This is a genomic window from Herbaspirillum sp. GW822-FHT03A08, assembly GCF_058801885.1.
The window spans coordinates 56,888-113,465 of the sequence record NZ_JBXANR010000002.1; the positions used below are offsets into that span (position 1 = coordinate 56,888).

At 59.9% G+C, this 56,578-nt stretch carries 55 protein-coding genes (2 of these 55 cut by a window edge); 23 read left to right on the forward strand and 32 right to left on the reverse strand.

The window, feature by feature from the left end:
- Positions 1–67: the start of a YbfB/YjiJ family MFS transporter gene (locus AC1RN6_RS05265; RefSeq protein ID WP_493003612.1), read on the reverse strand. It extends 1,181 nt beyond the left edge of the window; the window shows 67 of its 1,248 coding nt (coding positions 1–67); its start codon is at positions 65–67; its stop codon lies off the left edge, out of view.
- Between the two features lie 146 nt (positions 68–213).
- Positions 214–816 carry an HD-GYP domain-containing protein gene (locus tag AC1RN6_RS05270; protein WP_493003613.1) on the reverse strand — a complete coding sequence of 201 codons (603 nt, stop codon included), beginning with the start codon at positions 814–816 and terminating at the stop codon, positions 214–216.
- Between the two features lie 196 nt (positions 817–1,012).
- Here AC1RN6_RS05270 and AC1RN6_RS05275 point away from each other — a divergent pair, with 196 nt between their 5' ends.
- From AC1RN6_RS05275 to AC1RN6_RS05285, 3 genes are read left to right on the forward strand one after another with little or no spacing between them, the layout of a single operon-like run.
- Positions 1,013–2,173, forward strand: a complete 1,161-nt coding sequence (locus AC1RN6_RS05275; RefSeq protein WP_493003614.1) for an MFS transporter — start codon at positions 1,013–1,015, stop codon at positions 2,171–2,173.
- 34 nt (positions 2,174–2,207) lie between these two features.
- Entirely contained in the window at positions 2,208–2,678 is a 471-nt protein-coding gene (locus tag AC1RN6_RS05280) for an META domain-containing protein (RefSeq protein WP_493003616.1), read from the forward strand.
- A gap of 29 nt (positions 2,679–2,707) precedes the next feature.
- Positions 2,708–3,403 carry an alpha/beta fold hydrolase gene (locus AC1RN6_RS05285; protein ID WP_493003618.1) on the forward strand — a complete coding sequence of 232 codons (696 nt, stop codon included), beginning with the start codon at positions 2,708–2,710 and terminating at the stop codon, positions 3,401–3,403.
- A 193-nt stretch (positions 3,404–3,596) separates the two neighbouring features.
- On the opposite strand, the gene AC1RN6_RS05290 is transcribed toward AC1RN6_RS05285, so the two are convergent.
- Both AC1RN6_RS05290 and AC1RN6_RS05295 read right to left on the reverse strand, forming a co-directional pair.
- Positions 3,597–3,863, reverse strand: coding sequence for a hypothetical protein (locus AC1RN6_RS05290; RefSeq protein ID WP_493003620.1), 267 nt, complete (start codon positions 3,861–3,863; stop codon positions 3,597–3,599).
- Positions 3,864–4,076: 213 nt separating this feature from the next.
- Complete coding sequence (locus AC1RN6_RS05295; protein ID WP_493003622.1) at positions 4,077–5,039, reverse strand: NAD(P)H-dependent flavin oxidoreductase; 963 nt, start codon at positions 5,037–5,039, stop codon at positions 4,077–4,079.
- A 240-nt stretch (positions 5,040–5,279) separates the two neighbouring features.
- Between AC1RN6_RS05295 and AC1RN6_RS05300 the strand changes: the two genes are divergently transcribed.
- Positions 5,280–5,402 (forward strand): hypothetical protein, encoded by a 123-nt coding sequence (locus tag AC1RN6_RS05300; RefSeq protein WP_493003623.1) that lies wholly within the window; start codon positions 5,280–5,282, stop codon positions 5,400–5,402.
- 280 nt (positions 5,403–5,682) lie between these two features.
- Here AC1RN6_RS05300 and AC1RN6_RS05305 read toward each other — a convergent pair whose 3' ends face one another.
- From AC1RN6_RS05305 to AC1RN6_RS05355, 11 genes are all read right to left on the reverse strand, one after another.
- Positions 5,683–6,591, reverse strand: a complete 909-nt coding sequence (locus AC1RN6_RS05305) for a hydroxymethylglutaryl-CoA lyase (protein WP_493003625.1) — start codon at positions 6,589–6,591, stop codon at positions 5,683–5,685.
- Positions 6,592–6,644: 53 nt separating this feature from the next.
- Positions 6,645–7,184: a YbaK/EbsC family protein gene (locus tag AC1RN6_RS05310; RefSeq protein WP_493003627.1), complete on the reverse strand. Its 540-nt coding sequence runs from the start codon at positions 7,182–7,184 to the stop codon at positions 6,645–6,647.
- Positions 7,185–7,186: 2 nt separating this feature from the next.
- Positions 7,187–8,116, reverse strand: coding sequence for a 2-hydroxyacid dehydrogenase (locus AC1RN6_RS05315; protein WP_493003628.1), 930 nt, complete (start codon positions 8,114–8,116; stop codon positions 7,187–7,189).
- A gap of 83 nt (positions 8,117–8,199) precedes the next feature.
- Entirely contained in the window at positions 8,200–9,135 is a 936-nt protein-coding gene (locus tag AC1RN6_RS05320; protein WP_493003629.1) for an MBL fold metallo-hydrolase, read from the reverse strand.
- Between the two features lie 10 nt (positions 9,136–9,145).
- Positions 9,146–11,158: an acetyl/propionyl/methylcrotonyl-CoA carboxylase subunit alpha gene (locus AC1RN6_RS05325; RefSeq protein ID WP_493003631.1), complete on the reverse strand. Its 2,013-nt coding sequence runs from the start codon at positions 11,156–11,158 to the stop codon at positions 9,146–9,148.
- A 45-nt stretch (positions 11,159–11,203) separates the two neighbouring features.
- Positions 11,204–12,826 carry a carboxyl transferase domain-containing protein gene (locus AC1RN6_RS05330; RefSeq protein ID WP_493003633.1) on the reverse strand — a complete coding sequence of 541 codons (1,623 nt, stop codon included), beginning with the start codon at positions 12,824–12,826 and terminating at the stop codon, positions 11,204–11,206.
- Positions 12,827–12,905: 79 nt separating this feature from the next.
- Positions 12,906–13,322: a YchJ family protein gene (locus AC1RN6_RS05335; protein ID WP_493003635.1), complete on the reverse strand. Its 417-nt coding sequence runs from the start codon at positions 13,320–13,322 to the stop codon at positions 12,906–12,908.
- Positions 13,322–13,933: a 2-hydroxychromene-2-carboxylate isomerase gene (locus tag AC1RN6_RS05340; RefSeq protein ID WP_493003637.1), complete on the reverse strand. Its 612-nt coding sequence runs from the start codon at positions 13,931–13,933 to the stop codon at positions 13,322–13,324. Before AC1RN6_RS05340 ends, AC1RN6_RS05335 begins: the two co-directional genes overlap by 1 nt.
- A 17-nt stretch (positions 13,934–13,950) precedes the next feature.
- Positions 13,951–15,132 carry an acetyl-CoA C-acetyltransferase gene (locus AC1RN6_RS05345; protein ID WP_493003639.1) on the reverse strand — a complete coding sequence of 394 codons (1,182 nt, stop codon included), beginning with the start codon at positions 15,130–15,132 and terminating at the stop codon, positions 13,951–13,953.
- Positions 15,133–15,314: 182 nt separating this feature from the next.
- On the reverse strand, positions 15,315–16,499 hold the full coding sequence (locus AC1RN6_RS05350) for an isovaleryl-CoA dehydrogenase (protein WP_493003640.1): 1,185 nt from the start codon (positions 16,497–16,499) through the stop codon (positions 15,315–15,317).
- A gap of 109 nt (positions 16,500–16,608) precedes the next feature.
- Positions 16,609–17,040, reverse strand: a complete 432-nt coding sequence (locus AC1RN6_RS05355; RefSeq protein WP_493003642.1) for a MerR family transcriptional regulator — start codon at positions 17,038–17,040, stop codon at positions 16,609–16,611.
- A gap of 159 nt (positions 17,041–17,199) precedes the next feature.
- Between AC1RN6_RS05355 and AC1RN6_RS05360 the strand changes: the two genes are divergently transcribed.
- Positions 17,200–18,285: an MBL fold metallo-hydrolase gene (locus AC1RN6_RS05360; RefSeq protein WP_493003644.1), complete on the forward strand. Its 1,086-nt coding sequence runs from the start codon at positions 17,200–17,202 to the stop codon at positions 18,283–18,285.
- 73 nt (positions 18,286–18,358) lie between these two features.
- Here AC1RN6_RS05360 and def read toward each other — a convergent pair whose 3' ends face one another.
- On the reverse strand, positions 18,359–18,871 hold the full coding sequence (def, locus tag AC1RN6_RS05365) for a peptide deformylase (protein WP_493003646.1): 513 nt from the start codon (positions 18,869–18,871) through the stop codon (positions 18,359–18,361).
- Positions 18,872–19,180: 309 nt separating this feature from the next.
- Between def and AC1RN6_RS05370 the strand changes: the two genes are divergently transcribed.
- The 4 genes from AC1RN6_RS05370 to AC1RN6_RS05385 all read left to right on the forward strand — a co-directional run bounded on the left by AC1RN6_RS05370 (position 19,181) and on the right by AC1RN6_RS05385 (position 24,536).
- Complete coding sequence (locus AC1RN6_RS05370) at positions 19,181–19,927, forward strand: hypothetical protein (protein WP_493003648.1); 747 nt, start codon at positions 19,181–19,183, stop codon at positions 19,925–19,927.
- A complete protein-coding gene (dprA, locus tag AC1RN6_RS05375) occupies positions 19,917–21,050 on the forward strand; it encodes a DNA-processing protein DprA (protein ID WP_493003650.1) in 1,134 nt (377 codons plus the stop codon). The genes AC1RN6_RS05370 and dprA overlap by 11 nt, the downstream gene beginning before the upstream one ends.
- Before the next feature lie 106 nt (positions 21,051–21,156).
- Positions 21,157–21,633: a Smg family protein gene (locus AC1RN6_RS05380; protein WP_493003652.1), complete on the forward strand. Its 477-nt coding sequence runs from the start codon at positions 21,157–21,159 to the stop codon at positions 21,631–21,633.
- A gap of 254 nt (positions 21,634–21,887) precedes the next feature.
- Complete coding sequence (locus AC1RN6_RS05385; protein WP_493003654.1) at positions 21,888–24,536, forward strand: DNA topoisomerase III; 2,649 nt, start codon at positions 21,888–21,890, stop codon at positions 24,534–24,536.
- 114 nt (positions 24,537–24,650) lie between these two features.
- Here the strand turns inward: AC1RN6_RS05385 and AC1RN6_RS05390 are convergent, their stop codons facing one another.
- Positions 24,651–25,427: an exodeoxyribonuclease III gene (locus AC1RN6_RS05390; RefSeq protein ID WP_493003656.1), complete on the reverse strand. Its 777-nt coding sequence runs from the start codon at positions 25,425–25,427 to the stop codon at positions 24,651–24,653.
- 127 nt (positions 25,428–25,554) lie between these two features.
- On the opposite strand from AC1RN6_RS05390, the gene pyrE reads away from it, so the two are divergent.
- Positions 25,555–26,217, forward strand: coding sequence for an orotate phosphoribosyltransferase (pyrE, locus tag AC1RN6_RS05395; protein ID WP_007881179.1), 663 nt, complete (start codon positions 25,555–25,557; stop codon positions 26,215–26,217).
- Between the two features lie 90 nt (positions 26,218–26,307).
- On the opposite strand, the gene AC1RN6_RS05400 is transcribed toward pyrE, so the two are convergent.
- The 5 genes from AC1RN6_RS05400 to gatC all read right to left on the reverse strand — a co-directional run bounded on the left by AC1RN6_RS05400 (position 26,308) and on the right by gatC (position 31,544).
- Positions 26,308–26,814, reverse strand: a complete 507-nt coding sequence (locus tag AC1RN6_RS05400; RefSeq protein ID WP_493003658.1) for a LapA family protein — start codon at positions 26,812–26,814, stop codon at positions 26,308–26,310.
- 185 nt (positions 26,815–26,999) lie between these two features.
- Positions 27,000–27,893 carry a TauD/TfdA dioxygenase family protein gene (locus tag AC1RN6_RS05405; RefSeq protein ID WP_493003660.1) on the reverse strand — a complete coding sequence of 298 codons (894 nt, stop codon included), beginning with the start codon at positions 27,891–27,893 and terminating at the stop codon, positions 27,000–27,002.
- Positions 27,894–28,183: 290 nt separating this feature from the next.
- Positions 28,184–29,644, reverse strand: coding sequence for an Asp-tRNA(Asn)/Glu-tRNA(Gln) amidotransferase subunit GatB (gatB, locus tag AC1RN6_RS05410; protein WP_493003661.1), 1,461 nt, complete (start codon positions 29,642–29,644; stop codon positions 28,184–28,186).
- Positions 29,645–29,703: 59 nt separating this feature from the next.
- Positions 29,704–31,170: an Asp-tRNA(Asn)/Glu-tRNA(Gln) amidotransferase subunit GatA gene (gene gatA / locus AC1RN6_RS05415; RefSeq protein ID WP_493003663.1), complete on the reverse strand. Its 1,467-nt coding sequence runs from the start codon at positions 31,168–31,170 to the stop codon at positions 29,704–29,706.
- A gap of 71 nt (positions 31,171–31,241) precedes the next feature.
- The gene (gene gatC / locus AC1RN6_RS05420) at positions 31,242–31,544 is read right to left on the reverse strand and encodes an Asp-tRNA(Asn)/Glu-tRNA(Gln) amidotransferase subunit GatC (RefSeq protein WP_007881174.1); all 303 of its coding nucleotides are present in this window, start codon (positions 31,542–31,544) and stop codon (positions 31,242–31,244) included.
- A 402-nt stretch (positions 31,545–31,946) separates the two neighbouring features.
- Between gatC and AC1RN6_RS05425 the strand changes: the two genes are divergently transcribed.
- The 7 genes from AC1RN6_RS05425 to AC1RN6_RS05455 all read left to right on the forward strand — a co-directional run bounded on the left by AC1RN6_RS05425 (position 31,947) and on the right by AC1RN6_RS05455 (position 39,656).
- Complete coding sequence (locus AC1RN6_RS05425; RefSeq protein WP_007881173.1) at positions 31,947–32,990, forward strand: rod shape-determining protein; 1,044 nt, start codon at positions 31,947–31,949, stop codon at positions 32,988–32,990.
- A 247-nt stretch (positions 32,991–33,237) separates the two neighbouring features.
- Positions 33,238–34,368, forward strand: a complete 1,131-nt coding sequence (gene mreC / locus AC1RN6_RS05430; RefSeq protein WP_493003665.1) for a rod shape-determining protein MreC — start codon at positions 33,238–33,240, stop codon at positions 34,366–34,368.
- Positions 34,365–34,877 carry a rod shape-determining protein MreD gene (mreD, locus tag AC1RN6_RS05435; RefSeq protein WP_050479340.1) on the forward strand — a complete coding sequence of 171 codons (513 nt, stop codon included), beginning with the start codon at positions 34,365–34,367 and terminating at the stop codon, positions 34,875–34,877. Before mreC ends, mreD begins: the two co-directional genes overlap by 4 nt.
- A 26-nt stretch (positions 34,878–34,903) precedes the next feature.
- Positions 34,904–36,859 (forward strand): penicillin-binding protein 2, encoded by a 1,956-nt coding sequence (gene mrdA, locus AC1RN6_RS05440; RefSeq protein WP_493003667.1) that lies wholly within the window; start codon positions 34,904–34,906, stop codon positions 36,857–36,859.
- Between the two features lie 26 nt (positions 36,860–36,885).
- Entirely contained in the window at positions 36,886–37,995 is a 1,110-nt protein-coding gene (rodA, locus tag AC1RN6_RS05445; protein WP_493003669.1) for a rod shape-determining protein RodA, read from the forward strand.
- Positions 37,996–38,135: 140 nt separating this feature from the next.
- Positions 38,136–39,278: a septal ring lytic transglycosylase RlpA family protein gene (locus tag AC1RN6_RS05450; RefSeq protein WP_493003671.1), complete on the forward strand. Its 1,143-nt coding sequence runs from the start codon at positions 38,136–38,138 to the stop codon at positions 39,276–39,278.
- 45 nt (positions 39,279–39,323) lie between these two features.
- Positions 39,324–39,656: an SMR family transporter gene (locus AC1RN6_RS05455; RefSeq protein WP_493003672.1), complete on the forward strand. Its 333-nt coding sequence runs from the start codon at positions 39,324–39,326 to the stop codon at positions 39,654–39,656.
- Between the two features lie 27 nt (positions 39,657–39,683).
- On the opposite strand, the gene rsmI is transcribed toward AC1RN6_RS05455, so the two are convergent.
- Positions 39,684–40,625: a 16S rRNA (cytidine(1402)-2'-O)-methyltransferase gene (gene rsmI, locus AC1RN6_RS05460; protein ID WP_493003674.1), complete on the reverse strand. Its 942-nt coding sequence runs from the start codon at positions 40,623–40,625 to the stop codon at positions 39,684–39,686.
- A gap of 11 nt (positions 40,626–40,636) precedes the next feature.
- Between rsmI and AC1RN6_RS05465 the strand changes: the two genes are divergently transcribed.
- The 5 genes from AC1RN6_RS05465 to AC1RN6_RS05485 all read left to right on the forward strand — a co-directional run bounded on the left by AC1RN6_RS05465 (position 40,637) and on the right by AC1RN6_RS05485 (position 44,537).
- Complete coding sequence (locus tag AC1RN6_RS05465) at positions 40,637–41,923, forward strand: penicillin-binding protein activator (RefSeq protein ID WP_493003676.1); 1,287 nt, start codon at positions 40,637–40,639, stop codon at positions 41,921–41,923.
- A gap of 12 nt (positions 41,924–41,935) precedes the next feature.
- Positions 41,936–42,343, forward strand: a complete 408-nt coding sequence (locus AC1RN6_RS05470; RefSeq protein WP_493003677.1) for a YraN family protein — start codon at positions 41,936–41,938, stop codon at positions 42,341–42,343.
- Between the two features lie 174 nt (positions 42,344–42,517).
- On the forward strand, positions 42,518–43,114 hold the full coding sequence (locus AC1RN6_RS05475; RefSeq protein WP_493003678.1) for a phosphoheptose isomerase: 597 nt from the start codon (positions 42,518–42,520) through the stop codon (positions 43,112–43,114).
- Positions 43,107–43,760: a BON domain-containing protein gene (locus AC1RN6_RS05480; protein ID WP_493003679.1), complete on the forward strand. Its 654-nt coding sequence runs from the start codon at positions 43,107–43,109 to the stop codon at positions 43,758–43,760. The genes AC1RN6_RS05475 and AC1RN6_RS05480 overlap by 8 nt, the downstream gene beginning before the upstream one ends.
- A gap of 225 nt (positions 43,761–43,985) precedes the next feature.
- A complete protein-coding gene (locus AC1RN6_RS05485; protein WP_493003681.1) occupies positions 43,986–44,537 on the forward strand; it encodes a peroxiredoxin family protein in 552 nt (183 codons plus the stop codon).
- 86 nt (positions 44,538–44,623) lie between these two features.
- Here AC1RN6_RS05485 and AC1RN6_RS05490 read toward each other — a convergent pair whose 3' ends face one another.
- Positions 44,624–46,309, reverse strand: a complete 1,686-nt coding sequence (locus AC1RN6_RS05490) for a methyl-accepting chemotaxis protein (protein WP_493003682.1) — start codon at positions 46,307–46,309, stop codon at positions 44,624–44,626.
- A 319-nt stretch (positions 46,310–46,628) separates the two neighbouring features.
- Between AC1RN6_RS05490 and AC1RN6_RS05495 the strand changes: the two genes are divergently transcribed.
- On the forward strand, positions 46,629–48,674 hold the full coding sequence (locus AC1RN6_RS05495) for a bifunctional diguanylate cyclase/phosphodiesterase (protein WP_493003684.1): 2,046 nt from the start codon (positions 46,629–46,631) through the stop codon (positions 48,672–48,674).
- On the opposite strand, the gene AC1RN6_RS05500 is transcribed toward AC1RN6_RS05495, so the two are convergent.
- From AC1RN6_RS05500 to AC1RN6_RS05535, 8 genes are all read right to left on the reverse strand, one after another.
- On the reverse strand, positions 48,675–49,592 hold the full coding sequence (locus AC1RN6_RS05500; RefSeq protein WP_493003686.1) for a DMT family transporter: 918 nt from the start codon (positions 49,590–49,592) through the stop codon (positions 48,675–48,677). It abuts the gene before it with no gap.
- A gap of 19 nt (positions 49,593–49,611) precedes the next feature.
- A complete protein-coding gene (locus AC1RN6_RS05505) occupies positions 49,612–51,111 on the reverse strand; it encodes a M81 family metallopeptidase (RefSeq protein WP_493003688.1) in 1,500 nt (499 codons plus the stop codon).
- A 24-nt stretch (positions 51,112–51,135) separates the two neighbouring features.
- Positions 51,136–52,392, reverse strand: a complete 1,257-nt coding sequence (locus AC1RN6_RS05510) for a Zn-dependent hydrolase (protein ID WP_493003690.1) — start codon at positions 52,390–52,392, stop codon at positions 51,136–51,138.
- A gap of 114 nt (positions 52,393–52,506) precedes the next feature.
- Complete coding sequence (locus tag AC1RN6_RS05515; protein WP_493003692.1) at positions 52,507–53,211, reverse strand: ABC transporter ATP-binding protein; 705 nt, start codon at positions 53,209–53,211, stop codon at positions 52,507–52,509.
- Complete coding sequence (locus tag AC1RN6_RS05520) at positions 53,208–54,002, reverse strand: ABC transporter ATP-binding protein (protein ID WP_493003693.1); 795 nt, start codon at positions 54,000–54,002, stop codon at positions 53,208–53,210. The genes AC1RN6_RS05515 and AC1RN6_RS05520 overlap by 4 nt, the downstream gene beginning before the upstream one ends.
- Complete coding sequence (locus AC1RN6_RS05525; protein WP_493003695.1) at positions 54,002–54,994, reverse strand: branched-chain amino acid ABC transporter permease; 993 nt, start codon at positions 54,992–54,994, stop codon at positions 54,002–54,004. The genes AC1RN6_RS05520 and AC1RN6_RS05525 overlap by 1 nt, the downstream gene beginning before the upstream one ends.
- Positions 54,995–55,004: 10 nt before the next feature.
- Positions 55,005–55,865: a branched-chain amino acid ABC transporter permease gene (locus AC1RN6_RS05530; RefSeq protein ID WP_493003697.1), complete on the reverse strand. Its 861-nt coding sequence runs from the start codon at positions 55,863–55,865 to the stop codon at positions 55,005–55,007.
- A 220-nt stretch (positions 55,866–56,085) separates the two neighbouring features.
- On the reverse strand, positions 56,086–56,578 hold the 3' end of the coding sequence (locus AC1RN6_RS05535) for an ABC transporter substrate-binding protein (protein ID WP_493004724.1). The gene runs 701 nt beyond the window's last position; only the last 493 of its 1,194 coding nucleotides appear in the window; its start codon lies off the right edge, out of view — the gene reads right to left on this strand; its stop codon occupies positions 56,086–56,088.

Below are 56,578 nucleotides of genomic sequence, written 5' to 3' on the forward strand. Positions count from 1 at the left end.
TGATGAAGTCGTGATGTGCAGCGGAAGTGGTGCGCGCCTGATCGGAGGCTGCAGTCGGATCGTGCATGGCTTGTCTCTTGAGCATCGACGGCTGGTCGCCGTCTGGTTTTTTATGGTGCGCCGGGACAGCTGATGCCGGCCGCCGCGCTGCTCAGAGTGTAGCGGATTGCGCCGATTCTTGTTGTTGGCTTGATGACGCGATGCGATTGCCGTTCAATCGGCACATAACTGCAGACAGGCGTCGACCACCGCAGGGTCGAGACGCGTGCCGCGCAGGCGGCGGATCTCCGCCAACGCTGCATCAAGGCCCAGGCTTTTGCGATAGGGCCGGTCTTCCGACATCGATTCGACAATGTCGGCCACGGTCAGGATGCGCGCCTCCAGCATGATCTGCTCATCGCGCAAGCCGCGCGGATAGCCGGAACCGTCGAGATATTCGTGATGGGCGTAGACGATTTCCGCCACCGGCAGCGTGAAGGTGATGCGGCTCAGCACGTCGTAGCTGGTCTGTGCATGCGTCTTGATCAATGCAAATTCGGCATCGCTGAGCTTGCCGGGTTTGTTGAGGATATCGAGCGGGATGTCGACCTTGCCGATATCGTGCACGCGCGCAGCCAGGTAGAGTGCTTCCAGTTGCGCGTCGCGCAGTTGCAGTTGCCGGCCGATGCGCAGCGCCAGGTTGGCGACGCGGCTTTCGTGTTCCGGCGTGTAGTCGTCGATCAGATGTTGCAGCGCCAGCAGCGCATCGATGGCTTGCCGTTCAAGTGTCAGTGTGGCGATAGGGGGCGGAGCGGTAGGGGCGGTCAGGTCGGTCATGCAAAAAACGGAACAGCACCGGGAGCAGCAAGTAATAGCGGGCAAAAAAACAGGCGGGCAGAACAGGCATGGCGGGCGCGATGAAAAAACATCATCCGAATCGTATGAAATCGCAAGGAATGCACAGAATGCAAAAGCGATAGCGGCGGATGCGAGATAATGGCGGCTGACAGAAGTTTATTCCTCTCTTGATTGCATGACAACCGACCTGACTGAAAGTCTCGGCGCTTCGGCGTTGCGCGTGCGATGGCGGCAGATCGCCATTCCATTTTTCTTTTTCCTGCTGGGCTTGCTGTACGCCAGCTGGGCCGCGCGTATTCCTTCGATTCGCGATAATCTGCAACTCGATGCGGCGACCTTGAGTCTGGTGCTGCTGTGCGGCGGTATCGGCGCGGTCGGTTCGTTTCCGATGGCAGCGTGGCTCAACGCGCACTACGGCGCGCGCCGCACGGCGTGGTATGCGGGACTGATGCTGCTGTTGTCGCTGCCGGCTATCGGCTGCGCGCCCGGCCTGCCGGTGCTGATGTTGTTCAGCATGGTGTACGGCGCCGCATCCAGCTGCTTCGATGTCGCCATCAATGCGCTTGGCGCCGTGGCCGAGAAAAAAGCCGGACGCTCCATCATGTCACTGCTGCACGCCTGGTTTTGCGTCGGTACTTTCAGCGGCGCCCTGCTGGGCAGTGCCGTGGCATCCTTCGAGATCGCGCCGATATGGCATTTTCTGGTGTTGAGCCTGGTGTTTCTCTTGCCGCTGCGCTGGGGCTACAAGGCTTTGCCCAATGACCGCCCGGAACCAAGTGCGGATCGCAAGATTTTCGCCATCCCGCACGGCCATCTGGTGGCGCTCGGTCTGATCGGTTTTTGCGGCGCCATTGTCGAGGGATCGATTGCCGACTGGAGCAGTCTGTACATGAAGGATCATATGGGTGCGGGTGACGGCGGCGCACCGCTGGCATACGCCGCTTTCGCCGGCATGATGCTGCTGGCGCGGCTGGTCGGCGATCGCCTCAAGGAACGTTGGGGCGCGCGCAAGGTGGTTGGATTCAGTTCACTGCTGGCCAGTGTGGGCGTGTTTGTCGCGGTGGCCGCGCCGGGCATTCCGCTGGCGATTCTTGGTTTTGCAATAGCCGGCACCGGCGTGGCGCTGGTATTTCCATTTGTGTTCAGTGCGGCGGGACGGCATGGCGCAATTGCGCTGGCGGGCGTGGCGACGCTGGGTTACAGCGGCAGTCTGATTGGCCCGCCGGTGGTGGGTTTTCTGGCGCATGGCTTTGGTTTGCAGGCGGCGCTGGCGTTTATCGGCGTGCTGTGTGTCGCCGTGGCTTTGGCTGCAAGCCGTGCGAAGTGGTTGGAATAGGCGGATTGAAATGAAATTAACAAGGAGTACGGACATGAAACGATCTCTGGCAATCATCGCTGTGACGCTGGCCTCATTGATGCTGGCAGCGTGTGCGACCTCATCGACGACAGCAAGTGCGGACCTGACTGCGTCACAATGGGAACTGGCCAGCTGGCCCGGCCACGAAATTCCGCATGGTGACAATGGCGAGCCGGTCATCCTGAATTTTCAGGACAACGGCAAAGAGGCCAGCGTCAGCGGCCGCGCCTGGTGCAATCGATTCAGTGCGCCCTACGTGCTGCGCGACGGCAGCCGTCTTACCATCGGCCACGCTGCTGCCACACGCATGGCCTGCATGCCGCAGGCGATGGAATTCGAATCGGCCTTCCTCGACAAGCTGCAGGCGCTGGACCGTTACAAGATTGACGGCAAGACCTTGCAATTGTTTGCGGTCGACGGCGAAGTCATGACCCTGCAAGCCCGCAAGAAAGAAGCGTCGGCTGGTGCCGACGCCAATAAGTAATACTCCGGACAAGGAAAGAGAAAAAGAACATGCGCGATCTGGTTTTTTTGCCCGGCTTCATGCTGAACGAAGCCTTGTGGGATGACATGCGGTCCGATCTTGCTACGTTGGGCAATCTGCATTTCGGCAATCTGGGGCTGGATGATTCCATCTCCGCGATGGCCGACCGCGTGTTGTCGACGGCGCCGGACAAGTTCGTGCTGTTCGGCTTTTCGATGGGCGGTTTCGTGGCGCAGGCGATTGCCTTGAAAGCGCCTGAGCGCATACTCGGCCTGGGTTTGCTGAACACGTCTTCACGCCCGCAAAGCGAGAAGGAATCGGCCGGCACGCTGGCCCAGATCGCTCTGGCGGAAAAGACGCCGTTCAAAGGTTTAACCTCGCGCGCGCTGGCTTCGTCGCTGCATCCCGATCGGGCAGCGGACCAGAGTTTGTTGCAACGTTTGCAAGCCATGGCGCTGGCCAACGGCAAGGAAGTTTTCCTGCGCCAGTTGTCGACATTGCGTGATGGCAGCTACGCCGATCTGCACCGCATTGCCTGTCCGGCGCTGATCGTGGCGAGCGATGCAGATCGCTTGCGGACGGTGGAAGAGTCGGAAGAAATGGCGCAGCGCATTCCGGCTGTGCATTTTGAGATCGTGCGCGATTGCGGCCACATGACTCCGATGGAAAAGCCGCAGGAATTATTTCGCATTATCCGCGACTGGATTGCGGATTCACAGTTGTAAAGCGCAAATGCAATACGCCGCTCGCAAGCGGCGTATGGTAGGCATCGTTGTATGCCGACGACCGGTTTTCACCGGTCTGCGTCCTCATGTCAGCGATGCAAGCGTTACTGGCTGGTCTCTTGATTTTCTGTCAAGGCGCGCTGTTCCCGCGCTGCTCCGGGGCATTTTCTGATCCCTCTGATCCGTATCGGATTCAGTGCGACTTCTCGTAAGGATCATCCTTGCGCGGGGCTTCGCTGGCGCGTTTGCCGGCGCCCTTGTTCATCTCATCCAGTCCGCCGCTGCCGCGCAGATCGGTATCCACCTGGCCTTCGCGGATGTCCTGATAGGCGCGGCGCATCTCTTTCTGATCGACGTCGCTGCGCTGGCTGTCGCCGGACTGATCATGCTCATGGGGGAGACGGGCTTTGTTTTCCGGTTTTGGATGGCGGTCTTTTCTGGTGCGGAGAAAGCTGGTCATAAAATCCTCACGTGTATGGTGTCTGAACCAGTACGACATACAAGTGGGAAAGAAGTGCCGGAGAAGTGTGCTTAGTTACAAAGTCATTTGCAATCCATGCGCTTGTCCGACAGAAGCTGTCTGTCGGAGCCGCAGGGCAGAGATGACGGCGCGGTTCGCAAAGCCGCGCCAGTGCTTGCTTTGCCGACGATGCACCACATCGCCGGCAGCCGCTCAAATAGCGAGCCGTTGACGCGCTGCAGCGTATTCTTTTTCCAGACGATCCACCATTTCGGCCACTGTCGGCACGTCGTCCATCAGGCCCACTGCCTGACCCGCACCCCAGATGTCGCGCCATGCCTTGGCCTTGGTGTCGCCGCCGGAACCGAAATTCATCTTGGTCTTGTCCGCTTCCGGCAGATTGTCGGGATCGAGTCCGGCGTTGACGATGGACTTCTTCAGGTAGTTGCCGTGCACGCCGGTGAACAGGTTGGTATAGACCACATCGGCCGCGGTTGAGTCGACGATGGCCTGGCGGTATTCATCGGTGACGTTGGCTTCCTTGGTCGCCAGCCAGCGCGAACCGATATAAGCCAGGTCGGCGCCCATGGCCTGCGCCGACAGGATCGCATCTCCTGTGGCAATCGCACCCGACAGGATCAGCGGACCGTGGAAGAACTTGCGCACTTCGCCCACCAGCGCGAACGGCGACAGTGCGCCCGCATGGCCGCCGGCGCCGGCCGCCACCAGGATCAGACCGTCGACGCCGGCTTCCAGCGCCTTCTGCGCATGGCGGATCGAGATCACGTCGTGCAGCACGATGCCGCCGTAGCTGTGGATGGCGTCCAGCATTTCCTTCGGTGGTGCGCGCAGGCTGGAGATGATGATCGGCACGCGATGCTTCACGCAGACTTCCACATCATGGGCGAGGCGGTCGTTGGATTGATGCACGATCTGGTTGACGGCGATCGGGCCGATGATGGCATCGGGATTAGCCGCCTTGTATTCCGCCAGTTCCGTCTGCAACTGCGTCAGCCAGACATCAAGCTGTTCCGCCGGGCGCGCGTTGAGCGCAGGGAAGGAACCGACGATGCCCGCCTTGCATTGGGCCGCCACCAGCGCAGGGCTGCTGGCGATGAACATCGGCGAGGCAATCACGGGCAAACGAAGGTTTTGCAAGATGGCAGGAATAGGCATGGCGGCGTCTCATCGTTGTAGGTAATCCGAAGATTATAGGACAAAATATTACGATCGTGCTTTTTTGTGTTGTTGCATCAAATGATTTTTGCTTTTGGTCGAACTTTTCATTTTGTAAACATGTTATTTTTTCTACTAATCAGCCGATAAACACTTCTGCACCCTGCATGGCATGTGACTTGCATGAGCGTAGACAGGCCAATTCCGGCTGAATCAAGGTGATCTTTCCGAGGGGGATATATGGATGCCTTTCTGATCGTGGCCGCCATCGCGGGCGGACTTATCGGCGCATCGGCGCTTCACAGCCGTTATCTGCATGCGCGCCTGAAACACGTACGCACGCGCAGTCGCTACATTCACTGATATTGCCGATCTTGCAAAGCGAAGGCGACGCTTGAGGTCTTGCCTCAGGGATTTTCACGCCCCGGCGTCGCGTTGCAGAGCAGCTTTGACGGCCTATCGTGCCTGGCGTGCCTGTTGCGCCCGTTTTTCGCCAAAGTCGGACACCTGTCCCGCTCAGGTATAAACCGCCGCGCCTGCGTGAGCAAAGAAACCAAAAAAAAAGCGGCATGATCGAGAATTGACCATGCCGCTTTTCACTTTGTGTTCCGCCGCGCGTATTTCATACGGAAATACCGTACTCTCAACCTCTTCTCTTCGCAGCAATTGCATTGCCCGCACGACTCACCGCCTTGCGGCCCAGATGTTCGGAGATGAACTGACCGGCGTCGACTACGATATCCAGATCGATGCCGGTTTCAATCCCCAGTCCCTGCATCATGTACAGCACGTCTTCCGAGGCGACGTTGCCGGTGGCACCTTTGGCGTAAGGGCAGCCGCCCAGGCCGGCGACCGAAGAGTGGTAAATCGTGATGCCGACTTCCAGGCTGGCGTAGATGTTGGCCAGCGCCTGACCGTAAGTGTCATGGAAGTGGCCCGACAAACCATCAATGTTGAATTCGCGGATCGCCGCCTGCATCACCGGCGCCACCTTGTTGGGCGTGGCCACGCCGATGGTGTCGGCGATGTCGATTTCATCGCAACCCAGATCGCGGAAGCGGCCGACCACATCCGACACTGACGACAGCGGCACTTCGCCCTGATACGGGCAACCGAAGGCGCAGCTGACGGCGGCGCGCAAGCGTATCTTGTGTTCCTTGGCAGCCTGCGCCACTTCCCGGAAGCGCTCGATCGATTCGGCAATCGAGCAGTTGATGTTCTTTTGCGAGAAGGCTTCCGACGCCGCGCCGAAGATCACGACTTCATCCACACCGGCCGCCAGCGCCGCCTCAAAGCCCTTCATGTTCGGCGTCAGCGCCGAATAGATCACACCGGGTTTGCGCGTGATGCCCTGCATGACTTCGCTTGAGGTCGCCATCTGCGGCACCCATTTCGGCGAGACGAAGGACGCCGCTTCGACGTTCACGAAACCGGCGGAGGTCAGCCGGTTCACCAGCTCGATCTTGACTTCGGCGGAGATGGTTTCCTTCTCGTTCTGCAAGCCGTCGCGCGGACCGACTTCAACGATTTTGACTTTCTTGGGCAAGCTCATGGGGTGTCTCCTCTGCCTTGGCGGCTATGCATTTGAATATGGATTTGATGATATCAGTTTGCCTGCGGGACGCTTTCGGCAGGCATGGCGGATGACGCCGGCGCCAGCGCAACATCTGCCACCGGCGCACCGGTCATCGCCTGCAATTGCTGCGCGGTCAGATTGAAGACGGCATGCGGATGTCCCGCCGCCGCCCACACGCTGTCGTAGCGGAACAGATCCTGATCCAGCAGCATTACCGGTTTGACGGCGTGGCCGATCGGGCAGACCCCGCCGATGACATAGCCCGTCTTTTCACGCACGAATTTGGCGTCGGCCTTGCCGAGCGCGCCGACCTGCGCCGCTACCTTGGCTTCATCCACGCGGTTGCTGCCGCTGGCGATCACGAGTACCGGCGCATCGTCGGACAGTCGCCGAAAGATGATGGACTTGGCAATTTCCGCCACGCTGCAGCCGAGGCCGGCGGCGGCTTCGGCCGAGGTGCGTCCGGCGCTGGGCAGCATGACTACCGGCCGGTCGTGCTTCAGTTCGCTCAGCAGATTCGCCACGCGCTGCGCGGAATCGGGAAGTGTTTCGTGCTGATTCTGTTCCATGTTTAATATCCTCTGTTGCGATCAACCAGACCGATTACGCGTTCTCCGCGAGCCATGGCGACGATCTTCTCTGCAATCTGACGCGCCGCCTCGCTGCGTACGGTCAGTGCGGAAATATGCGGCGTGATGGCGATGCGCGGATCTTTCCAGAACGGGTGCTGCGGCGGCAGCGGTTCTTCCTGAAACACATCCAGCGTCGCGCCGGCGATCTGGCCGCTTTCCAGCAGCGGCGGCAGATCGGCCTCGACCAGATGGCCGCCACGCGCCAGGTTTACCAGATACGCGCCGCGCGGCAACTGCGACAGGGTCTCTCGATTGAGGATGCCGGCCGTATCGGGTGTCAGCGGCAGCATGCAGATCAGCACGCGCGTGCCTTGCAGGAATTGGCTCAGTTGTTCAGTGCCGGCATAGGCCTTCACGCCCGGCAGCGTCTTCGGGCTGCGGCTCCAGCCGCTGACCTGAAAGCCGAAATGCTGCAGGCTTTCCGCAATGCGTTGTCCCAGCACGCCCAGACCCAGTACACCGATGCCGAAGTCGCTGCGCTCGAACGGCGGCAGCGGTTTCCAGTCGCCGCGGCGCGCCAGTTGTTCATACTCATCGAGGCGGCGGTAATAGCGCAGCACGGCATGCGTGGCAAACTCCGCCATTTGCTCCGCCATGCCGCCATCATCGATGCGGATCAGCGGCAGATTCTCCGGCACTACGTTCAATTGCAGGATCGCATCCACACCGGCGCCAAGATTGAAGACCGCCTTCAGTTCGGGATGGCCTTGCAGCATCTCGAACGGCGGTTTCCACACGATGGCGTAATCGGCCGGGGCGGTGTCGCCGGATTGCCAGACGCGAATTTCGGCATGCGGCATGGCGGAACGGAGATCGCTCAACCAGGCGTCCTGGTTGGCAGTGTCGGCGGTCTGAAACAGGATGCGCATCGCGTCGGGGAGAAGAGTGGAGTAAGCCGCTGATTTTACCCGTAACACATCGTCGCTGCCGCCGGTGTGCCGTCTGCCTGCTATCAACCCGCATTGTGCAGTACGTCGCCGTCACTGCTCGCTGCGCCCGCCTTGATCAGCTGTGCAGTCGCCCACTCTGCCAGTGCTTCATCGCTAAGCTGGAAGTAGCGGCGATTGCAGCGCGCGAGAAGAGGAATATCCGCCATCATCGCCGCGACATCGTGCAAAGGAATCGCCTGTCTTTCCAGCAGCAGAAACTTGAGCATCACCTTGACGCTATTCTGCGCATTGCGCAAAGGATCTGCCTGCAAATAATCGAGACGCGAATATGCCGTCGCCAGGGCCTGTTTCACCTCCGTGAACGGCGCACCATGGCCGGGAATCACCACGCGTACGTCAAGCCTCGAAATCAGATCCAAAGTCGCGCGCGCTTCCATAAATCCCGACTCGCCGTCCAGCTCGGGAAAGATCACGCCGAAGCCGTTCTGCCACAAGGCATCGGCCGAGATCAGGATGCCCTCCTGCGCGCAGTACAGAATCAATGAATGCGGATCGTGTCCGGGCGCCGCGAGCGCTGTCCATTTCAGATCGCCGAGCAATAGCGTGTCGCCGTCCTGCAAAGTATCGTCGAAGACAAAGCGCGCACATTGCTGGCCGGTGGCCTTGTAGCTCAGCGCGTCTTCATCCCACCGCGCCACCTTGCCGGCCTCGGCATGCGGGATCGTTGTGCGGCAGCGATAGCGCGCCTGCAAGGCAGCATTGCCGCCGCAATGATCGGAATGCAGATGCGTGTTGATCACGCGATCCAGTTGTGGCGGGCGGCCTTGTTCATTGAGCACATGTTCGACCAGCGCCAGGGTTTGCGCAGCGTGCGTGACATAGCCGGTGTCGACCAGCGCCGTCTCTTCGGCGCCGAGGAACAAGACGTTGTTGGACGACAGCCAGCCGCGCTCAAGCACGTACACGCTGGACGGCAGGCCGTAGGGATGGACGCGCATAGAAGACAGATCAGCCCGGCGTGAACGCCAGCAATTGCGCGCCCTCCGTCACCTGGTCGCCGACCAGATAAAGCAGTTCGTCAATCACACCGTCGGCCGGCGCAGCAATCGTGTGCTCCATCTTCATCGCTTCCATGATCAGCAGTGGCGCACCCTTGGTGACGCTGTGGCCTTTCTCGACCAGCACGGCGACGATCTTGCCCGGCATCGGCGCCGTCAGACGGCCGCCTTCGCTTTCGCTGTGACCGGCGTGCGCCAGCGGGTCGTCCCAGGTCAGTACGGCGTGGCGGCCTTGATGGAAGATGTGGAAGATATCGGCGTCGCGCACTACATTGCCCGCGAGTGTGGAGTCGTCCAGCGTGATGCGAAGATCTGCTGCCCCCTGCGTGTCAAAGCGCAGGGCATGCCGCTCGCCATCGCGATGCAGCGTCCATTGCCGGTCGCCGCGATATTCGACCTGGATCTGATAGGAGCCCGCCTCGTCGGCAAACTGCAATGGGCGCAGCAGGCTGCCGTTCATGCGCCAGCCGCTGGTGTGCGTCCATGGGTTGCTGCTGTCGCTGACACGTTCCGCTTCCTGCGACAGCAGCAAGGAAGCTGCCATTGCCAGCGTGGCTGTCGATGCAGGTTGCAATGCAGGGAACAAGGCATCGTGATTGCGTTCGATCAGGCCGGTGTCGAGATCGGCGGTGGAAAATGCCTGTCCGGCAATCAGCCGCTGCAGAAATCCGATATTGGTGGCGAGCCCGACGATGCGATACTGCGCCAGCGCTGCCGCCATATTGGCCAGCGCGGCGTTGCGGTCCTTGCCCCAGACGATCAGCTTGGCGATCATCGGGTCATAGAACGGCGAAATCGCATCGCCTTCGCGCACGCCCGAATCGATGCGCACCGCCGCCGGTGTCTGGACGTGGCTGTCGACGCGGAAGTGCACCGCAGGCGGCGTATGCAGATAGCGCAGCGTGCCGATCGATGGCAGGAAGCCTTTCTCCGGATTCTCCGCATAGATGCGCGCTTCGATGGCATGGCCGTTGAGTTGCAATTGCTCCTGACGCAGCGGCAGATGCTCACCGAAGGCCACGCGCAACTGCCATTCCACCAGATCGAGGCCGGTGATCATTTCGGTCACGGGATGTTCGACCTGCAGGCGCGTATTCATTTCCATGAAGTAGAACGAGCCGTCCTGATTGGCAATAAATTCGACCGTGCCGGCGCCGACATAGCCGACCGCCTTGGCAGCGGCGACGGCCGCTTCGCCCATGGCGCGGCGGCGCTCTTCGCTCATGCCGGGCGCAGGCGCTTCTTCCAGCACCTTCTGATGACGGCGCTGTACCGAGCAATCGCGTTCGAACAGATAGACGCATTCGCCATGGCTGTCGGCGAACACCTGGATCTCGATATGGCGCGGGCGTGTCAGGTAACGCTCCACCAGCACCTTGTCGTCGCCGAAGCTGTTGATTGCCTCGCGTTTGCACGACGCCAGCGCAGCCTTGAAGTCTTCCGATTTTTCGACAATGCGCATGCCCTTGCCGCCACCGCCCGCACTCGCCTTGAGCAACACCGGATAGCTGATGCGGTCGGCTTCCTTTTGCAGGAAGTCGGCGTCCTGATTGTCGCCGTGATAACCGGGGACCAGCGGAACCTTGGCTTTTTCCATCAAGGCTTTCGCTGCCGATTTCGAACCCATCGCATGGATTGCCGACGCCGGCGGCCCGATGAAGACCAGTCCTGCCCTGGCGCACGCCTCGGCAAAACCGGCGTTCTCCGACAAGAAACCGTAGCCGGGATGGATTGCCTGCGCACCGGTCGCCAGCGCCACGGCGATGATCTTTTCTCCCAGCAGATAGCTTTCCTTGGCCGGCGCCGGACCGATCAACACGGCTTCGTCGCAGGCCGCGACATGCTTGGCCTGCGCATCCGCTTCCGAATACACGGCGACGGTCTTGATGCCGAGCTTGCGTGCGGTTTCGGCCACCCGGCAGGCGATTTCGCCGCGATTAGCGATCAGGATTTTGCTGAACATCTTGTCTCCTCAGACGTCAATTCTGTTTGTTTTGTCGTGGCGGAATTACATCCGGAACACGCCGAACTTCGTCTCTTCAATCGGTGCATTCAAGGCTGCACTCAATCCCAGGCCGAGCACCATGCGCGTATCGGCTGGATCAATTACACCGTCATCCCACAGGCGCGCCGAGGCGTAGTAGGGATGGCCCTGATGCTCGTACTGTTCGCGGATCGGCGACTTGAAGGCGGCTTCTTCTTCCGCCGACCAGGTGCCGCCCCTGGATTCAATGCCGTCGCGCTTGACGGTCGCCAGCACGCTGGCCGCCTGTTCGCCGCCCATCACCGAGATGCGCGCGTTCGGCCACATCCACAGGAAGCGCGGCGAAAACGCGCGGCCGCACATGCCGTAATTGCCGGCGCCGAAACTGCCGCCGATGATCATCGTCAGCTTCGGCACGGCGGCAGTCGACACCGCCGTCACCATCTTGGCGCCGTTACGCGCGATGCCTTCGTTTTCGTATTTTTTGCCGACCATGAAGCCGGTGATGTTCTGCAGGAAGATCAGCGGAATCTTGCGCTGGCAGCACAGCTCAATGAAGTGCGCACCCTTCAATGCCGACTCGGAAAACAAAATGCCGTTGTTGGCGATGACGCCCACCGGCATGCCGTACAGATGCGCGAAGCCGCATACCAGCGTGGTGCCGTAGCGCGCCTTGAATTCGTCGAACTCGCTGCCGTCGACCACGCGCGCAATGACTTCGCGCACGTCGAAGGGTTTGCGCGTGTCGGTCGGGATGATGCCGTACAACTCGCGTGCCGGATACTTCGGTTCCTGCACCTCGCGTACCGCCAGTTGCTGCGGCTTGCTGCGGTTGAGGTTGCCGACGATGCTGCGCGCAATCGACAGCGCGTGCAGATCGTTTTGCGCCAGATGATCGACCACGCCAGACAGGCGCGTGTGCACATCGCCGCCGCCCAGTTCTTCGGCGGTGACGACTTCGCCGGTGGCGGCCTTCACCAGCGGCGGTCCGGCCAGGAAGATGGTGCCCTGGTCCTTGACGATGATGGATTCATCGCTCATCGCCGGCACGTAGGCACCGCCGGCGGTGCAAGAACCCATCACCACCGCGATTTGCGGAATGCCTTTGGCCGACAGGTTGGCCTGGTTGAAGAAGATGCGGCCGAAGTGGTCGCGGTCGGGAAAGACTTCATCCTGGTTCGGCAGGTTGGCGCCGCCGCTGTCGACCAGATAGATGCAGGGCAGGTGATTGAATTCGGCAATCTCTTGCGCGCGCAAATGCTTCTTGGCGGTCATCGGGTAGTAGGTGCCACCTTTGACGGTCGCATCGTTGCAGACGATCACGCATTCCTGTCCGGCGACGCGGCCGATGCCGGTGATGATGCCGGCCGACGGTGCGGCATCCTTGCCTTCTTTCTCCTGGTACATGCCGTACGCGGCCAGCTGCGAAAACTCCAGAAAGGGCGTGCCCGGATCGAGCAGCATCTGCACGCGGTCGCGCGGCAGCAGTTTGCCGCGCGCCAGATGCTTGTTGCGTGCGGTCTCGCCGCCGCCTTGCGCGATGACGGCGATCTTTTCCTTCAGGTCATCGACGATGGCTTGCATCGCCGTCGTATTGTTCTGAAAGTCTTCGCTGCGCGTATTCAGTTTGCTGTCGAGTTGCGGCATGGTGATCCTTTGTCTCCGTGTATCGTTTTTAGCGCTGCTTCCTGCTAGCTGCTTGTTACCTGTTACGTATTACCTGTTCTTATTCGTCGTCCGGAAAAGCGCCGTCGACGTAATACCAGCGCGCGACGCCTGCGGCATCGGGCTGGCGTACAAAACTGCTGACCTCGTGCAGGCGATGCGCACGGCCGGCGACCTTGAAGCGAGCGACAAATTCCACTGTCGCTTCATCGGCATCCTTGACATGCATGTGCCTGATTACGTCGAGGCCTATCCACTTGACGTCAGTTTCCGCAGTGATCGGCTCGTCCGGCAGCGTGTCGGGATGCCAGGTCGAACGCAGGTACGCTTCTTCTCGCAATGAGAACGCCGTATAGCGCGAACGCATCAGTTGCTCCGCTGTCGCCGGCACCGCTGCGCCGGAGATAAAGCGCCCGCAGCAAACGCCATAGACGCCTTTGCCGCAGGGACAAGCCTGTTTGTCTTCTTTGCCTGCCATCAGATCTTTCCATCCTTCAAAAAGACTTCAAGCTGGTTGAAGCGGTCGAAGCCCCAGAACGATTCGCCATCGACGATCACGAACGGCGAGCCGAACACGCCGCGTTCGATGGATGCCGCGACCTCCGTCTTCAAGGCATCCTTGATGGCATCGTCGTTCAGCGCAACGGTCAGTTTTTCGGCATCGATGCCGATATCGCCGGCGATGCGAAGCACCGTCTCAAGTTTGCTGATATCGATGTTCTCGGTGAAATAGGCGCTGTACAGCGTATGGATCAGATTGACGGCTTTCGCAGCATCGTTTTTCTGCGTCCACAACACCGCACGTGCCGCGTGCTGCGAGGCGATCGGCATCACATCGGGACGTTTGAACAAGATGTTGTGAAAGCGCGCGGTACGCTCCATGTCGTGGTGCGAGTAGTCGCCTTTCAACGGGACGTTGGCGATCGGTGCAATGCCCATCACCTTGAACACCGGCCCCAGCAGGATCGCGTGCCAGTTGACCGTGCGGCCGTATTGCGCCGCCAGCTTTTCGATATGCAAGGAACCGAAATAGCCGTAGGGCGAGCTGAAGTCGAAATAGAAATCGACGGGAGTTTTTTGATCGCTCATATTGTTCTCTGTTTGGTTCACACCAGTTCAATCGCCATCGCGGTGCCTTCACCGCCGCCGATGCACAGCGATGCCACGCCGCGTTTTCCGCCGGTCTTCTTCAGCGCACCAATCAGCGTGACCAGGATGCGCGCACCCGAAGCGCCGATAGGATGGCCCAGTGCACAGGCGCCGCCGTGGATGTTGACCTTGTCGTGGGTGATGCCGAGTTCCTTCATCGCGGCCATCGGCACGGCGGCAAAGGCTTCGTTGATTTCAAACAGGTCGACGTCGGCGGTGCTCCAGCCGATTTTCTTGTACAGGTTGTTGATGGCGCCGATCGGTGCGGTGGTGAACCAGTTCGGTTCCTGCGAGTGGCGCGCGTGGCCGACGATGCGGGCAATCGGCGTGCAGCCGAGTTTCTTCGCGGTCGATTCGCGCATCAGCACCAGGGCGGCGGCGCCGTCGTTGATGGACGACGACGAGGCGGCGGTGATGGTGCCGTCTTTCTTGAAGGCAGCCTTGAGCGTCGGGATCTTCTCTACCTTGGCTTTGCGCGGACCTTCATCGGTGTCGACGACGACATCGCCGGCGCGCGTCGCGACGGTGACCGGTGCGATTTCCCATTTGAACGAACCGTCGGCGGTGGCCTGTTGCGCCCGCTTGACCGAGGCGATTGCAAATGCGTCCTGGTCTTCGCGCGTGAAGTGGTATTTCGCCGCGCAGTCCTCGCCGAAGGTGCCCATCGCGCGGCCCTTGTCGTAAGCGTCTTCGAGGCCGTCGAGCATCATGTGGTCGTAGATCATGCCGTGGCCGATGCGATAACCGCCGCGCGCTTTCGGAATCAGGTAAGGCGCGTTGGTCATCGATTCCATGCCGCCCGCGACCACCACTTCATTGGTGCCCGCAAGGATGGAGTCGAAACCGAACATGGCGGCCTGCATGGCGGAGCCGCACATTTTCGACAAAGTTACGGCGCCGGCCGAGACCGGGATGCCTGCTTTGATCGCCGCCTGGCGCGCAGGCGCCTGGCCCTGGCCCGCCATCAGGCAGTTGCCGAACAACACATCTTGCACCTGATCCGGTGCGACACCGGCGCGTTCCAGCGCGGCCTTGATAGCGGCGGCGCCGAGGTCGCTGGCGGTCAACGCCGTCAGTTCGCCCTGAAAAGCGCCCATGGGAGTGCGCGCGGCGCCGACGATAACGATTGGGTCTTGCATGATCTTCTCCTGCTGCTAGTCAATGAAATACGTGAACAAAGTATGGAAAAAGTGAAATCTGAAAAACTGTTAAACAGAAACTCCGTAGAACTGTCGTCCTGACGAAAGTCAGTACCCGGTGTTCGCCGGGACGACGGGGATGCGGGTACTTAACTCAAGGGCATGCGGTTTTCGCCGCTGCCTTACATCGTTTCTGCAAACAGTTCTCGGCCGATCAGCATGCGGCGGATTTCGCTGGTGCCGGCGCCGATCTCGTAGAGCTTGGCGTCGCGCCACAGGCGCCCGGCCGGGTATTCGTTGATGTAGCCGTTGCCGCCCAGCGCCTGAATGGTCTCGCCGGCCATCCAGGTGGCTTTTTCTGCAGAGTAGAGAATAGCGCCGGCCGCGTCTTTGCGCAGGGCGCGCGCCGCATCCGGCGTCCTGGCGCGGTCGCAGGCCTGGCCGACGGCGTAGACATAGGCCTTGCACGCCATCATGGTCGAATACATGTCGGCGATCTTGCCCTGCATCAGCTGGAATTCGCCAATCGACTGGCCGAACTGCTTGCGGTCATGCACGTACGGCACGACCACATCCATACAGGCCTGCATGATGCCCAGCGGGCCGCCGGACAGCACGGTGCGTTCGTAGTCGAGGCCGGACATCAGCACGTTGACGCCGCGACCGACGCCGCCGAGCACGTTCTCTACAGGCACTTCGCAATCCTGGAACACCAGTTCTCCGGTGTGCGAACCGCGCATGCCCAGCTTGTCGAGTTTTTGTGCGACGGAAAATCCCTTGAAGCCCTTTTCCACCAGGAAGGCCGTCATGCCGCGCGCGCCTGCTTCCAGATCGGTCTTGGCGTACACCACCAGCACGTCGGCGTCGGGCCCGTTGGTGATCCACATCTTGCTGCCGTTGAGAACGTAGCGGTCACCTTTTAGGTCGGCGCGCAGCTTCATGCTGACTACGTCGGAGCCGGCATTGGGTTCGGACATGGCGAGCGCGCCGATGAAGTCGCCCGAAATCAGCTTGGGCAGGTACTTGTTCTTTTGCTCGGTAGTGCCGTTGCGCTTGATCTGGTTCACGCACAGGTTGGAGTGCGCGCCGTAAGACAAGCCGACCGAGGCCGAGGCGCGCGAGATTTCTTCCAGCGCGACGATGTGCGCCAGATATCCCATGGCCGCGCCGCCGTATTCTTCATCGGCGGTGATGCCGAGCACGCCGAGATCGCCCATTTTCTTCCACAGGTCCATCGGGAACTGGTCGCTGCGGTCGATCTCTGCTGCGCGCGGGGCGATTTCAGCCTGGGAAAACGCCGCCACGCTCTCGCGCAGCGCTGCAATATCTTCTCCGTGATCGAAGGTCAAACCTGGCAGATGAATCATGTTGTGTCTCCTCGTTTCTGATAAATGCGTTATTGATTTATATGCTTTACGTTAACGTCAATTGAAATGCGTAATTTGCCTAAATATTAAGCAATAGGCGTTCATGGGGTCAGGCGGATTTTCTGGCGGCGGTGGCGCGTTTTGGCGAGCTCTTTTCCGGCAAGGCCGTTTCCAGAAGTTGCAGGCATTCGGCCTCGTGCGCGGCGATTTCTTCCAGGGTCACTTCGAGGTCTTCGCGCTGGCGTTCCAGTTTTTCGCGATGCTGAGCAAGCACGCCGAGGAAACGTTTCAACTGCGCTTCGGTATCCTTGGGCGACTCGTACATGTCAACCAGGTTCTTGATCTCCGAGAGAGTGAGGCCGAGACGTTTGCCGCGCAGGGTGAGCTTGAGGCGGGTGCGTTCACGCGCGGCATAGACCCGGTTGCGGCCGCCGCTGCCTTCGCGCCTGGGACTCAGCAGGCCCTGATCCTCATAGAACCGGATCGCGCGCGGCGTGATGTCGAATTCCTTGGCCAGCTCAGTAATGGTGTAGGTCGGCATGATCTCTTCGGGATGACGCGTTGCGGTTTCTGGAGTGGTCGTGGCACTTTACGTTAACGTAAAGTATATTGTAGGCTGCTCTGCAAAAAATGAAAATATTTCTTCGTGTTTTGCCAGTTTGATAACGCCGGGCAAACTTCCGATTACAGTCAGGTACCCATGAACGCTCTTGAATCCCAGCTCGAATACGCCTTCGGCGACACCTTGCCCGCTCTGGGCGCCACCTTGGAAGTCGCTCCCGGCATCTTGTGGCTGCGCATGGGGCTGCCGTTTGCGCTGGATCACATCAATCTGTGGCTGCTGGAAGACGAGATCGAGACGCCGGCCGGACGTGTGCGCGGCTGGACTGCGGTCGACTGCGGCATCTCCACCGATGTCACGAAAGAAAGCTGGGAAAGCATTTTCGCCACGCAATTGCGCGGCTTGCCGATTATTCGCGTACTGGTCACGCATTGCCACCCGGATCATGTCGGCCTTGCCGACTGGCTGTGCAAGCGCTGGAACGCGCCGCTGTGGATGAGCGCCGGCGAATACGCCTTCGCGCGGCTGATGTCGGCCGGTTTGCCGGGCGCAGACGGCACGGCGGCGGCGCCGCATTTTCGTCTGCATGGCTTGACCGATGAGGAGCTGATCGACAAATTGTCGGGACGCAACAACTACTATCAGAACCTGGTGCCGGGCGTACCGCTGTCGTACACGCGCCTGCAGGATCAGCGCACGGTGCGCATCGGCGGACGCGACTGGCGCGTGATTACAGGCTTCGGCCATTCGCCGGAACATGTGTCGCTGTACGCCGACGATGCGCGTCTGCTGATTTCCGGCGACATGGTGTTGCCGCGCATTTCCACCAACGTGTCGGTGTTCGCCATCGAGCCGGAAGCCAATCCGGTGCAGCAATATCTGGATTCGCTGAAGAAATATGCCGGTTTCGCCGATGACACGCTGGTGCTGCCGTCGCACGGCAAACCGTTCCGCGGATTGCATACGCGCATCACACAACTGAACGATCATCACCGCGCGCGTCTGGCGGAAGTGGTGGAAGCGTGCGCGACGCCGAAGACGGCGGTGGAGATTTTGCCGGTGATGTTCAAGCGCCCGCTCGATACGCATCAGCTCAGCTTTGCGCTGGGCGAAGCGGTCGCGCATTTGCACAAGCTGTGGTTTGACGGCGTGTTGCAACGACAGCTGGGCGACGATGGGATTTATCGCTTCATGGCGATTCCTGACGCAGCGACCCAGCGGTGACTCAGCAGTGAGCCGTAAAAAAGGCCTGCAATCTGCAGGCCTTTTTATTTACTGAGCTGCCAGGAACGTCGGCTTATCCGCGCTTCAGTTCGCGCTCTTCCTTGAGCATCTTGGTCTTGATGCGATTACGCTTGAGCGGCGACAGGTATTCCACGAAGACCTTGCCCTTGAGGTGATCCATTTCATGCTGGATGCAGACCGCCAGCAGGCCGTCGGCTTCCACTTCAAATTCCTTCCCATCCGCATCCAGTGCGCGCGCCTTCACGCGCGCCGGACGTTCGACGCCGTCGTAGATGCCGGGCACCGACAGGCAGCCTTCGTCGTAGACCTGCTTTTCCTCGCTGGACCAGGTGATTTCCGGATTGATGAACACGCGCAGCTCGTTGCTGGTATCGGAAACGTCGATCACGATGACTTGCTCGTGCACGTCGATCTGGGTCGCGGCCAGGCCGACGCCGGGCGCGTCGTACATGGTTTCGGCCATGTCGGCGACCAGTTTCTTGATGCGATCGTCAAACACGGTGACGGGCTTGGCGACTTTGTGCAGTCGGGGGTCCGGGTAGCGGAGGATATTCAATAAGGCCATACGTATTTACTCACTGGGCTATAAAAAAGATAGCGCTGGGAGGTAGCTGAGGGTTGTTCTTGCTAGTTCAAGGATTTGGCGGCAGAATCTGCTTTTTATTGTCAATGTTGCAACTAAAAAGACTTTTGGCTGATTCTGGCGCGCGCCGCAATTTGCCGCACTGAGGGGCAATTCTTGAAAAATTTTATCATAGCCGGCCTCGCTCTCCTCTTGTTCGGACTGTCCGGCGGCGTTTGTGCAACATCGCCGGAGGTTCAGGAGGCCTTGCTCCGCATGGTGCATGCTGCACCTGAAATCAGGAGTACTCCCTTGCCGGCGGCACCTGCCGCGACGATCGCCGGTCGCGCGCTGGCGCCGTGGCTGCGCTTGCCGATGGTGTCCGACACCCTGGCATTGGAGTCCGCGCCACGCATCGTTGCTGCGCCGGAAAAACGCGCGTATCTGGGCAAGGACGACAAGATGTATGTGCAGGGAGATTTGCATGGCGTGTCTGAATTTCGCATTGTGCGTTCGGGGCAGCGTCTGTTGGATCCGCTCAGCAAAGAGCCGCTCGGCGAGGAAGCGCTCTTGCTGGGCACCGCAGTCTTGCAGGAGCAGACCGAGGACGGATTGCACCGCTTTCTGATCACGGACGCCACGCGCGAAATTGCCATCGGCGACCGCTTGCTTGCGATGCAGGCTGAAGCACCGCGCGCAATTTCTCCGCGACGTTCTTCACCGGCGGTTGAGGCGCTGATCGTGTCGATCGCCGACGGTGCCGGGCACGCAGCACAACACCAGATCGTGGCGATCAACAAGGGTGCGCGCGACCGCATCAGCGAGGGCGAGCTGTTGAGTCTGTCTGCTGCAAAAACCATTTCACGCACGGCGCAAACAGCGCAGCCGCAACAACTCCAGCTTCAGCTCCCGGAAGAGGAGCGTGGCTGTTTGCTGATTGTGCGTGTCTTCGATCGTGTTTCGTACGGCTTGATCACACAAGCGCGCGAACCGGTACAGGTGGGGGATAAGGCGTACGCGCCACAGCAAGAAAGAATGAAAACCAAGGATGTTGAATAACGCATTTCTGAACGACACGACGGAGCTGTCCGACTGGATCCGCCTGACGCAAACCGAAGGCGTCGGTGTGGAAGCCGCTCGCAGATTGCTAAGCGCCTTCGGCATGCCCTCGGATATCTTCGCTGCCGATATCACTGCATTGAGTGCGGTGGTGACCGGACGCATTGCATGCGCCTTGCTGAAGCCACCGTCAGCGATGATGCAAAACGATATCGACCGCACGCTTGCCTGGATTGAAGAGCCGGGAAATCGCATCGTCACGCTGGCCGATGCCGGGTACCCGCAAGCCCTGTTGAATATCCCCGACCCGCCGGTGCTGCTGTATATAAAAGGACGCGCAGAATTATTGGCGGCGACGTCGCTGGCCGTCGTCGGTAGCCGCAACGCCACCGCACAAGGCATACAAAACAGCGAGCGGTTTTCCGATGCGGCCAGTCGCGCCGGACTGACCATCGTATCGGGACTTGCACTAGGCATTGATGCCGCTGCGCATCAGGGCGGTCTGCGTGGCAGCGGCTCGACCGTTGCCGTGATCGGAACCGGACTCGACATCGTCTATCCGGCGCGCAATCGCGCACTCGCACATCGTCTCGCGGAAGAAGGCTGCATCATCAGCGAATACCCGCTCGGCATGCCGCCAATCGCCAGCAATTTTCCGCGCCGCAATCGGATCATCTCGGGGCTGTCGCGCGCAGTGCTGGTGGTGGAAGCAGCGGCGCAATCAGGCTCGTTGATAACGGCGAGAATGGCGGCGGAACAAGGGCGCGACGTGTTTGCGATTCCTGGTTCGATTCACTCGCCGTTGTCCAAGGGTTGTCACTTGCTGATCAAGCAAGGCGCCAAGCTGGTCGAATCGGCGGAAGACATTCTGGAAGAGCTTGGCAGGTTGACGTTACCGGTGCCGTTCCAGGCGCCGAAGCAAATGACGCTGATGAACAATCAGGATCACAATCACGATGAAGATCTCGTGCTGAAGGCGATGGGTTTCGATCCCATCGCCGGCGACATGTTGAGCATGCGCAGCGGGCTTGATGCCGCTGCGTTGAACGCGCGTCTGCTCACGCTTGAAATGGAGGGCATGGTCGAATCTTTACCCGGCGGAATGTATCGTCGTATGAATTAGACAATGCACAAAAAGCAACCGAAAGATATTCTGCGAAAATTTGAAAATCCTGCCATACTGGATTCGTAGACTTGTGTTGTGTCAACCTTCGCGATAGAGTAGAGCCATGTTTGACGTCCTTGTTTATCTGTACGAAACCTACTATCGCCCCGATGCCTGCCCTGAACCAGCGGCCTTGGTCAAGAAATTGACCGCCATTGGTTTTGAGGATGAGGAAATCACGCGCGCCCTCGGTTGGCTGACCGATCTCGAAGAAGCCAATCACGAATTCGCCGATCAGTACCCTCAGCAAACCGCCTTCTCTTTCGGCATACGCATGTACGCCACGCAAGAAATGGACGTATTGGGTACGGAAGCTGTCGGTTTCATCCAGTTCCTCGAATCAGCCAAAATGCTCAACGCCGTCCAACGCGAGATCGTCATTGAACGCGCGCTGGCCATCGGCGATGCGCCGGTGTCGCTGGAAAAGCTCAAAGTCATCGTACTGATGGTGTTGTGGAGCCAAGGCAAGGAGCCGGACGGTCTGATGTTCGACGAGCTGTTTCTCGATGAAGATGACGACGAACCCCGTCTGTTGCACTAAATCGGTTCGTTATTCCCCTAGATTCTCCCGGTTTTCCTTGGTGGACGCGTCTGTCGTCCACCACAGGCATGCCGCCGCGCTTGCCGTTTCTTCCGCATCGCGCTTATCATTCCCCCGCAATCCTCGAATATTAGCTACTATATAAAAAGCATATTGCCAATACGCAATATAAATTCTGCCAGGCCGCCTCATTTTGGTGCCGTCCGGCAAGTAGCTGACGACCACATTTTGTATCCTCTTTTGAGATCATATTTATGAGCAAGACCCTCATCATTGCCGAGAAGCCCTCTGTCGCGAACGACATCGCGAAGACGCTCGGCGGCTTTACCAAGCACGATGAGTACTTCGAATCCGACGAATACGTACTGTCCTCCGCCGTCGGCCACCTGCTGGAAATCGCGGTGCCCGAGGAATACGACGTCAAGCGCGGTAAATGGACCTTCACGCATCTGCCGATGATTCCGCCGCACTTTGCGCTCAACCCGATCGCCAAGACCGAGTCGCGTCTTAAAGCGCTGAACAAGCTCATCAAGCGCAAGGACGTCACCGGCCTGATCAACGCATGTGACGCGGGGCGAGAAGGCGAACTGATTTTCCGCCTGATCGCGCAATACACCAAAGCCAAGCAACCGGTGCAGCGCCTGTGGCTGCAATCGATGACGCCGGGCGCGATTCGCGACGGTTTCGCCAACCTGCGCAAGGACGAAGACATGCTGCCGCTGGCCGACGCCGCCCGTTGCCGCAGCGAAGCGGACTGGCTGATCGGCATCAACGGCACGCGTGCCATGACCGCGTTCAATTCGAAAGAAGGCGGCTTCTACCTGACCACCGTCGGCCGCGTGCAAACGCCGACCCTGTCGATCGTGGTCGAGCGCGAAGAGAAGATCAAGAAATTCGTGTCCCGCGATTTTTGGGAAGTGCGCGGTGAGTTCGTTTGCGCCGCCGGCATCTATGAAGGCCGTTGGCTCGACAAGATGCACAAGAAGGACGAGAACGATCCTGAGAAGCGTCCTGAGCGTCTGTGGAGCAAGGCCGCCGCCGAATCCATCGTCGCCGCCTGCCGCGGCAAGATCGGCACCGTCACCGAAGAATCCAAGCCGACCACGCAAATGGCGCCTGGCCTGTTCGATTTGACCAGCCTGCAACGCGAAGCCAACTCGCGCTTCGGCTTCTCGGCCAAGAATACGCTCGGCCTGGCGCAGGCCCTGTACGAAAAGCACAAGGTCCTGACCTATCCGCGTACCGACTCGCGCCATCTGCCGGAAGATTACCTGCAGACCGTCAAGGAAACGATGGAGTCGCTGTCCGAGAACAATAACTACCACCAGTTCTCCAAGCAGATCCTCAAGCAGGGTTGGGTCAAGCCGAACAAGCGCATCTTCGACAACACCAAGATCAGCGATCACTTTGCGATCATCCCGACCACGCAAGTGCCGAAGAACCTGTCCGAGCCGGAACAGAAACTGTACGACCTGGTGACACGCCGCTTCATGGCGGTGTTCTTCCCGGCCGCCGAATTCCAGGTCACCACGCGCTTCACCGAAGTCTCCGGCCATCAGTTCAAAACTGAAGGCAAGGTCATGACCAACCCGGGCTGGCTGGCGATCTATGGCAAGGACATCGTCGACGAGAAAGACGAAAACAGTGGCACTCTGGTCGCCGTCGCCAAGGACGAAAAGGTCAAGACCGACAAGGTCACCGCCAACGGTCTGGTCACCAAACCCCCCGCACGCTACACCGAAGCGACGCTGCTGTCCGCCATGGAAGGCGCCGGCAAGCTGATCGACTCCGATGAATTGCGCGAAGCGATGGCGGGCAAAGGTCTCGGCACGCCGGCAACGCGCGCAGCCATCATCGAAGGCCTGCTGAACGAAAAATACCTGCTGCGCGAAGGCCGCGAAATGATGCCGACCGCCAAGGCGTTCCAGCTCATGACGCTGCTGCACGGCCTTGGCGTGGATGAACTGACCGAGCCTGAACTGACCGGCGAATGGGAACAAAAGCTGGCGCAGATGGAACGCGGCAAAATCAGCCGTGAAGAGTTCATGCGCGAGATCGCCCAGATGACGCAGGTCATCGTCAAGCGCGCCAAGGAATACGACAACGACACCATCCCCGGCGACTACGCGACCTTGAAGACGCCGTGCCCGAATTGCGGCAGCGTGGTGAAGGAAAACTATCGCCGTTTCGCCTGCACCAAGTGCGAATTCTCGATGAGCAAGACGCCGGCCGGCCGTCAGTTTGAAATCCCGGAAGTGGAAGAGCTGCTGGCGAACCGCACCATCGGCCCGCTGCAAGGTTTCCGCTCCAAGATGGGCCGTCCGTTCGCGGCGATCCTGAAAATCTCGCGCGACAACGAAATCAACAACTACAAGCTCGAGTTCGACTTCGGTCAGAACGACGGCGAAGGCGAGGGCGGCGAACCGGTCGACTTCAGCGAGCAGACACCACTCGGCCCTTGCCCGAAATGCGGCAGCGGCGTCTACGAAATGGGACTGGCCTACGTCTGCGAAAAGCAGGTTGCCAAACCGAAGACCTGCGACTTCCGCAGCGGCCGCATCATTCTGCAGCAAGAAATTCTGCCGGAGCAAATGGCCAAGCTGCTCAACGAAGGCAAGACCGATTTGCTGCCGGGCTTCATCTCGCAACGTACGCGCCGTCCATTCAAGGCATTCCTGACGCGCGGCAAGGACGGCAAGATCAGCTTCGAGTTCGAGGAGCGCAAAGCCAAGGCGCCTGCCAAGGGCAAGGCTGCAGCCGCAGCAGAAGGCGATGATGCCGAAACGACGGCGGCTGCCAAGGCCAAACCGGCCGCAGCAGCGAAGAAACCGGCCGCCAGGAAACCTGCAGCAGCAAAGAAGCCCGCTGCTAAAAAGGCCGCACCGAAGAAAGCTGCCGCGTAACCTCAACCTTACGCGACCGGTTTTCTTCCGCGCACAAAAAAGCCCTCGTTATCGAGGGCTTTTTTATTGCCGCCGGCGCAGCGCAAGCAGTGTTCAAGCGGCATGCAAAGGCGATCAGCCCTTGTAATCGATCGTCAGCGGCGCGTGATCCGAGAAGCGCGCTTCCTTGTAGATCGCGGCCGTCTTCGCCTTCTTGGCAATACCGGCAGTCGCGATGTGATAGTCGATGCGCCAACCCACGTTGTTGGCCCAGGCCTGGCCGCGATTGCTCCACCAGGTGTAGGCGTCGCCGGTGGTTTCCGGATGGATGGTGCGGTACACGTCCACCAGGCCCAGCTCGTCAAACACGCGTGTCAGCCAGGCGCGCTCTTCCGGCAGAAAGCCAGAATTCTTCTGGTTGCTCTTCCAGTTCTTCAGGTCGATTTCCTTGTGCGCGATGTTCCAGTCGCCGCAGATGACGATCTCGCGGCCGCTGTCCTTCAACTCCTGCAAGTGCGGCAGAAACACTTCCATGAAGCGGAACTTCGCCTGCTGGCGTTCTTCGCTCGACGAACCCGATGGGCAATACAGCGAGATCACCGTGATGTCGCCGAAGTCGCATTCGACATAACGGCCTTCATCGTCGAACTCCTTGGTGCCGAAACCGATGCGCACGGCATCAGGTTTACGCTTGCTGTACAGGCCGACGCCGGAGTAACCCTTCTTCTCCGCATAGTGAAAATGGCCGACGTAACCCTTCGGCGTCAAAAAATCTTCAGTCATGTCGGCTTCCTGCGCCTTGAGCTCTTGCACGCAGATGAAGTCGGCGGATTCCTTGGCCATCCACTCGAAGAAACCCTTTTTGGCGGCGGAGCGGATGCCGTTGAGATTGGCGGAGACGATTTTTGGCATGGGGAAACTCACGTAAAAGTCAGGCGCGTAGCATACCTGATTCATTTAAAATGTGGGTCTTTGCAAGCCAGCGCTGTCGGGCGGCAGCGCGCGGGTTTCTCCGCAGACAATCTTTCGGGAATATATTTTGAGCAACTTACGACAAGAATTCATTGAGTTCGCCGTCTCCGCAGGCGTATTGCGCTTCGGCGAGTTCATCACCAAGGCCGGCCGCACCTCGCCGTACTTCTTCAACGCCGGCCTGTTCAACGAAGGCGCCGCGCTGGCCAAGGTCGCGCAGTTCTACGCGCAGACGCTGCAAGAATCCGGCGTCGAATACGACATGCTTTTCGGCCCTGCCTACAAGGGCATCACCCTGGCGTCCGCCACCGCCGTTGCGCTGGCCGGTCACGGCCGCAACGTGCCGTTCGCCTACAATCGCAAGGAAGCCAAGGACCACGGCGAAGGCGGCACCATCGTCGGCGCCAAGCTGCAAGGCCGCGTGGTCATCATCGATGACGTCATCTCCGCAGGCACCTCGGTGCGCGAATCGGTCGACATGATCCGCGCCGCGGGCGCCACCCCATGCGCCGTCCTGATCGCGCTTGACCGCATGGAACGCTCCGGCAAGGATGACGCCCTGTCGGCCCACTCGGCCGTGCAGGAAGTCGCCAAAGCCTACGACATGCCCGTGATCTCCATCGGCAACCTCAACGACCTGCTGGAATACCTGGCTCATGCCGGCGCCGACGCGCAGCTCTCGCAATACAAGGACGCTGTGGCAGCGTATCGCACGCGTTACGGCGTCTGATACGCGCCTGATTCAGGCTTTGGCTGTAAAAAAAATGCCCCTCACGGGGCATTGTGCATTCTGAGCGAAGAGTGAAAAGGAGCGGGTGCTTCAGATTGCCTTGATGCCCACAGCACTCACGCCGACGCCATGCCGTTGCAGGCGATCATCCAGTTCGCCGATCTGTGCGGCAACGGCGTTTTCCGTCAGCTGGCCGCGTTGCTGGATGTCCTGCTGCACCGACTCCAGTTTGTTGGTCAGCGCGCTCAGATGTGCGTTCTGGCGCTGCTGCAACTGTTGCAATTCGCTTTGCAGATAACCGCGCAATTCGATGAAGCGCGACTTCTCCGCCTGTTCGGTCAGGTCGCGTTGCGTATCGAGCTGCTTGGTCAGGCGGCGCGTCTCAAACAGCACGCTGGTCTGCAGCGCCATCACATACATCAAAAAGACCGCCGTCAGCACGATCACTACGCCCAGCATCACCAACCCCAGCGGCGCCTGAAAATCCATGAACACCAGCGTCAACTGCGTCGGCGCCAAAAAGGCCTCCCAGTTCACAGCGGCAAAAATGCCAACCAGTGCCAATACGACGATCATGAAAGTTGTGCGGAATTTCATTGCGTTCTCCTTATGTTGTTTGAATAATGCGGCGGGATGCAATTTGGACCCGATGCGATGGACGACGTTCCTTATTCGATAGCAACAATGCAAGATTGCCAATAAAAAAGCCCTCCAAGGAGGGCTTTTAGCAACTTTGTCTTACTTATTCATTATCAAGACAGAAACAATTCAACAGAAGCAATTCAAAACGGCACATCGCCTTCCACCGTGGTGCGATACAGCGTGCGGCGCAAATGCTGCGGCGTGATCGGCGCGTAATGCACGGTGCTGCGGTTATCCCAGAACACGATATCGTGCGGTTGCCATTTGTGCGTATAGACGTTCTCGGCGCGCACCATATGCTCATGCAGCAGCTTCAGCAGCGCATCGCTCTCATCCTTGGGCAAACCGATGATGTGCGAGGTAAAACCTTCGCTCACAAACAACGCCTTGCGGCCGCTTTCGGGATGTGTGCGCACCACCGGATGCTCGACGTCAGGCACCTCATCGATCTGCTTTTGCGTCAGGTCGACGCGCCACGGCGACAGCGCCTGCAAGCGGCGATAACGGTAAACGTACGAATGCACGGCGCGGCGTCCCTCAATGGTCTTCTTCACATCCGCCGGCAAGCTGTCATAGGCGTTGAACATGTTGGCGAACTGCGTGTCGCCCTGTTCCGGCGGCAGCTCCTGCGCATGCAGCAACGAACCCAGGCTGGGCTTGGGCATGTATGACAGATCCGAATGCCAGTCCGCGCCTGCATCGACCAGACCGATCGGTTGGCCGTTTTCCACCACATTGGAAACGATCATGATTTCCGGATGATTCTTGAGGTGGAAGCGATTGAGTACATGCACCTGCAGCGGGCCGAAGCGGCGGCTGAAGGCAACATGCTCTTCCGGCGTGATGCGTTGGTCGCGCAGTACGATGACACTGTGTTTGACGAGCGCAGCGCGCAGTTCTGCGATGTCGCGGTCGGATGTGAGGTTGATGTCGAGACCGGTGATCTCGGCGCCCAGCGGGCCGTCGAAAGGACGAATAGTGAAATCGTTTTCCGCGACAGCGGGACGGGTTTGCAATGCGGTTGCGCTAGCCATGATGGGTCCGTAAGCTCAGTGACGAAGGCGGCGCAAAGCGAGAGACCAAGCGGGACGAAGCACAACGAACATGGCCGGCACGATCAGCAGGGCCGCCTTACAAAAGACAAAAGAAAGGCAGAAAACCTCATTACACCCGTCGCCGGATACGGCGGCAACGAATAAGTTGGCATATCCATATGCGATTTTTGATCGTATCGGGTACCTTGCACCTTACCCCGTGAAGCGCCATGAAAAAAGCCGCTGCACAGGCAGCGGCTTTGGCAACCGAGTCAAGTCGCTGGCGGAAATCAGCCCGCCAGTTTCTTGCGCAGCAATTCTGTCAACTGCGCCGGATTCGCCTTGCCCTTGGTCGCCTTCATGGCCTGGCCGATCAGTGCGTTGATGGCTTGTTCCTTACCCGAGCGGAATTCCGCTACCGATTTTTCATTCGCTGCCAGCACCTGGTCGACGATGGCTTCGAGTGCGCCGCTGTCGGAGATCTGCTTCAGGCCCTTGGCGTCGATGATGTCGTCGGCCAAAGTATCCTTGTCGGATTTGGCTTCCCACATGCCGGCGAAAACTTCTTTGGCAATCTTGTTGGAGATCGTGCCGTCGGCGATGCGCTTCAGCAGCAGCGACAGTTGTACGGCGCTGACGGGAGCGTCGGCGATATCGGTGTCTTCGCGGTTGAGGGTGGAGGCGACGTCGCCCATGAGCCAATTGGCAGCGGGCTTGGCTTGTTCTTTGCCGGCGGCGGTGACGACGGCTTCAAAGTAGGACGCCATCGACTTCGATTGAGTGAGCACGGCGGCGTCGTATTCGGGCAGGCCGTAGTCGTTGACGAAGCGCTCGCGCATGGCGCCCGGCAGTTCCGGCATGGTGGCTTTGACGCGTGCTATCCACTCTTGCGCGATGACCAGCGGCGGCAGATCGGGGTCGGGGAAATAGCGGTAATCCTGCGCGTCTTCCTTGCTGCGCATGGAGCGTGTTTCTTTCTTGTCCGGATCGTAGAGACGCGTTTCCTGCACGACGGTGCCGCCGTCTTCGATGAGCTCGACCTGGCGACGCACTTCGTAGTTGATCGCGTCTTCCATGAAGCGGAAGGAGTTGAGGTTCTTGATCTCGCAGCGTGTACCGTATTCCTTCTGTCCGACCGGACGCACGGAGACGTTGGCATCGCAGCGGAACGAACCTTCCTGCATGTTGCCGTCGCAGATGCCGAGCCACATCACCAGCGAGTGCAGGGCCTTGGCGTAGGCGACGGCTTCGGCGGCGCTGCGCATGTCGGGTTCGGTGACGATTTCCAGCAGCGGCGTGCCGGCGCGGTTGAGGTCGATGCCGCTCATGCCCTGATAGTCTTCGTGCAGCGATTTGCCGGCGTCTTCTTCGAGGTGGGCGCGGGTCAGTTGCAGGGTCTTGATTTCGGCCTTGCCGTCCTTTTCCATCACGAAGGAAATCTTGCCGCCCTGGACCACCGGGATTTCAAACTGGCTGATCTGATAGCCCTTCGGCAGGTCGGGGTAGAAGTAGTTTTTGCGCGCAAACACCGAGCGCGGCGCGATCGTTGCGCCGATGGCCAGGCCGAATTGGATGGCGCGTTCGACAGCGCCTTTGTTCAGCACCGGCAAGACGCCCGGCAATGCCAGATCGACCGGGCTGGCCTGTGTGTTGGGGGCGGAGCCGAACTGTGTCGACGAGCCGCTGAAAATTTTGGATTCGGTCGAAAGCTGTGTGTGCGTTTCCAGACCGATGACGACTTCCCACTGCATAATATTCCTCGCTGATTCTCTATTGTTTCGTGGCGCTTCGTGGTGTTCCTGAATGGCGATTAAGCCGGTGCGCGCAGATGCCAGTCGGTGACTTGCTGATACTGGTGCGCGACATTCAGCAGGCGCGCTTCATCGTAGTAGCTGCCGATGATTTGCAGGCCGACCGGACGCTTGCCGTTCTTTTCGCCCTGACCGAAACCGCACGGGATCGACATGCCCGGCAAGCCTGCCAGGCTGGTCGACAGCGTGAAGATATCGGCCAGGTAGTTGGCGATCGGGTCGTCGGTCTTGTCGCCCAGATCCCATGCCACGGTTGGCGACACGGGACCCATGATGACGTCGCACTGACGGTTCGGGCCGAACAGCACGCTCTGGAATTCCTGCGCGATCAGGCGGCGGATTTTTTGCGCCTGCAGGTAGTAGGCGTCGTAATAACCGTGCGACAACACGTAGGCGCCGACCAGGATGCGGCGCTTCACTTCGTCGCCGAAACCTTCCGCGCGCGACTTCTTGTACATGTCGGCGAGATCCTTGTAATCGGCGGCGCGATGGCCGTAGCGCACGCCGTCGAAACGCGACAGATTGGACGATGCTTCGGCCGGGGCAATCACGTAATACACGGGGATCGACAGCTCGGTTTTCGGCAGTGAAATATCCACCAGCGTGGCGCCGAGTTTTTCGTATTCGCTGAGCGCGGCGCGCACGGCTTGCTCGACATCGGCGGCCAGACCGGCGCCGAAGAATTCTTTCGGCACGCCGATGCGCAATCCTTTCAGGCTGTCGTTGAGCGAGCGGTTGAAGTCTTCCTTCGGACGCTCGATGCTGGTTGAATCGCGCTGATCGAAACCGGTCATGGCGTTAAGCAGCAGGCCGCAGTCTTCGGCGGTTTTGGCAATCGGGCCGCCCTGGTCGAGCGAGGACGCAAACGCGATCATGCCGTAGCGCGAGACGCTGCCGTAGGTCGGCTTGATGCCGGTCACGCCGCACAGCGAAGCCGGCTGGCGAATCGAGCCGCCGGTGTCGGTGGCGGTTGCTGCCGGCGCCAGGCGCGCGGCGATTGCTGCAGCCGAACCGCCGGAGGAACCGCCCGGTACCGCAGTCTTGTCCCACGGATTTTTGACCGCGCCGAAGTAAGAATTTTCGTTGCCCGAGCCCATGGCGAATTCGTCGCAGTTGAGCTTGCCCAATGTAACAGTGCCGGCAGCGTTGAACTGTTCCACCACGGTTGCATCAAACGGGCTTACATAATTTTCCAGCATCTTCGAACCGGCCGTGGTGCGCCAGTCGCGCGTGACGAAAATGTCTTTGTGCGCGATCGGAATGCCGGTCAGCGGCGTGACGTCGTTGGCGGCGATGCGTTGATCGGCTTGCGCGGCTTGCCTGAGCGTGAGTGCGCGGTCGACGTGCAGGAAGGCATTGAGATCGCTGCCGCCGATGCGGTCGAGGAATAAAGTGGCCAGTTCGGTCGCCGAAATTTTCTTGGTCTGCAGTAGCGTCGAAAGCTCTTTAATGGTCTTGGTGTGCATGGAAAAGGTATTCGTTTTTCAGGTTCTGTGAGGCTGCGGACGCGCGATGCGCATGTCGTGACGAGCGGCGATTATTCGATGACCTTGGGTACCAGGTAGAGGCCGTCCTGAGTTGCCGGCGCCGGTTTCTGATAGTCGTCGCGGTGATTGGTTTCGGTCACGGCATCTTCGCGCAGGCGCAGCGACAAATCGGTGGTCAGGGCGGCAATCGGGTGGCTCAGCGGCTCGATGCCGGTGGTGTCGACCGCTTTCATCTGTTCGACCAGGGAGAAAATGCCGTTCAGTTTGTCCAGGGTTTGACCTGCTTGTTCATCTGTCAATTCCAGACGGGACAGATTGGCAATGCGCTTAACATCGGAAAGGGCTAGAGTCATGATAGGAAGGTGCGCGCCGGGCGCAAGAGCTAGTGTGTTGAAAAATCGCGTCGTCGACCATGCACGCGCTTGCAATTACGCAGGTAAATGCCGGTAAAAACGCAGAAGTATCTGGCATCAGGCAAGGATTATTGACAGTTTTGCCTGCTGGTTTCTCTCAAATTATAAGGTAGAATGTAGGACTAATGCCTTGCTGGCGCCGATTTGTGTCGCCGCAGTCATAAAAGAAGCTGTTGCAAAATGAAGCTGACGTTGCTGCGTCGCCCCGGTTGTACTCCTGTACGCTTTCTGTGCGGGTCCACGGCGGCGCCTCCGGGCAGCTTCATTTTGCAACAGCTTCTGAAAAAGACATCCCACTTACAAAATTGCAAAGCGCGCGACTCTGGCGCATCAGGACACTTCATGTTTGGATTTTTACGTAGTTATTTCTCTAACGACCTCGCTATTGACCTTGGAACGGCAAACACTCTGATTTATGTACGTGGTCAAGGTATCGTCCTTGACGAGCCGTCGGTTGTGGCGATCCGCCAGCAAGGCGGCCCGAACGGCAAAAAGACCATCCAGGCAGTCGGCAAGGAAGCAAAGCAGATGCTGGGCAAGGTTCCCGGCAACATCGAAGCCATCCGCCCGATGAAGGACGGCGTGATTGCAGACTTTACCGTCACCGAGCAGATGCTCAAGCAGTTCATCCGCATGGTGCACGACTCCAAGCTGTTCCGCCCATCCCCGCGCATCATCATCTGCGTTCCTTGCGGTTCGACCCAGGTGGAGCGCCGTGCGATCCGTGAATCGGCGCTGGGCGCGGGCGCTTCGCAGGTTTACCTGATCGAAGAGCCAATGGCGGCGGCAATCGGTTCCGGCCTGCCGGTGTCGGATGCAACCGGCTCGATGGTGGTCGACATCGGCGGCGGCACGACGGAAGTCGGCATCATCTCGCTGGGCGGCATGGTGTACAAGGGTTCGGTCCGCGTCGGCGGCGACAAGTTCGACGAAGCCATCGTCAACTACATCCGCCGCAACTACGGCATGCTGATCGGCGAGCAAACCGCCGAAGCGATCAAGAAGGAAATCGGTTCCGCCTTCCCAGGCTCCGAAGTCAAGGAAATGGAAGTCAAGGGCCGCAACCTGTCCGAAGGCATTCCACGCTCGTTCACCATCTCCAGCAACGAAATCCTGGAAGCGCTGACCGATCCGCTGAACAACATCGTTTCCGCAGTAAAGAATGCTCTGGAGCAAACTCCGCCGGAACTGGGCGCCGACATCGCTGAAAAGGGCATGATGCTGACCGGCGGCGGCGCGCTGTTGCGCGATCTGGACCGTTTGCTGATGGAAGAAACCGGCTTGCCTGTGATCGTCGCCGAAGATCCGCTGACCTGCGTGGTGCGCGGTTCCGGCATGGCGCTCGATCGCATGGACAAACTGGGTTCGATTTTCTCCAACGAATAATTCCGTTACAGGAGCCTTGTCAACCTCGAGGAACTGAAACGCGCCTATGACAGAGCACAAGCAGATTTGGCCGGTGCTGCGAACTTCCGGTTCGCACAGCGGCGAAATCTCGGCTGCGACGACGCGTTGTCTTCCTGATATTGACTGCAACCTTCCCGGTATCCGTCCGCTGTCTATCCTCCAGCCCGCCCTGTGCGGGCTGTTGCGGTTTTCGGCTTCCCCGGCATCGGTCTCGGCCTGACCATCAATGGATATCCCTCCACTCTTCAAACAAGGCGCTTCATCCCGCGCTCGCGCCGGCTTTTTCGCCCTGATTTCGATCATCATGCTGGTGGTCGATTCGCGCATGCATGCCCTGACCATGGTGCGGCAGGCGGTCGGCACCGGCTTGTATCCCTTTCAGGTGGTGGCGCTGATGCCGCGCGACGCCGCTTACCGCGTTGGCGACTATTTCAATTCGCTCAACGCGCTGCAGAAGGAAAACGACGCCTTGCGCCGCCAACAGGCGATGAACGCGCAGTTGCTGCAGCAAGAACGCCAGATGGCGGCCGAAAACACGCAATTGCGCAATTTGCTGAGCATGCAGCAGCGGATTCACAGCAAATCCATCGTCGGCGAGATTCTGTATGACGCGCGTGATCCGTTTACCCGCAAGATCATCCTCAACCGCGGTTCTCAGCAAGGTGTAGCGACCGGCCAGCCGGTGATTGACGACGTCGGTATCGTGGGGCAGGTGACGCGCGTGTTTCCATTTACGTCTGAAGTGACCCTGCTGACCGACAAGGACCAGGCCATTCCGGTTCAGGTCCTGCGCAACGGCCTGCGCAGCGTGGCCTATGGTCGAGGCCAGTCCGGCGTACTCGATCTGCGTTTCATGGCGGCCAATGCCGACATCCAGAAGGGCGATGCGCTGGTGACGTCGGGTATCGACGGCGTGTATCCGCCGGGCTTGTCGGTAGCCAGCGTGCTGCAGGTGGAAACCAAGTCCACCGATGCTTTTGCCCACATCGTCTGTCTGCCGGCGGCCGGCGTTGATCGCCACAAGCAATTACTGATCTTGCTGGTCGAACAGACCGTGGCGCCGCGCCCGGATCCGGAAGGCAGCCCGGACAAGGCCGACAAGCTGCTCAAACGCCGTTTCCGCGATAGCGCCAAAGAAGGCGACGCGGTGCCGGCCAAGGACGCGCCGAGCGAAGACCGCAAGGGGCAAACGCCGACTGCTGCGCCAGCGGCTGCATCGACTGCAACCGCCGCGTCCGCTGCCCCGGCGGCGAAACCGGCTGCCGCAGCGCCTGCAACTCCTGCCGCCCCGGCCCCAGCCAAACCGGCGGCCGCTGCCGCTACGCCAGCCGCACAACCAGCCAAGAGCACCCGATGAACGATCCACATTACATCCTGCTGCCGGCGAATCCGATTTTCATCGCGATCAGTCTGATTGCGGCTTTCCTGCTCAACCTGCTGCCCTGGGGCCAATGGGTCGGCGTTCCCGACTTCGTCGCGCTGGTGCTGGTGTTCTGGGCCATCCACGAGCCGCGCAAGATCGGCATCAGCATTGCCTTCATGATGGGCCTGCTGATGGACGTGAACGAAGCCACCCTGCTGGGCGAGAACGCGCTGGCCTACACGTTGCTATCGTATTTTTCGATCATGATCCACCGCCGCGTGCTGTGGTTCCCGGTCGGCACGCAAGCCTTGCACATCCTGCCGCTGATGCTGCTCACGCAAGCTGTGCAACTGGTGGTGCGCCTGATGGTCAGCGGCAAATTCCCGCATTGGTATTACTTCAGTGAGAGCTTTGTCTGCGCACTGTTGTGGCCGCTGGTGACATGGCTGCTGCTCGCGCCGCAGCGACGCGCGATCAATCGCGACGATAACCGTCCGATCTAGACCAAAGCGCAGAGCGTGTTTCCAACATGACAGAATTCAAAAACACCGAGCATGAACTCAAGCTCTTCCGGCTGCGCCTGTTCGCAGTGGCGGTGCTGGTGCTCGTGTGTTTCAGCCTGCTGACGGCGCGCTTCATCTGGCTGCAGATCGTCCGTCACGACGCTTACGCGGCGCAGGCGGAAGAAAACCGCATCTCGGTGGTGCCGATCGTGCCCAATCGCGGCCTGATTCTGGATCGCAACGGCGTCGTGCTGGCGCGCAACTATTCCGCCTACACGCTGGAAATCACGCCGTCCAAGATCACCATGGGCCTCGACGAACTGGTCGACGAACTCAGCACGCTGGTCGATATCCAGCCCAAGGACCGGCGCCGTTTCCGCAAGCTGCAGGAAGAATCCAAGAACTTTGAAAGCCTGCCGATCCGTACGCGCCTGACCGACGAAGAAGTCGCCAAGTTCACCGCGCAGCGTTACCGTTTCCCCGGCGTCGATATCCAGGCGCGCCTGTTCCGCCAATATCCATACGGCAAAACCGCCGCGCACGTAATTGGCTACATCGGCCGCATCAGCCAGCGCGACGCCGACCGCATTGCCGACTCCGACGACGAAGCCAACTACAACGGCACCGACTACATCGGCAAGGAAGGCCTGGAAAAAAGTTACGAAACCCAGCTGCACGGCACCACAGGTTACGAAGAAGTGGAAATCTCCGCCGGCGGCCGCGCGGTGCGCACGCTGTCGCGCACACCAGCCAGCCCGGGCCAGAACTTGATCCTGTCGATCGACATCGAACTGCAAAAAGTGATTGAAGAAGCCTTCGGCGACCGCAAGGGCGCGCTGGTGGCGATCGATCCCGCGACTGGCGACATCCTGGCCTACGTCTCGCAACCGTCGTTCGACCCCAACGTGTTTGTGGAAGGCATCGACCAGCAAACCTGGGACGAGCTGAACAATTCGCCTGACCGTCCGCTGATCAATCGTCCGCTGTCCGGTACGTACCCGCCGGGTTCGACTTACAAGCCGTTCATGGCGTTGGCCGCATTGGAGCTGGGCAAGCGCAAGCCGTCCGACTCCATTCGCGATCCGGGTTACTTCTGGCTCGGCAACCACAAGTTCCGCGATGACAAGGAAGGCGGCCACGGCGTGGTCGACATGTATCGCTCGATCGTGGTGTCCTGCGATACTTACTATTACATGCTGGCCAACGACCTCGGCGTCGACGCCATCCATGATTTCATGAAGCCGTTCGGCTTCGGCCAGATCACCGGCATTGACCTCGAGCACGAGCGCAAGGGCCTGCTGCCGTCGACCACCTGGAAGAGCAACGCCTACCGCAAGCCGGAGCAGCGCAAGTGGTACGCCGGCGAAACCATTTCGCTGGGCATCGGCCAGGGTTACAACGCCTTCACGCCGATTCAGATGGCGCACGCCACCGCAACGCTGGCCAACAACGGCATCGTCATGAAGCCGCATCTGGTCAAAATGATCGAAGACGGCGTCACGCATGAGCGCACCGTGACCGTGCCGAAGGAAAGCTATCGCATTCCGTTGAAGCAGGAAAACATTGACGTCATCAAGCAAGCCATGGTCGGCGTCAACAAGGAAGGCACCGGCGCGCGCGTATTCGCCGGCGCCGAATACACCTCGGCCGGCAAGAGCGGCACCGCGCAGGTGGTATCGATCAAGAAGAACGAAAAATACGACGCCAAGCGCCTCGCCACGCATCTGCTGGATAATGCGCTGTTCACCGCGTTTGCACCGGCCGACAAGCCGCGCATCGCCTTGTCGGTCATCGTCGAAAACGGCGGCTGGGGTGCGGAAGCCGCAGCGCCGCTGGCGCGCAAGGCGATCGATTTTTATCTGCTCGGCAAGCGGCCCGGCGACAAGACCAAACCGGCAGGCAAGGGCGATGACGCAGCAGCGGCTGCCGCAGCCGCCGCTACCTCCGGACCGGATCCGGTCGGCAACGATCTCAGGGACTAGGAGCCTGTTATGAGTCATTTCCCCCTATGAGTCTCCATCGACCGCCTCTCTGGCAAATCATCAAACCGCATCTGGCGGTGTTCGATGGTGCGCTCTCGCTGATCATTTTCCTGATCATGTCGGTCGGCATCGTGACGCTGTATTCGGCGGGCATGAACTTCCCCGGCCGCGTTGAAGACCAGTTGCGCAATATTCTGGTTGCCTTCATCGTCATGTGGATTGCCGCCAATGTCTCGCCGCAGACGCTGTTGCGGTTTGCGGTGCCGATTTACACCATCGGCGTGGCGCTGCTGATCGGTGTGGCGTTGTTCGGCATCGTCAAGAAAGGGTCGCGGCGCTGGCTCAATATCGGCATGGTCGTACAGCCATCTGAAGTCATGAAAATCGCTATGCCGCTGATGCTGGCCTGGTACTTCCAGAAACGGGAAGGCATGATCCGCTGGCCGGTGTTTCTGATCGCGGGGGTACTGCTGGCGGTGCCGGTCGGCCTGATCATCCGTCAGCCGGACCTCGGCACCGGCGTGCTGGTGCTGGCGGCGGGTTTTTATGTAATCTTCTTTGCGGGTTTGTCGTGGAAGGTGCTGACCGGACTGGTCATCGCCGGCGCCGCCAGCTTGCCGGTGATCTGGTCGGTGCTGCACGATTACCAGCGGCAGCGCGTAATGATGCTGATCGATCCGACTTCCGACCCGCTGGGCAAGGGTTTCCACATCATCCAGTCGACCATCGCCATCGGTTCCGGCGGCATCACCGGCAAAGGCTGGCTGATGGGCACGCAGACGCACCTGGAATTCATCCCGGAACGCACCACCGACTTCATCTTCTCGGTGTATTCGGAAGAATTCGGCCTGATCGGCAACCTGATTCTGCTATTCCTGTACCTGCTGCTGATCGGCCGCGGGCTGATGATCACCGCCAACGCGCCGACGCTGTTCACGCGCTTGCTGGGCGGTGCGATCACCATGATCTTCTTCACCTATGCCTTCGTGAACATGGGCATGGTCAGCGGCATTCTGCCGGTGGTCGGCGTGCCGCTGCCGTTCATGAGCTACGGCGGCACTGCGTTGGTCACCCTGGGTCTGGGCGCGGGCATTCTGATGAGCATTCAGCGGCATCGCAAGCTGGTGCAGACATAGAGCGATCCGTTCGGAAAGTTTCTCTTTGTAACGTCAGTTTCTCCTGACAGACATTTCAGGGATGCTTCCGATACTCTGGTATCGTTGCGCTTGCCTATGTTTGCAAGCCTGATAAAACTAACAAGTCTGGGAAGATTGCAATGCGAGTTTTCTTTGCCCCTGCGGCACCCCCCGCGCGTCTGGCGCGCTTGTCATCTTTGCTGCGCTATGTTGCCATTCTGGCGCCACTGGCGCTTGCCGCCTGCAGCAGCGCGCCGCCGCTGAATACATCCACGCCGTCTTCCACCGCTTCCACACCGGCGGCGCGTACCGCCAACGGCAAGCCATTGCCGGCGCTACCGGCGGCGGGTTCGGGACGTGGAGGTTATTACAAGGATGACGGCCCGGGCGATCAGCCGCCTGACGGCCTGCTTGATACGCCGGACGCCGATCCCAAGGTAGAACCGTTTTCCAAGGCCGGCAGCCGTCCTTATGCGGTGTTCGGCAAAACCTATACGCCGATTACGGATGATCGCCCGTTCAAGCAGCGCGGCATCGGCAGCTGGTACGGCAAGAAATTTCACGGTCAGAAGACCTCGTCCGGCGAGCTTTACGACATGTACAAGATGACGGCGGCGCATCCGACCTTGCCGATTCCATCCTACGCCCGCGTCACCAATCTGAAGACCGGTGCGCAGGTCATCGTGCGCATCAACGATCGCGGGCCTTTCCATTCGACGCGCATCATCGACTTGTCCTATACCGCTGCGCTGAAGCTGGGCTATTTGTCGTCAGGCAGCAGCGAACTGGAAGTAGAGCGTTTGTTGCCGGATGAAATCAACCGCATTGCCGAGAACAAGCGCAACGGCATCACGGCGACGCCGGTGCCGGTGAACGCGGCCAACAGTGCCCCTGCAACATCTTCGGTGACAGTAGGCAGTGTTGCACCGCAAGGGCAGATCATGCCGATTGCCATGACGACCACGCCGGCGGCGGTACAGGCGGCCAGCGGTACATCGACCGGTGAAGCCGGCACGGCAAACGCAGCGAGCACAAGCAGCACGGCGCTGGCCAGCGGCTTCTATCTGCAATTCGGCGCCTACGCTCAGGAAGCCAACGCCCGCAGCGCGCGCGACAAGCTGATGCAAAACCTGAGCGGCGCCGTCGACAAGCTGGAGACGGTCGTCGTCAACGGCCTCTATCGCTTGTACGCCGGCCCTTACGCCAGCCGTCCAGCCGCGATGGATGCAGCGCAACTGATTCGCCAGCGTGCCAACGTCACGGGCTTCGTGGTCGAGCGCTGATCGGCTCGTTCGATATATTCGTATTGATTATCTGAAGGAGGACGCATGCATCCCTACCTGTTGCTGGGCATCGCCATTGTTTCGGAAGTCATCGCCACGTCCGCCTTGCGTGCATCCGATGGTTTCACCAAGCTGATTCCGTCGGTGGCGGTGGTGGTCGGTTACGCGCTGGCGTTCTTGTTTTTGTCGATGACGCTCAAGACGATTCCGGTCGGCATCGCCTACGCGATCTGGTCCGGTCTCGGCATCGTCCTGATTTCGATCGTGGCGTATTTTGTCTATGGGCAGACGCTGGATACCCCGGCCATCGTCGGCATGGGCCTGATTCTGGCGGGTGTGCTGGTGTTGAATCTGTTTTCGAAGTCGACCGCACACTGAGTTGCCGGCGAAGAGGATGCGCCGGAATTATTCGGCCGCGTCCCGCAACTGCAAAGCGCGCTCATAGAGCGCGTTTTTCTTTTGGCCGGTGATCTGCGCCGTCAAGGCAGCGGCTTGTTTGACCGGCAACTCCGCCAGCAGAATCTGCAGGATGCGTTCGGCATCGGCGTCGGCGACCGCATCTTCACCGGCGGTGGCGCCTTCCACCAGAACCACGAATTCGCCGCGCTGACGGTTGGCGTCCGCCGCCAGCCAGGCTGGTGCGTCGGCCAGTGCGCAGCGATGGATGGTTTCGAACAGCTTGGTCAGCTCGCGCGCCAGCACGATCTGGCGTTGCGGACCGAACGCCAGCAACAGGGCGTCGACGGTTTCCACGATGCGATGCGGCGCTTCGTAAAACACCAGCGTGGACGCATCCTGCGCCAGCTTCAGCAGAGCGCTTTCGCGCTGCTTGCTCTTGTTCGGCAAAAAGCCGACAAAATGGAACTGATCGTTGATCAGGCCGCTGGCTGACAATGCCGTCACGGCAGCCGATGCGCCCGGCAGCGGCACCACGGTCAGACCGGCGGCGCGTACCGCTTCCACAATGCGCGCACCCGGATCGGACACTGCCGGCGTACCGGCATCGGACACCAGCGCAATGCGTTCACCTTGCTGCAGGCGCGCAATGATTTTATCGGCGGCTTCGCGTTCGTTGTGTTCGTGCGCGGCGATGAGCGTCTGGCTGATGCCGTAGCGCGTCAGCAGATGGCTGGTGTTGCGGGTGTCTTCGCAGGCCACGGCATTCACGATCGACAAGACGTGCAAAGCGCGCAACGTCAGGTCGCAAACATTTCCGATGGGCGTAGCCAGCACATATAATGCCGACTCAGGATAAGTCTGTTGCGCGGCCTCCGTCAGGACGGACGAAGCAAGAGAAGTGATGGATGCAATGGATGCAGCGTGTGCGTTCGAGTTGGGGTGACTCATTGGAGAAGATCATGTTGGGAAAATGGGCGAAAGTCATCTTGCTGACCGCGCTGCTGAGCGGATTGTGCGCTTCCGTGCAGGCATTTACAACCGTTACTGCGAATGATGCGGCTGCTGTTACACCCGCACCTGCTGTATCGGCAACGCAGGCAGCATCTGCGCCGCCACCGGCAACGGACTTCAGTTTGCCGCCCGAGAACAACCAGCCGCCGGTACGCATAGCCTTGCTGCTGCCGTTGCGCTCCAGCGTGTTCGGCGCCGCTGCCGATGCGGTGCGAACCGGTTTCCTGACGGCTTCCGAGCGCAAGAAAGACAATATCGTCATCACCATCATCGAAACCGGGGATTCCGCACAGGAAGCGCTCAACGCCTATAACGACGCCTCCGGCAAATATGACATCATCGTTGGCCCGCTGTCGCGCAGCGCGGTGACGGCGCTGGTGCAGTCAGCCACTGTACGCAAACCGACCATCGCCCTGGCTCAGCCGGATCTGCCCGATACGGCCGACCAGCGGTTGCCGCGCCAGATCATCATGATGGGTTTGTCGATCGAAGAAGAAGCGCGCCAGGTCGCCGCCTGGGTCGAACACGAAAAGACGCCCGGCAAGATTTTCGCGATTTCCACCAACATCGCCTGGCAGCGCCGCGCGGTCAAAGCCTTCACGCAGCAGGCGCGCCAGCAAGGCCTGACCGTGGACAACCTCGAACTGAGCGTGCCCAACAATGCGCTGAGCGCCACCGGCCTGGCGCAACTGGGCCAGCGCATCCAGGCGGAAAAACCGTCCTTGCTGTTCGTCGCCCTCGATGCCGCGCAAACCATCCAGTTGCGCAGCGCCATCGGCAATGACATCGCGCTCTATGGCACCTCTCAACTCAATCCGCTGACGCTGGCCAGCGCTACGGCAGCCATCAATGCAGCGGCGAACAACGCTGCCGCCAGCGCTGCTACCGGTACTCCGCCGGCTCCCGACAATCGACTGCCCGAGCTCGATGGCGTACATCTGGTCGACATGCCCTGGCAATTGCAGGCGGACAACGCCGCCGTCATGGCGTATCCACGTTCCGTCGCCAATGCCGACGTCAAGCCGAACGCCGACCTCGAACGTCTCTACGCGCTCGGCATCGATGCTTTCCGCGTCGCTAACGAAATCGCCCAGCAGCGTTCCGGTTTCGACATCGACGGCGTGACCGGCCAGATCAACGTCAACATGGCGGCCGGCGCGACCTACTTCCAGCGCAAGGAAACCCAGGCTGTCTATCAGGACGGCGTGGCGGTTCCGGTTGCCAACCAGCGCTGATGGGTTAAACGCATGGCTTTGTTTGAACGCCTTGGCATCAACCTTCGCGGGCGCAGTCAACGCACCAGCAAGCAAGTCAGTGGCGACGCGGCTGAAGACGATGCTCTGGCATTCCTGTTGACGCAGGGACTGGTGGAGGTCGAACGCAACTTCCGCTGCAAAGGCGGCGAAATCGACCTCATCATGCGCGAGCGTGACACCATCGTTTTCGTCGAAGTGCGCAAGCGCAGCAAAAACGATTTCGGCGGCGCGCTCGCCAGCGTCACACGCACGAAACAAAAACGCCTGATCATTGCCGCACAGGTATTTCTGCAGCGCTATCGCATGCCCCCGGACTGCCGTTTCGACGTCATCGGCTACGACGGCGAGCAGATGACCTGGCTGAAAAATGCCGTAGAAGCAATATCTGAAGCATTTTGATACGCTTCTTTACCCCTCGCCCCGGGGTGGAGCAGGCCAACTACACTATAATTGACGAGCCTGTTGCCGTTGCAGGCCGGGTTGGATCGCTTCATCTTCCCCTCCATGCCGGCAGCCTGACCGGGACGAACCTGGGACTGTCGTTCTTCATGCACTGATAAAGACTCTCGTACCATGACTAATCAACGTATCCTCTCGCATTTTCAAGAAAGTGCCGAACTCAAGATTCACGCTGCTTCCGTATTGGCGCAGCCGATTGAGCAGGCGATTGAACTTATGTTCACGGCGCTGTCGAACGGCAACAAGATTCTTGCCTGCGGCAACGGCGGATCGGCAGCGGATTGCCAGCATTTCGCCGCCGAACTGGTGGGACGCTTCGAACGTGAACGTCTGCCGCTGCCGGCACTGGCGCTGACTACGGATACCTCGATCCTGACTGCAGTCGGCAACGATTACAGCTATCTCGAAATCTTCTCGAAGCAGGTGCAGGCCTTTGGCCAGGCCGGCGACGTGCTGCTGGCGTTTTCGACCTCGGGCAACTCAGGCAATGTGCTGGCGGCAATCGAGGTGGCGCAGGAACGCGACATGCGCGTGGTGGCGCTGACCGGTAAAGGCGGCGGCGCCATCGGCAAGAAACTTACCGACGCCGATGTGCATATCTGCGTGCCGCATGACCGTACCGCGCGCATTCAGGAAGTGCATCTGGTGACTCTGCATTGTATTTGCGACGGTATCGATGTCGCGCTATTTGGAGGTGATGTGAATGAATGATGTCAAGGCAGGTTGGTTGAAATGGCGTCGTCCGCTGGCGGCAGTTGCCGTGGGCGGCATGCTCGCGATCGGGCTGCAAGGTTGCTTCGGCGTACTCGCCGGCGGCATGCTGGCAGGCACGTTCGCTGCAACGGATCGCCGCACGCTGGGTGCGCAGACCGAAGACAAGTCGATTGTCGTCAAGGGCGAAGCCAATATCCCTGACGTGGTCGCCGCCGGTTCTCACGTCAATGTGACCAGCTTCAACCGCAAGGTCCTGCTCTCCGGTGAAGTGCCTGACGAAGCATCGAAGGCAGCCGCCGAGCGCGAGATCAAGAGCCTGCCTAATGTCACCGGCGTGTTCAATGAGCTGGTGGTGTCCGGTTCATCCGGCTTCTCGGCACGCTCCGGCGACGCATTGATCACCAGCAAAGTGCTGGCCAGCCTGGTGGATGCCAAGGAACTGTACGCCAGCGCCTTCAAGATCACCACCGAACGCGGCATCGTCTACATGATGGGACGCGTGACCGAACGCGAAGGCAAGCGCGGTGCTGAAATCGCCAGCGGCGTCAGCGGCGTGCAAAAGGTCGTGACGCTGTACGAGTACATCTCGGAAGAAGAATTGAAGCAATACATCAAGCAGCCGCCACCGGATCCGGCCAAGTAATCGGAACCGCTCTGACGCCATCCTGTCAGATGCAGGCCGGGCACTGCAGCAGCGATAAGAACCGCCGATGTCACCGACACCGGCGGTTTTTTTATGGCGTTGTTATTCGGGAAGCCGCCTCCGGCACGAAGCAGAAAGCGCGTCTATAATGGTTCCACAGTTATGCCTGCAACATTGTCGGATTGGCAATCATGACGGGCCAGCAGTACTTACAACGGAAAAGACATGGAAGCTCAACACGCCACCAGTTCAGTTACCAGCACTAGCACTGCCCCGCGCAGCCGCCTCGCGCTCAAGCTCGGCGGCGTCGCCGTCGTTGCCGCCATTGCGCTGTTCGGCTACACCTCGCTGTCGGCGAAAAACACTGCGCCCGATGTGACCTTCGTCAAGCTCGACGGCCAGAAAGTCGCACTCAAGGATATGCGCGGCAAGGTCGTCATGATCAATTTCTGGGCCACCAGCTGCACCACTTGCGTGGGTGAAATGCCGCAAATGATTTCGACCTACAACAAGTACAAGGATCAGGGCCTGGACTTCGTCGCCGTCGCAATGAGCTACGATCCGCCGAACTACGTGCTGAACTACACCGAGACACGCAAGCTGCCTTTCAAGGTTGTGCTCGATCCGCAAGACACCTTGGCCAAGGCCTTCGGCGACGTCAAGCTGACCCCGACCACCTTCGTCATCGGCAAGGACGGCAGCATCCTGAAACGCTATGTCGGCGAACCGCAATTCGCTGAATTGCATCAGTTGCTGGAGAAGGCGCTGGCCGCCTGATCATCAGCATATGCCCGCATCAGATGAAAAAGCGCCGGTTTGATACCGGCGCTTTTTTTATATCCTCAGTTTTGTCGAAGCTGCCGTCAGAACTGCTCCCAATCCGCCTCTGCAGGTGATTTTGAGGAAGCCGTCTGCTTCAGCTTCGGCGGCGTTGCAGCGGCGACTTTCGCCGACTTGCGTGCAGGCGTGATGTCAACAGTGCGCAGCGTGGGCTGAGGTGCAAGACGGGTGTTGTCCAGCTTGAAGACGCTGACCACCTGTGTGAGCGTCGTCGCCTGATCCTGCAATGACTGTGCGGCGGCGGCGGCTTGCTCGACCAGCGCCGCATTTTGCTGCGTGGTCTCGTCCATCTGGGTAATGGCCTGGTTGACTTGCTCGATGCCGTCGCTTTGTTCTTGGCTGGCGGAACTGATCTCCGCCACGATGTCGGTCACGCGCCGCACGCTGGCCACCACTTCGGTCATGGTGGCGCCGGCTTGTTCCACCAGCTTGCTGCCGGAGTCGACCTTTTCCACCGAGTCGTCGATCAGGGTTTTGATCTCCTTGGCGGCGGCTGCCGAACGTTGCGCCAGACTGCGCACTTCGGATGCCACCACGGCGAAACCGCGCCCCTGTTCGCCGGCGCGCGCCGCTTCCACTGCCGCGTTCAACGCCAGAATATTCGTCTGGAAGGCGATGCCGTCAATGACGCTGATGATGTCGACGATGCGCCTGGACGAAGCATTGATGGCGCCCATGGTATCGACCACCTGGCCGACCACGCTGCCGCCATGCACGGCAACTTCCGAAGCCGATACGGCCAGTTGATTCGCCTGGCGGGCATTGTCGGCATTCTGTTTGACGGTGGACGTGAGTTGTTCCATGGCCGAGGCGGTTTCTTCCAGCGAACCCGCCTGGCTTTCGGTGCGTGCCGACAGATCGAGATTGCCGCTGGCGATTTCGCTGGACGCCGTGGCAATCGTATCGGTGCCGCTGCGCACCTTGCCGACGATATTGAGCAGATTGTCATTCATGGTCTTCAGGGCTTGCAGCAGCTTGCTGGTTTCATCCTTGCCGCTGCCGTCGATGTGCGAAGTCAGATCGCCCGACGCCACAGTTTCGGCGATGCTGACAGCTTCATTGAGCGGGCGCGTGATGCTCAGCGTCAGCAGCCAGCCGAGGATGCCGCCGAGGATCAGTTCGATCACGCCCAGAGTCAGCAGCAGGCTGCGTCCCGATTGATAGCTGTCGTTGATGTGCTGAGCGGAGCGGTCGATGACCTGCGTCTGGTAGTCGGCGTACTTCAGCACGCTGCCGGAATAGTCGTCCATCATCTTGACCAGCTTGGTGTTGGTCAGCTGCTTGGCTTCTTCCGCCTTGCCGGCGGCTTTCATCTTGAAGATGTCTTCGCGCGCGGTGCGATAGACGGCGCGCAGCTTGCCGACTTCGTCGAACAGCTGCTTTTCTTCCGGTGAGGAAATGGCGGTCTCCACGCGTTTCTGGATATCGCTGACCTTCTTCGATTCCGCATCGATCTGCGTCTGGAAGTACTTCTGGAAGTCGGCATCATCGCTGCGCATCACCGCAAAAGTGCGCACGCCGTTTTCCTTGATGGCGGCATGCCATTTCGAGGCGTCGCGTTCTTTCTGCAAGGCATTTTTGACCATGTCGTCGGTGGCGTCGCCGATGCCTTGCAACCGCCAGACGCCGATACCGACCATCACCGCCATCAGCATCAGCATGGCAACGAAGCCGATACCAAGACGTACGCCAATTCTGAAGTTTTTCATGCCGGTCTCCTATCCGTGTTTCCGGCGCTATGGAGGGCGCCGGTCGCGGTTTATATTCTGCGCCTTGCGGCGCAGGCATCGATGTTTCTTCTTATTGGATGATCCAGCGTATCACAGGGGGCAGGCGCCAAATCGCAGGATAGTCGCCCTTTGCCGTGCCTGTTAATGCCTTATCAAGATCATCGGCAGCTTTTGCCGATAACTTTACATCGGCGCCGACGATGATTTAATGCAACAGTGACAACGGCCCGCTATAATCGAACGCTTGGAAGTGCAACACGGCAATGCGCATATCACCACCGCCATACCTTTCACCACAATGACAACAAAACCGGACACGGCCGCGCATGCCGTGGAAATAAAAAAGCTGACGCAGTCCCTGGTCCGCGAGCGCGATGCACGCATGCAATCCGATGCCCGTCTGGAAAGCCGTCTGCGCCAACTGCAATTGCTGGAAGGCGTCGCCGCCGCCGCCAACCAGGCCGACTCGGTCGATGCGATTCTCCAGTTCGCAGTGGACGAGATTTGTCTCTACACCGGCTGGCCGCTGGGGCACTGCTATCACGTCCGCAAAATGGGCAATCAGACCACGCTGGCGTCAGCCGGCATCTGGCACGGCGTCATGCGACCCGAGTTCAGCGCCTTCCACTGCATGACCGGCAGTCCGGACTTCCAGGCGCATAAAGATTTGCCGGGACGCGCTTTCAAGGAAGCCGCACCGGTCTGGACCGTTAATATCGGCGTCGACCGTGAAGCCCCGCGCGCCGACGTGGCGCGCGCAGCGGGCATCAAGGCCGGGGTCGCCTTCCCGGTGCTGAGCGGCGGCGAGGTGGTTGCTGTACTGGAATTTTTCTCAGACCGCGTCCTGTCGCTGGACGACAATCTGCTGCGCCTGATGAGCCTCATGCGCCAGATCGCCAGCCGTATCGGCCGCGTCGCCGAACGCCGCCAGAACGAGGTGCGCCTGCTCCATGAGGCCTCCCACGATGCGCTGACTGGCCTGCCCAATCGCACGCTGTTCCTGCAGCAGCTGGATCTGGCGCTGCAACGCCAGTGGGAAGACGACAACGCCGGCTTTGCTGTGCTGTTCATCGACCTTGATCGCTTCAAGATCATCAACGACAGCCTTGGCCACCTGGCCGGCGACCGCATGATCATCCAGGTGGCGGCCCGACTGAAAAACGCGGTGCGCCCTGATGTCATCTCCGGCACGACCGCTGCCGGGACTTCCCCCGCCAATCCGAAATACACGCTGGCGCGCATGGGCGGCGACGAGTTCACCGTGCTCCTGCGCGACATTCCCGATGTCAGTGAAGCCGAGCGCATTGCGGAACGGATTCAACTGGCGCTGGCCCTGCCCTTCCTGATCCGCGATCAGGAAATCTATGCCGGCGCCAGCATCGGCATCGTCTTCAGCGACGTCGGCCACACGCTGGCTGACGAAGTGCTGCGCGACGCCGATCTGGCGCTGTATCGCGCCAAGGCCGTCGGCAAGAGCCATTACGAGGTGTTCGACCGCAGCATGCGCAAAGGCGCGGTCAGCCGCCTGACGATTGAGACCGCGCTGCGGCACGCGTTGAAGAACAATGAGTTCGTGCTGCACTACCAGCCTATCATCGAGCTGCAGGCGGGCACCATCGTCGGCGTGGAAGCGCTGGTTCGCTGGCGGCGCGGCGCGGACGAACTGGTGTATCCGGGCGACTTCATCGATGTTGCCGAAGACACCGGCCTGATCCTGCACATCGGCATGTGGGTGCTGCGCGAAGCCTGCCGCCAGATGCACGCCTGGCACCAGCAATTCCCGCGCGCCAAGCCGCTGACCATCAGCGTCAACATTTCGCCGCGCCAGTTCGTGCAACCCAATCTGGTCGATCAGATCCAGCAGATTATCAAAGAGACTGGCATCGATCCCAACACGTTGCGTCTGGAAATCACCGAGAGCGTCACCATGGGCGACGTCGAACGCACGATCAAGATCCTGTCGCAGCTGCGCGCGCTGGGCGTGCGCTTCAGCATCGATGACTTCGGCACCGGCTATTCGTCACTGAGCTATCTGCATCGCTTCCCGCTGGACGTGCTGAAGATCGACCGCTCCTTCGTCATGGGCATGAAGGAAGACAAGGAGCGTCTGCAAATCGTCGAAACCATCATGACGCTGGCGCGCAATCTGGGCATCGAAGTCGTGGCGGAAGGAACGGAAACCGAAATGCAGGTCGATCATCTGCGCAATCTCGGCTGCGATTTTGGTCAGGGATTTTTCTTCTCGCGCGCGCTGGCGGCCGAGACGATCACGGATCTGCTCTACGTTCCGCATCATGTGCTGGAGACCGCCTACGTCAATTCTTTGCAGGCGCTGGAAGAGTAGTCAGGGCCGGCGTAACAACCGCAGTGAACCCGCCGGCAGCAACACGCAAATCGCTGCGCTGAAAATCAGCGCGAAGCCCAGCATGTCCGGCGTGCTCGGTCGTTCTCCCAGCAACAAGACCGCACCGCTGACGCCGACCACCGGCACCAGCAGCGTGCCGAGTGCGGCAATGCCGGCCGGCAGCTTGGCGATAATTTCAAACCACAGGATATAGCCCGCCGCCATGCCGAAAAAGATGTGATACGCCAGCGCGCAAATCACCGGCAGATGCAACGCGCCCGGATGCGGCCAGCCTTCGAAAGACAGCAAACCGGTCAGCGCCACCAGCGCACCGATCAGCAATTGCCAGGCCGCGATCGCCAGCGGTTCGGCATTGATTCTGGCCCACTTCATGTAGACCGTTCCCGCCGCCCAGGTCAGGGCCGCTGCCAGCGCGTACAAAATTCCATGCGGTAAGCCACCGCCGATCAGAGGAGAAATCAGTACCGCCAGACCGCACGCTCCCAGCGCCAGTCCCATGCCGCGCACACGGTCCAGTTTCTCGCCCAATGCGATGCGTGCAAATAGCGTCGCCCACAGCGGCATCGAGTAAGTGATGATCGCCACGCGCGAAGTCGCCGCGCCGAGCTGGGCGAAGGTCAGCAGGATATTGAACAGTGCAATGTTGAGCAGACCGGTCATCACGATGTGTACGCGGTCGCGCGTGCCGATGTGCAGCGCGCGTCCACGCACCAGCGCCAGCACGAACAGCGTGCACGCCGCGGCGCCAAGGCCGATGGCGCGCAGGGTCCACGGCGACACGCCGCTTAGCGAGACTTTGACGGCAGGCCAGTTCAGTCCCCAGACCACGCCGAGAACCAGCAACAACAGCTTGGCCCTGCGGTGGTCCTTGCGGCTCTGCGCTGCGGCTTGTGGCATCGGCAGCTTACTCAGGCCGTCAGACCGGTGCCGGCGTGGCAGCGTCGAGCGGATAGACCGGACGGCGCACCTTGCGAATCGGAAACAGATCAAAGTTCGAACTGGTCGGTCCGCCGCTGTCGGAATCACACTCTTCCAATCCCTTGCTGATCGGCACGAACACCGGACGGCAATACATGCGCGATTTCAGAATGACGTAATCCATCGTTGCCGGATCCAGGCCGAGGCTGGTGAACACGCCGAGGTCATACGGTTCGACGCGCTCTTCGGTGATCACGATTTTCGCTGCGCCGGTGTCGAACAGCACGCTGTTGCCCATGTTGATGGCCGAGCCGGTATAGATCGGGCCGGACACGCGGAACAGGCCGTCGGTGATCGCCACAACTTTGCCCGTCAGCTGCAGCGGCGTCTTGGTGATGCCTTGCTGGGTCAGCGCGACCTTATTGCCGACCGCCAGCGTGACCGTACCGCCCACGCCGGCTTTCAGCAATTGCGCGACCGCTTCCGGATCGCTGATCGGGCCGGCGGCGATACCGCTCATGCCTTCCGCCAGCGCCGCTTCCAGTACGTCCATAGTGTTGCAGGTGCCGCCCGACATGACGTTGTCGCTGTGATCCAGCAGCAGCACCGGACCCTTGCCCGAACCTGCCGCCATCTCGCGCGCATGCGCCAGCGATTGGCGCAGCGGTTGGCTGTCATAGACGAAATCGTCGCGTTCGGCCCAGATCTGTTTTGCAATCGTGTCGGCGACGCTTTGCGCGAGCGCTGCATCGTTGTCGGTCACCACCACCACCGACATGCCCGCATCGCGGAAATCGGACAATGGAAAACCAGCCAGCACCGATACCGCCAGCACGCCGGCTTGTTTTTCGGCGAGCTTGGCTTGTTCCACCGCACGCAGCATGGCCGATGCGGAAGTATTGCTGGTCAGCGTCGCCGACAGCAGCGGTACTTGCCGCCAGCCGGTGACCGGACGCGATTTTTCCTGCAGCAATTCCACCAGCAGGCGGCCGGCGTGCTCGCCGGTTTCGTACATGTCGATATGCGGATAGGTCTTGAAGCTGACGATGACGTCGGCGTTGTCGACCATCTTTTGCGTGACGTTGCCATGCAGGTCGAGCGCTACGCACATCGGGACGTGCGGCGCGATTTTGCGGATGCGTTCGAGCAGCGTGCCTTCGCCGTCGTCGGCGTTTTCCGCCACCATGGCGCCGTGCAGATCCAGCATGATGGCGTCGCAGCCGCCTTCGATGGCACGCACGATGGCATCGGTCATCAGCGTATAGGCATCAGCGGCCACGGTTGCGCTCGGGTTGGCGGTCGCGGCCAGCGGCGTGACGATGGAAGCCGACATGCCGTCGGCGATATCGAGGAAAGCGCCCATCGCGGTGCGCGCGCCTTTCTGGTCCTGATAAGCGGCGCCATCCCATTGCGGCGCGAAGGCTTCCAGCGGCGTCGGGATCGGCGAGAAGGTATTGGTCTCGTGGTTCAGACGGGCGATAACGATTTTCAACGGCATGACTATTCCTTGCGGGTTCTTCAATCAGGAGACGACTTTTGCGCTGGCGAGCATGGCGTGCAACAGAACGTTCGCTCCGGCTTCCAGATGTTCCGGTTTTGCGTCTTCGATTTCGTTGTGGCTGACGCCGTCCTTGCACGGCACGAAGATCATGCCGGCCGGCGCCAGGCGGGCCGCGTAAATCGCATCGTGACCGGCGCCGGAGACGACGTCCATCGTGGCGTAACCGAGCATCGCCGACGCGTTGCGGACTTCACCCACGCAGTCAGGATGGAAAGGGCAGGGCGGGAAATAAGACACGCGCTCCAGCTCGATCTTCAGGCCGGTCTTCTGGCGGGTTTGCTCCAGATAGGCCAGCAAGTCTTCGTGCATCTGATTCAGCGTCTCGTCGCTGACGTTGCGCAGGTCGATGGAAAATTTCACCTGGCCCGGGATCACGTTGCGGCTGTTCGGCATTACCTGTACCTGACCGACTGTGCCGCGGCCGTAAGGCGGGTAGCGATTCGCGATCGCCACGACTTCCTGCATGATGTAGGTCGACACTTGCAGCGCATCCTTGCGGATTTCCATCGGCGTCGGACCGGCGTGCGATTCAAAACCGGTGACCGTGCAGTCGTACCATGACAGGCCGAGCACCGCCGGCACCACGCCGATGACGGTGTCGGCGTTTTCCAGTACCGGACCTTGCTCAATGTGCGCTTCGTAATACGCGCCGATCGGATGGTCGCCGCACTTCTGTTCGCCGATGTAGCCGATGCGTGTCAGCTCGTCTTTCACATTCTTGCCGTCGACGTCGGTCGCGCTGTAAGCATGCTCCAGCGTGAAGGCGCCGCAGAACACGCCTGAACCCATCATCACCGGCACGAAGCGCGAACCTTCTTCGTTGGTCCACACCGCGACTTCGATCGGTGCTTCGGTCTGGATGTTGTGCTGATTCAGCGTGCGGATCACTTCCATGCCGGCCAGCACGCCATAGTTGCCGTCGAACTTGCCGCCGGTCGGCTGCGTGTCGATGTGCGAGCCGGTGACTACCGGCGGCAGATCATTGTTGCGGCCGGCGCGGCGCATGAAGATGTTGCCGATCTGGTCGACGACGACGCTCATGCCTTCTTGTTTCGCCCAGCTGCTGACGAGGTCGCGGCCTTGCTTGTCGAGGTCGGTCAGCGCCAGACGGCAGACGCCGCCCTTCGGCGTCGCGCCGATTGCGCCGAGATCCATCAGCGAGTTCCACAGGCGTTTGCCGTCGATGCGTAAATTGGTGATGCTGGTTTTCATGTCCATGATGACTCCGTCAAATTCGGTTTGTACTGCGACTCGTGCTCGGCTTAAGCCGCGAGAATTAAGCAGTTAAATTTAAGCAGTTAAATTTAAGCAGTTAAATTTAAGCAGTTAAGTTTAAGCAGCAAGATTTACGCCAAGATAGCGGTCTTTTGCGCTGTCGTCGGCGAGAAATTCCGCATTGGTCGCGCTATAGGCGATGCGTCCCTGCTCCACAATGTAATGCCGATCCGCCAACTGCGTGCAGACCTCCAGATTTTGCTCGACCAGGATGATCGACATGCCGGTTGCCTTGATCAGTTTGATCTGCGCGACGATCTCGTCGACGATCACCGGCGCCAGCCCCTCAACCGGCTCATCCAGCATCAGCACCTTGGGATGCGTCATCAGTGCGCGCGCAATCGCCAGCATCTGCTGTTCGCCGCCGGACAACTGGCCGCCGCCGTTCTTGCGGCGTTCTTTCAGGCGCGGGAAGATCTTGTACACGTCTTCCAGGCCCCAGGCCGAATCCTTGCGCGCCGCCATGGTCAGGTTTTCTTCCACCGTCAGCAGCTTGAAGATGCCGCGATGTTCCGGCACCAGGCAGACGCCGCGTGAGGCGATCTTATAAGCCGGCAGGCCGGCGACGTTATTGCCTTCGAACATGACCTTGCCCTGGCGCGGTTCGACCACGCCGACGATACTTTTCAGGGTCGTGCTCTTGCCGGCGCCGTTGCGGCCCAGCAGCGTGATCACTTCGCCGGCGGCGACCTGCAGCGACACGCCTTGCAGGATGTGGCTCTTGCCGTAATAGCTGTGGATGTCTTGTACGTTGAGGATCATGTTGTTTCTCCTGCCTTCGTCTCAGCTTTCTTGCCGCCGGTAATCATGCTGCCCAGATAAGCACGGCGCACGCGTTCATCGTTGCGGATGTCGTTGGGTTTGCCCTGCGCCAGAATCTGCCCCTGCTGCATCACGGTGATGCTGTCGGAGATGTCCATCACGATGTCCATGTTGTGTTCGATCAGCACCACGGTGTAGTTGTCGCGCAGGCTGTGGATCAGCTTCTTCATGTCGGCGATGTCGTCGATGCCCATGCCCGAAGTCGGCTCATCGAGGAAGATTACTTTCGGTTGACCCGCCATCGCCATGCCGACTTCCAGACGGCGTTGCTGGCCGTGCGAGAGTTCGGAGGAGAGACGGTCGGTGACGCCTTGCAGATTCAAACGCACCACCAGCTGCTCGGCAATGTCGCAGGCCTGACGCAGCAACTCGGGCCGCTTCCACGGATTGAGCGCTTGCGCCGGCCGTGTGCCTTGCGCCGCCAATCGCAGGTTTTCACGCACGCTCAGATTGGGAAACAAACTGGTCACCTGGAACGAACGCGCCAGACCCTTGCGCACGCGCTTGTAACCGGGCAGGTGCGACACTTCTTCACCTTCCACCAGAATGCTGCCTTCGGTAATCGGCGTGGTGCCGGTCAGCGTGTGGAACAGCGTGGTCTTGCCGGCGCCGTTAGGCCCGATGACGGAATGCACCGTGCCCGGCAGGATATCCAGCGTGATGTTGTTGACGGCGGTGAACTTGCCGTAGCGCTTGGTCACGTTCACCGCTTTGAGGATGGGCGTACTCATCAATGGCTCTCCTTGGCGATGTCGGTACTCACACGGGTTTTCGTACCGGGGCGCAGACGTTGCAGCAGCGATTGCGCAAGACCGTACAAACCCTTGTGCATGTACAGGCTCACGCCGATCAACAGGAAGCCAAGCAGCATCAGCCAGCGCGGCCACAGCGTCGACAGCCAGTTGCCGACCAGCACGTAGAAGGACGCGCCCAGCACCGAGGCAAACAGATTGCCGGTGCCGCCGATCACGGTCATGATCAGGATCGATTCGCTGGTGTGGTATTCGATGTTGGACAGCGGCGCGACGCCGGTCATCATCGCGTGCAAGCCGCCCGCCAGTCCGGTCACTGCGCCCGAGATGACGAAAGCCGCAAGCTTCAGCAAGGTCACGTCGTAGCCTACTGCGGAAGCGCGCGCCTCGTTGTCGCGCACCGCCAGCAGGGTACGGCCCAGCACCGAATCCACCACGCGCTGCAACAGCCAGAAAACCACTACGAACAGGATCGCGACGAAGCTGTAGTACTGCCACGACGAAGTGGTCGGCAACAGCGTATGGCCGAACACCGACAGGTTGGGACGTGGAATGTCGAGCAAGCCGTTGTCGCCGCCGGTGATGTCCTTCATCGTATAAGCGAGGAAGTAGAACATCTGTGCAAACGCCAGCGTCAGCATGACGAAGTAAGTACCCTTCTGGCGAATCGAAAACCAGCCGACCAGCAGCGCAATCAGTCCGCCGATGACGGCGGCGATCAGCAGGGAGATCAGCAGCGGCGCTTTCAGGTGCAGCAGCGCCAGGCCGGTGGCATAACTGCCGATGCCGAAGAAAATCCCCTGGCCGAACGACATCAGGCCGGTATAACCCAGCAGCAGATTGCAGCCGAGTGCGGCCAGCGCGTAGATCAATACTTCGGTCGCCAGCGTGCCGGAGCCGACGCACAGCGGCAGCAGCAAGACCACAGCAATGGCCAGCAGCGTAAAGCGGAAATGAGCGATATGTTTCATGACGGTCTCCTCAGCTGGCGCGGCCGAGCAGGCCGTTGGGACGCAGCAGCATGACCGCCGCCATCGCCACATAAATCATCAGATGCGCGCCTTCCGACCACACCGTACTCATCACGCTTTGCACAATGCCGACCAGAATGCCGCCCACCAGTGCACCGGAAAAACTGCCGAGGCCACCGATCACCACCACTACGAATGCAATGCCCAGAGCCTCTACGCCCATGAACGGTTCGACGCCGCGAATCGGCGCTGCCAGTGCGCCCGCAAGACCCGCAGTGAACGCGCCGAGTGCAAACACCAGACTGAAGATGCGATCGATGTTCAAGCCCAGCAGCGACACCATTTCCGTCGATTCGCTACCCGCACGAACGATGGAGCCGAGACGCGTGCCTTCAAGAATCCACCACAACAGCAGCGCCATCACGGCAGTGAAAGCGATCACGAACAAACGGTATTTGGGATACACGAAACCACCGGCCATGACCACGCCCTGCAGCAGATCCGGCGGCGAAATATTGTTGCCAAGCGGGCCCCAGTAAGAGATCACGGCCTCTTGCAATACCAGTGCAAGACCGACAGTGAACAGAATATGAAAGTGATGCGGCAGCGCATAAATGTGGCGCAATACAAAGCGCTCGACCAGAAAAGCGAATACACCGACAACGAGCGGAGCGATCAGCAACGACCACCAGAAATTGATGCCCATTTCGCCAAGCTGGAAGCAGAAATAAGCACCCAGCAAGAAAAACGCGCCATGCGAAAAATTGACGAAACGCAGCAGGCCGAACACGATGGACAAGCCCACCGCCAGCAGGAAATACAGCATGCCGATGCCGACGCCGTTGGCAATTTGCAGCAGATAGATATTCATGAAACCTCAATACGTTGAGAAACGTTAGCGACGACTTTATATGTGATTTATCCAAGATCTTTTATGAGCAATCACAGTCGTCGACCTGTTCCTGATCCGTAGCGAGAAGCCGTCAGCCGGTAGCGACCGGAGCGGAAGAACCGGAGTGTACTTGGGTACACGAGGATTCTGAGCACCGTACGCTGCCGGATCACGGCTTCGCAATTGGATCAGGGACAGGTCAGCCCAGCTTGCACATGGTTTTGTCGAGTGCCAGGAAAGATTTTCCAGACGAGATGATGTCTGCATAGTCGTTCTTGTTGCGCATCTTCGACTTTGCCTTGCCCTTGAGCAGGTAGTAGTTCTTGATGACCTGATGATCGCCCTTGCGGATTTCTTCGGTGCCGGTCAGGCCTTCGTACTTCATGCCTTCCATTGCCGCGATGACTGCTTTCGGATCGGTGCTGTTGGCCTTGATGATGGCGTCCAGAACGATCTTGGTACAGATGTAGGAACCGGCCAGGCTGTAGTTCGGGTCGATCTTCAGCGAATCGTTGACCGTTTTGACGAATTCCTTGTTGAACGGCGCATCGATGGCGTGCCAGTATTGCGCGCCGAAGTAGACGCCGTCGCAGATGTCCGCGCCCAGTGTTTCGAACTGTTCCAGACCCGAAGCCCAGGCCATCAGGATGGTGCAGTTGTTCTTCATGCCGAAGCTGACTGCCTGGCGCAGC

Coding starts and splice junctions, on each gene's coding strand:
- AC1RN6_RS05270 (WP_493003613.1), bottom strand. CDS start 816: ATGACCGACCTGACCGCCCCTACCGCTCCGCCCCCTATCGCCACACTG.
- AC1RN6_RS05275 (WP_493003614.1), top strand. CDS start 1,013: ATGACAACCGACCTGACTGAAAGTCTCGGCGCTTCGGCGTTGCGCGTG.
- AC1RN6_RS05280 (WP_493003616.1), top strand. CDS start 2,208: ATGAAACGATCTCTGGCAATCATCGCTGTGACGCTGGCCTCATTGATG.
- AC1RN6_RS05285 (WP_493003618.1), top strand. CDS start 2,708: ATGCGCGATCTGGTTTTTTTGCCCGGCTTCATGCTGAACGAAGCCTTG.
- AC1RN6_RS05290 (WP_493003620.1), bottom strand. CDS start 3,863: ATGACCAGCTTTCTCCGCACCAGAAAAGACCGCCATCCAAAACCGGAA.
- AC1RN6_RS05295 (WP_493003622.1), bottom strand. CDS start 5,039: ATGCCTATTCCTGCCATCTTGCAAAACCTTCGTTTGCCCGTGATTGCC.
- AC1RN6_RS05300 (WP_493003623.1), top strand. CDS start 5,280: ATGGATGCCTTTCTGATCGTGGCCGCCATCGCGGGCGGACTTATCGGC.
- AC1RN6_RS05305 (WP_493003625.1), bottom strand. CDS start 6,591: ATGAGCTTGCCCAAGAAAGTCAAAATCGTTGAAGTCGGTCCGCGCGAC.
- AC1RN6_RS05310 (WP_493003627.1), bottom strand. CDS start 7,184: ATGGAACAGAATCAGCACGAAACACTTCCCGATTCCGCGCAGCGCGTG.
- AC1RN6_RS05315 (WP_493003628.1), bottom strand. CDS start 8,116: ATGCGCATCCTGTTTCAGACCGCCGACACTGCCAACCAGGACGCCTGG.
- AC1RN6_RS05320 (WP_493003629.1), bottom strand. CDS start 9,135: ATGCGCGTCCATCCCTACGGCCTGCCGTCCAGCGTGTACGTGCTTGAG.
- AC1RN6_RS05325 (WP_493003631.1), bottom strand. CDS start 11,158: ATGTTCAGCAAAATCCTGATCGCTAATCGCGGCGAAATCGCCTGCCGG.
- AC1RN6_RS05330 (WP_493003633.1), bottom strand. CDS start 12,826: ATGCCGCAACTCGACAGCAAACTGAATACGCGCAGCGAAGACTTTCAG.
- AC1RN6_RS05335 (WP_493003635.1), bottom strand. CDS start 13,322: ATGGCAGGCAAAGAAGACAAACAGGCTTGTCCCTGCGGCAAAGGCGTC.
- AC1RN6_RS05340 (WP_493003637.1), bottom strand. CDS start 13,933: ATGAGCGATCAAAAAACTCCCGTCGATTTCTATTTCGACTTCAGCTCG.
- AC1RN6_RS05345 (WP_493003639.1), bottom strand. CDS start 15,132: ATGCAAGACCCAATCGTTATCGTCGGCGCCGCGCGCACTCCCATGGGC.
- AC1RN6_RS05350 (WP_493003640.1), bottom strand. CDS start 16,499: ATGATTCATCTGCCAGGTTTGACCTTCGATCACGGAGAAGATATTGCA.
- AC1RN6_RS05355 (WP_493003642.1), bottom strand. CDS start 17,040: ATGCCGACCTACACCATTACTGAGCTGGCCAAGGAATTCGACATCACG.
- AC1RN6_RS05360 (WP_493003644.1), top strand. CDS start 17,200: ATGAACGCTCTTGAATCCCAGCTCGAATACGCCTTCGGCGACACCTTG.
- def (WP_493003646.1), bottom strand. CDS start 18,871: ATGGCCTTATTGAATATCCTCCGCTACCCGGACCCCCGACTGCACAAA.
- dprA (WP_493003650.1), top strand. CDS start 19,917: ATGTTGAATAACGCATTTCTGAACGACACGACGGAGCTGTCCGACTGG.
- AC1RN6_RS05380 (WP_493003652.1), top strand. CDS start 21,157: ATGTTTGACGTCCTTGTTTATCTGTACGAAACCTACTATCGCCCCGAT.
- AC1RN6_RS05385 (WP_493003654.1), top strand. CDS start 21,888: ATGAGCAAGACCCTCATCATTGCCGAGAAGCCCTCTGTCGCGAACGAC.
- AC1RN6_RS05390 (WP_493003656.1), bottom strand. CDS start 25,427: ATGCCAAAAATCGTCTCCGCCAATCTCAACGGCATCCGCTCCGCCGCC.
- AC1RN6_RS05400 (WP_493003658.1), bottom strand. CDS start 26,814: ATGAAATTCCGCACAACTTTCATGATCGTCGTATTGGCACTGGTTGGC.
- AC1RN6_RS05405 (WP_493003660.1), bottom strand. CDS start 27,893: ATGGCTAGCGCAACCGCATTGCAAACCCGTCCCGCTGTCGCGGAAAAC.
- gatB (WP_493003661.1), bottom strand. CDS start 29,644: ATGCAGTGGGAAGTCGTCATCGGTCTGGAAACGCACACACAGCTTTCG.
- gatA (WP_493003663.1), bottom strand. CDS start 31,170: ATGCACACCAAGACCATTAAAGAGCTTTCGACGCTACTGCAGACCAAG.
- gatC (WP_007881174.1), bottom strand. CDS start 31,544: ATGACTCTAGCCCTTTCCGATGTTAAGCGCATTGCCAATCTGTCCCGT.
- AC1RN6_RS05425 (WP_007881173.1), top strand. CDS start 31,947: ATGTTTGGATTTTTACGTAGTTATTTCTCTAACGACCTCGCTATTGAC.
- mreC (WP_493003665.1), top strand. CDS start 33,238: ATGGATATCCCTCCACTCTTCAAACAAGGCGCTTCATCCCGCGCTCGC.
- mreD (WP_050479340.1), top strand. CDS start 34,365: ATGAACGATCCACATTACATCCTGCTGCCGGCGAATCCGATTTTCATC.
- mrdA (WP_493003667.1), top strand. CDS start 34,904: ATGACAGAATTCAAAAACACCGAGCATGAACTCAAGCTCTTCCGGCTG.
- rodA (WP_493003669.1), top strand. CDS start 36,886: ATGAGTCTCCATCGACCGCCTCTCTGGCAAATCATCAAACCGCATCTG.
- AC1RN6_RS05450 (WP_493003671.1), top strand. CDS start 38,136: ATGCGAGTTTTCTTTGCCCCTGCGGCACCCCCCGCGCGTCTGGCGCGC.
- AC1RN6_RS05455 (WP_493003672.1), top strand. CDS start 39,324: ATGCATCCCTACCTGTTGCTGGGCATCGCCATTGTTTCGGAAGTCATC.
- rsmI (WP_493003674.1), bottom strand. CDS start 40,625: ATGAGTCACCCCAACTCGAACGCACACGCTGCATCCATTGCATCCATC.
- AC1RN6_RS05465 (WP_493003676.1), top strand. CDS start 40,637: ATGTTGGGAAAATGGGCGAAAGTCATCTTGCTGACCGCGCTGCTGAGC.
- AC1RN6_RS05470 (WP_493003677.1), top strand. CDS start 41,936: ATGGCTTTGTTTGAACGCCTTGGCATCAACCTTCGCGGGCGCAGTCAA.
- AC1RN6_RS05475 (WP_493003678.1), top strand. CDS start 42,518: ATGACTAATCAACGTATCCTCTCGCATTTTCAAGAAAGTGCCGAACTC.
- AC1RN6_RS05480 (WP_493003679.1), top strand. CDS start 43,107: ATGAATGATGTCAAGGCAGGTTGGTTGAAATGGCGTCGTCCGCTGGCG.
- AC1RN6_RS05485 (WP_493003681.1), top strand. CDS start 43,986: ATGGAAGCTCAACACGCCACCAGTTCAGTTACCAGCACTAGCACTGCC.
- AC1RN6_RS05490 (WP_493003682.1), bottom strand. CDS start 46,309: ATGAAAAACTTCAGAATTGGCGTACGTCTTGGTATCGGCTTCGTTGCC.
- AC1RN6_RS05495 (WP_493003684.1), top strand. CDS start 46,629: ATGACAACAAAACCGGACACGGCCGCGCATGCCGTGGAAATAAAAAAG.
- AC1RN6_RS05500 (WP_493003686.1), bottom strand. CDS start 49,592: ATGCCACAAGCCGCAGCGCAGAGCCGCAAGGACCACCGCAGGGCCAAG.
- AC1RN6_RS05505 (WP_493003688.1), bottom strand. CDS start 51,111: ATGCCGTTGAAAATCGTTATCGCCCGTCTGAACCACGAGACCAATACC.
- AC1RN6_RS05510 (WP_493003690.1), bottom strand. CDS start 52,392: ATGGACATGAAAACCAGCATCACCAATTTACGCATCGACGGCAAACGC.
- AC1RN6_RS05515 (WP_493003692.1), bottom strand. CDS start 53,211: ATGATCCTCAACGTACAAGACATCCACAGCTATTACGGCAAGAGCCAC.
- AC1RN6_RS05520 (WP_493003693.1), bottom strand. CDS start 54,002: ATGAGTACGCCCATCCTCAAAGCGGTGAACGTGACCAAGCGCTACGGC.
- AC1RN6_RS05525 (WP_493003695.1), bottom strand. CDS start 54,994: ATGAAACATATCGCTCATTTCCGCTTTACGCTGCTGGCCATTGCTGTG.
- AC1RN6_RS05530 (WP_493003697.1), bottom strand. CDS start 55,865: ATGAATATCTATCTGCTGCAAATTGCCAACGGCGTCGGCATCGGCATG.